This window comes from Thermoactinomyces sp. DSM 45891 (assembly GCF_900119485.1).
Taxonomy (GTDB): domain Bacteria; phylum Bacillota; class Bacilli; order Thermoactinomycetales; family Thermoactinomycetaceae; genus Baia.
Genome location: NZ_FPJZ01000007.1, coordinates 40,430 through 98,100, shown reverse-complemented (window position 1 = coordinate 98,100; position 57,671 = coordinate 40,430). Strand labels below are relative to the sequence as shown.

Annotated in this window: 62 protein-coding genes (1 of these 62 cut by a window edge); 16 read left to right on the top strand and 46 right to left on the bottom strand. The window is 41.2% G+C overall.

What is annotated here, in order from left to right:
* Window positions 1-528 carry the final stretch of a glycoside hydrolase gene (locus tag BT147_RS08075; RefSeq protein ID WP_072333380.1) on the top strand. It extends 1,803 nt beyond the left edge of the window, so the window shows 528 of its 2,331 coding nt (coding positions 1,804-2,331); the start codon falls outside the window, past its left edge; the stop codon is at window positions 526-528.
* Window positions 529-628: 100 nt separating this feature from the next.
* Here BT147_RS08075 and BT147_RS08070 read toward each other — a convergent pair whose 3' ends face one another.
* From BT147_RS08070 to BT147_RS08050, 5 genes are all read right to left on the bottom strand, one after another.
* Complete coding sequence (locus BT147_RS08070; RefSeq protein ID WP_072333377.1) at window positions 629-1,012, bottom strand: VOC family protein; 384 nt, start codon at window positions 1,010-1,012, stop codon at window positions 629-631.
* A 100-nt stretch (window positions 1,013-1,112) separates the two neighbouring features.
* Entirely contained in the window at window positions 1,113-1,874 is a 762-nt protein-coding gene (locus BT147_RS08065; RefSeq protein WP_072333375.1) for an SDR family oxidoreductase, read from the bottom strand.
* 56 nt (window positions 1,875-1,930) lie between these two features.
* Entirely contained in the window at window positions 1,931-2,377 is a 447-nt protein-coding gene (locus BT147_RS08060) for a MarR family winged helix-turn-helix transcriptional regulator (RefSeq protein ID WP_072333373.1), read from the bottom strand.
* Window positions 2,378-2,636: 259 nt separating this feature from the next.
* On the bottom strand, window positions 2,637-3,029 hold the full coding sequence (locus BT147_RS08055) for a hypothetical protein (RefSeq protein WP_072333370.1): 393 nt from the start codon (window positions 3,027-3,029) through the stop codon (window positions 2,637-2,639).
* 176 nt (window positions 3,030-3,205) lie between these two features.
* On the bottom strand, window positions 3,206-4,645 hold the full coding sequence (locus BT147_RS08050; RefSeq protein ID WP_083426463.1) for an amino acid permease: 1,440 nt from the start codon (window positions 4,643-4,645) through the stop codon (window positions 3,206-3,208).
* A gap of 440 nt (window positions 4,646-5,085) precedes the next feature.
* Here BT147_RS08050 and BT147_RS08045 point away from each other — a divergent pair, with 440 nt between their 5' ends.
* Together BT147_RS08045 and BT147_RS08040 are read left to right on the top strand one after the other, a co-directional pair.
* Window positions 5,086-5,745, top strand: coding sequence for a hypothetical protein (locus BT147_RS08045; RefSeq protein WP_072333367.1), 660 nt, complete (start codon window positions 5,086-5,088; stop codon window positions 5,743-5,745).
* A 54-nt stretch (window positions 5,746-5,799) separates the two neighbouring features.
* Entirely contained in the window at window positions 5,800-6,273 is a 474-nt protein-coding gene (locus BT147_RS08040) for a divergent PAP2 family protein (RefSeq protein ID WP_072333364.1), read from the top strand.
* Between the two features lie 81 nt (window positions 6,274-6,354).
* Here the strand turns inward: BT147_RS08040 and BT147_RS08035 are convergent, their stop codons facing one another.
* On the bottom strand, window positions 6,355-6,630 hold the full coding sequence (locus tag BT147_RS08035) for a YuiB family protein (RefSeq protein ID WP_286119244.1): 276 nt from the start codon (window positions 6,628-6,630) through the stop codon (window positions 6,355-6,357).
* Between the two features lie 169 nt (window positions 6,631-6,799).
* Here BT147_RS08035 and BT147_RS08030 point away from each other — a divergent pair, with 169 nt between their 5' ends.
* A complete protein-coding gene (locus BT147_RS08030; protein WP_072333361.1) occupies window positions 6,800-7,570 on the top strand; it encodes a chlorite dismutase family protein in 771 nt (256 codons plus the stop codon).
* Window positions 7,571-7,626: 56 nt separating this feature from the next.
* Here the strand turns inward: BT147_RS08030 and BT147_RS08025 are convergent, their stop codons facing one another.
* A complete protein-coding gene (locus BT147_RS08025; RefSeq protein WP_072333358.1) occupies window positions 7,627-8,814 on the bottom strand; it encodes an NAD(P)/FAD-dependent oxidoreductase in 1,188 nt (395 codons plus the stop codon).
* A gap of 318 nt (window positions 8,815-9,132) precedes the next feature.
* Between BT147_RS08025 and BT147_RS08020 the strand changes: the two genes are divergently transcribed.
* Window positions 9,133-10,113 (top strand): NAD(P)/FAD-dependent oxidoreductase, encoded by a 981-nt coding sequence (locus tag BT147_RS08020; protein ID WP_286119241.1) that lies wholly within the window; start codon window positions 9,133-9,135, stop codon window positions 10,111-10,113.
* Window positions 10,114-10,216: 103 nt separating this feature from the next.
* Entirely contained in the window at window positions 10,217-10,471 is a 255-nt protein-coding gene (locus tag BT147_RS08015; protein ID WP_502688559.1) for a hypothetical protein, read from the top strand.
* 71 nt (window positions 10,472-10,542) lie between these two features.
* Here BT147_RS08015 and BT147_RS08010 read toward each other — a convergent pair whose 3' ends face one another.
* Together BT147_RS08010 and BT147_RS08005 are read right to left on the bottom strand one after the other, a co-directional pair.
* Entirely contained in the window at window positions 10,543-10,899 is a 357-nt protein-coding gene (locus BT147_RS08010) for a HesB/IscA family protein (RefSeq protein WP_072333351.1), read from the bottom strand.
* A gap of 69 nt (window positions 10,900-10,968) precedes the next feature.
* Window positions 10,969-11,208 (bottom strand): aspartyl-phosphate phosphatase Spo0E family protein, encoded by a 240-nt coding sequence (locus BT147_RS08005; RefSeq protein ID WP_072333348.1) that lies wholly within the window; start codon window positions 11,206-11,208, stop codon window positions 10,969-10,971.
* A 314-nt stretch (window positions 11,209-11,522) separates the two neighbouring features.
* Here BT147_RS08005 and mqnE point away from each other — a divergent pair, with 314 nt between their 5' ends.
* Window positions 11,523-12,620 (top strand): aminofutalosine synthase MqnE, encoded by a 1,098-nt coding sequence (mqnE, locus tag BT147_RS08000; protein ID WP_072333345.1) that lies wholly within the window; start codon window positions 11,523-11,525, stop codon window positions 12,618-12,620.
* Between the two features lie 60 nt (window positions 12,621-12,680).
* Here the strand turns inward: mqnE and BT147_RS07995 are convergent, their stop codons facing one another.
* Genes BT147_RS07995 through BT147_RS07980 form a run of 4 tightly spaced genes read right to left on the bottom strand, consistent with a single transcriptional unit; the run spans window position 12,681 to window position 15,348 of the window.
* The gene (locus BT147_RS07995) at window positions 12,681-12,920 is read right to left on the bottom strand and encodes a YuzB family protein (RefSeq protein ID WP_072333342.1); all 240 of its coding nucleotides are present in this window, start codon (window positions 12,918-12,920) and stop codon (window positions 12,681-12,683) included.
* 21 nt (window positions 12,921-12,941) lie between these two features.
* Window positions 12,942-13,265 carry a DUF1462 family protein gene (locus tag BT147_RS07990; protein WP_286119237.1) on the bottom strand — a complete coding sequence of 108 codons (324 nt, stop codon included), beginning with the start codon at window positions 13,263-13,265 and terminating at the stop codon, window positions 12,942-12,944.
* On the bottom strand, window positions 13,262-14,416 hold the full coding sequence (locus BT147_RS07985) for a bifunctional cystathionine gamma-lyase/homocysteine desulfhydrase (protein ID WP_072333339.1): 1,155 nt from the start codon (window positions 14,414-14,416) through the stop codon (window positions 13,262-13,264). The genes BT147_RS07990 and BT147_RS07985 overlap by 4 nt, the downstream gene beginning before the upstream one ends.
* Before the next feature lie 5 nt (window positions 14,417-14,421).
* Entirely contained in the window at window positions 14,422-15,348 is a 927-nt protein-coding gene (locus BT147_RS07980; RefSeq protein ID WP_072333336.1) for a PLP-dependent cysteine synthase family protein, read from the bottom strand.
* Window positions 15,349-15,569: 221 nt separating this feature from the next.
* Here BT147_RS07980 and BT147_RS07975 point away from each other — a divergent pair, with 221 nt between their 5' ends.
* Complete coding sequence (locus tag BT147_RS07975) at window positions 15,570-15,797, top strand: NifU family protein (protein ID WP_131849634.1); 228 nt, start codon at window positions 15,570-15,572, stop codon at window positions 15,795-15,797.
* A 71-nt stretch (window positions 15,798-15,868) separates the two neighbouring features.
* Here the strand turns inward: BT147_RS07975 and opp4C are convergent, their stop codons facing one another.
* From opp4C to BT147_RS07925, 10 genes are all read right to left on the bottom strand, one after another.
* Window positions 15,869-16,774, bottom strand: a complete 906-nt coding sequence (gene opp4C / locus BT147_RS07970; protein ID WP_072333330.1) for an oligopeptide ABC transporter permease — start codon at window positions 16,772-16,774, stop codon at window positions 15,869-15,871.
* Window positions 16,775-16,786: 12 nt separating this feature from the next.
* Window positions 16,787-17,758, bottom strand: a complete 972-nt coding sequence (locus BT147_RS07965) for an ABC transporter permease (RefSeq protein ID WP_286119236.1) — start codon at window positions 17,756-17,758, stop codon at window positions 16,787-16,789.
* A 72-nt stretch (window positions 17,759-17,830) separates the two neighbouring features.
* Window positions 17,831-19,504 carry an ABC transporter substrate-binding protein gene (locus BT147_RS07960; RefSeq protein ID WP_072333324.1) on the bottom strand — a complete coding sequence of 558 codons (1,674 nt, stop codon included), beginning with the start codon at window positions 19,502-19,504 and terminating at the stop codon, window positions 17,831-17,833.
* Window positions 19,505-19,596: 92 nt separating this feature from the next.
* Window positions 19,597-20,565 carry an ABC transporter ATP-binding protein gene (locus BT147_RS07955; RefSeq protein ID WP_072333321.1) on the bottom strand — a complete coding sequence of 323 codons (969 nt, stop codon included), beginning with the start codon at window positions 20,563-20,565 and terminating at the stop codon, window positions 19,597-19,599.
* The gene (locus BT147_RS07950; protein ID WP_072333318.1) at window positions 20,558-21,550 is read right to left on the bottom strand and encodes an ABC transporter ATP-binding protein; all 993 of its coding nucleotides are present in this window, start codon (window positions 21,548-21,550) and stop codon (window positions 20,558-20,560) included. The genes BT147_RS07955 and BT147_RS07950 overlap by 8 nt, the downstream gene beginning before the upstream one ends.
* A 319-nt stretch (window positions 21,551-21,869) precedes the next feature.
* A complete protein-coding gene (locus BT147_RS07945) occupies window positions 21,870-23,516 on the bottom strand; it encodes a peptide ABC transporter substrate-binding protein (protein ID WP_072333315.1) in 1,647 nt (548 codons plus the stop codon).
* A 175-nt stretch (window positions 23,517-23,691) separates the two neighbouring features.
* Window positions 23,692-24,060, bottom strand: coding sequence for a PqqD family protein (locus BT147_RS07940; protein ID WP_072333312.1), 369 nt, complete (start codon window positions 24,058-24,060; stop codon window positions 23,692-23,694).
* 24 nt (window positions 24,061-24,084) lie between these two features.
* Window positions 24,085-25,968, bottom strand: a complete 1,884-nt coding sequence (locus BT147_RS07935; protein WP_072333309.1) for an OPT family oligopeptide transporter — start codon at window positions 25,966-25,968, stop codon at window positions 24,085-24,087.
* Between the two features lie 109 nt (window positions 25,969-26,077).
* Window positions 26,078-27,175 (bottom strand): YutH/CotS family kinase-like spore coat protein, encoded by a 1,098-nt coding sequence (locus BT147_RS07930; RefSeq protein WP_072333306.1) that lies wholly within the window; start codon window positions 27,173-27,175, stop codon window positions 26,078-26,080.
* A 66-nt stretch (window positions 27,176-27,241) separates the two neighbouring features.
* Window positions 27,242-28,024: an SDR family oxidoreductase gene (locus BT147_RS07925; protein WP_072333303.1), complete on the bottom strand. Its 783-nt coding sequence runs from the start codon at window positions 28,022-28,024 to the stop codon at window positions 27,242-27,244.
* Between the two features lie 85 nt (window positions 28,025-28,109).
* On the opposite strand from BT147_RS07925, the gene BT147_RS07920 reads away from it, so the two are divergent.
* Window positions 28,110-28,613 (top strand): phosphatidylglycerophosphatase A family protein, encoded by a 504-nt coding sequence (locus BT147_RS07920; protein ID WP_072333300.1) that lies wholly within the window; start codon window positions 28,110-28,112, stop codon window positions 28,611-28,613.
* A gap of 57 nt (window positions 28,614-28,670) precedes the next feature.
* Here the strand turns inward: BT147_RS07920 and BT147_RS07915 are convergent, their stop codons facing one another.
* The 3 genes from BT147_RS07915 to BT147_RS07905 are packed head-to-tail and all read right to left on the bottom strand — an operon-like array spanning window position 28,671 to window position 30,911.
* Window positions 28,671-29,648, bottom strand: a complete 978-nt coding sequence (locus BT147_RS07915) for an MBL fold metallo-hydrolase (RefSeq protein ID WP_072333297.1) — start codon at window positions 29,646-29,648, stop codon at window positions 28,671-28,673.
* 20 nt (window positions 29,649-29,668) lie between these two features.
* Window positions 29,669-30,439, bottom strand: a complete 771-nt coding sequence (gene nucF / locus BT147_RS07910) for a 5' nucleotidase NucF (protein WP_072333294.1) — start codon at window positions 30,437-30,439, stop codon at window positions 29,669-29,671.
* Between the two features lie 37 nt (window positions 30,440-30,476).
* Complete coding sequence (locus tag BT147_RS07905) at window positions 30,477-30,911, bottom strand: DUF86 domain-containing protein (protein WP_072333292.1); 435 nt, start codon at window positions 30,909-30,911, stop codon at window positions 30,477-30,479.
* Window positions 30,912-31,241: 330 nt separating this feature from the next.
* Here BT147_RS07905 and BT147_RS15840 point away from each other — a divergent pair, with 330 nt between their 5' ends.
* On the top strand, window positions 31,242-31,373 hold the full coding sequence (locus tag BT147_RS15840; protein WP_286119233.1) for a hypothetical protein: 132 nt from the start codon (window positions 31,242-31,244) through the stop codon (window positions 31,371-31,373).
* 71 nt (window positions 31,374-31,444) lie between these two features.
* On the opposite strand, the gene BT147_RS07900 is transcribed toward BT147_RS15840, so the two are convergent.
* Complete coding sequence (locus BT147_RS07900) at window positions 31,445-31,864, bottom strand: hypothetical protein (RefSeq protein WP_072333289.1); 420 nt, start codon at window positions 31,862-31,864, stop codon at window positions 31,445-31,447.
* A 174-nt stretch (window positions 31,865-32,038) separates the two neighbouring features.
* Here BT147_RS07900 and BT147_RS07895 point away from each other — a divergent pair, with 174 nt between their 5' ends.
* From BT147_RS07895 to BT147_RS07885, 3 genes are all read left to right on the top strand, one after another.
* Window positions 32,039-32,563: a hypothetical protein gene (locus BT147_RS07895; RefSeq protein ID WP_072333286.1), complete on the top strand. Its 525-nt coding sequence runs from the start codon at window positions 32,039-32,041 to the stop codon at window positions 32,561-32,563.
* Between the two features lie 186 nt (window positions 32,564-32,749).
* The gene (locus BT147_RS07890) at window positions 32,750-33,391 is read left to right on the top strand and encodes a MerR family transcriptional regulator (protein ID WP_072333283.1); all 642 of its coding nucleotides are present in this window, start codon (window positions 32,750-32,752) and stop codon (window positions 33,389-33,391) included.
* 69 nt (window positions 33,392-33,460) lie between these two features.
* On the top strand, window positions 33,461-33,730 hold the full coding sequence (locus BT147_RS07885; protein ID WP_072333423.1) for a DUF3055 domain-containing protein: 270 nt from the start codon (window positions 33,461-33,463) through the stop codon (window positions 33,728-33,730).
* Between the two features lie 96 nt (window positions 33,731-33,826).
* Here BT147_RS07885 and BT147_RS07880 read toward each other — a convergent pair whose 3' ends face one another.
* Window positions 33,827-34,153: a YutD family protein gene (locus BT147_RS07880; protein WP_072333280.1), complete on the bottom strand. Its 327-nt coding sequence runs from the start codon at window positions 34,151-34,153 to the stop codon at window positions 33,827-33,829.
* Window positions 34,154-34,201: 48 nt separating this feature from the next.
* A complete protein-coding gene (gene lipA / locus BT147_RS07875; RefSeq protein WP_072333421.1) occupies window positions 34,202-35,092 on the bottom strand; it encodes a lipoyl synthase in 891 nt (296 codons plus the stop codon).
* A 226-nt stretch (window positions 35,093-35,318) separates the two neighbouring features.
* On the opposite strand from lipA, the gene BT147_RS07870 reads away from it, so the two are divergent.
* A complete protein-coding gene (locus BT147_RS07870) occupies window positions 35,319-36,347 on the top strand; it encodes a M23 family metallopeptidase (protein WP_072333277.1) in 1,029 nt (342 codons plus the stop codon).
* Window positions 36,348-36,410: 63 nt separating this feature from the next.
* Here the strand turns inward: BT147_RS07870 and BT147_RS07865 are convergent, their stop codons facing one another.
* Window positions 36,411-36,644, bottom strand: a complete 234-nt coding sequence (locus tag BT147_RS07865) for a glutaredoxin family protein (protein ID WP_072333274.1) — start codon at window positions 36,642-36,644, stop codon at window positions 36,411-36,413.
* A gap of 83 nt (window positions 36,645-36,727) precedes the next feature.
* On the opposite strand from BT147_RS07865, the gene BT147_RS07860 reads away from it, so the two are divergent.
* Window positions 36,728-38,491, top strand: coding sequence for a menaquinone biosynthesis decarboxylase (locus BT147_RS07860; RefSeq protein WP_072333271.1), 1,764 nt, complete (start codon window positions 36,728-36,730; stop codon window positions 38,489-38,491).
* Between the two features lie 32 nt (window positions 38,492-38,523).
* Here BT147_RS07860 and yunB read toward each other — a convergent pair whose 3' ends face one another.
* From yunB to BT147_RS07780, 16 genes are all read right to left on the bottom strand, one after another.
* Window positions 38,524-39,243, bottom strand: coding sequence for a sporulation protein YunB (gene yunB, locus BT147_RS07855; RefSeq protein WP_072333268.1), 720 nt, complete (start codon window positions 39,241-39,243; stop codon window positions 38,524-38,526).
* Window positions 39,244-39,387: 144 nt separating this feature from the next.
* A complete protein-coding gene (locus BT147_RS07850) occupies window positions 39,388-39,966 on the bottom strand; it encodes an isoprenylcysteine carboxyl methyltransferase family protein (RefSeq protein WP_072333265.1) in 579 nt (192 codons plus the stop codon).
* The gene (locus BT147_RS07845) at window positions 39,963-41,129 is read right to left on the bottom strand and encodes a type III polyketide synthase (protein WP_083426458.1); all 1,167 of its coding nucleotides are present in this window, start codon (window positions 41,127-41,129) and stop codon (window positions 39,963-39,965) included. Before BT147_RS07845 ends, BT147_RS07850 begins: the two co-directional genes overlap by 4 nt.
* Before the next feature lie 102 nt (window positions 41,130-41,231).
* Window positions 41,232-41,930 carry a response regulator gene (locus BT147_RS07840; protein ID WP_072333250.1) on the bottom strand — a complete coding sequence of 233 codons (699 nt, stop codon included), beginning with the start codon at window positions 41,928-41,930 and terminating at the stop codon, window positions 41,232-41,234.
* On the bottom strand, window positions 41,908-42,798 hold the full coding sequence (locus BT147_RS07835) for a sensor histidine kinase (protein WP_072333247.1): 891 nt from the start codon (window positions 42,796-42,798) through the stop codon (window positions 41,908-41,910). The genes BT147_RS07840 and BT147_RS07835 overlap by 23 nt, the downstream gene beginning before the upstream one ends.
* Before the next feature lie 191 nt (window positions 42,799-42,989).
* Window positions 42,990-43,271, bottom strand: coding sequence for a hypothetical protein (locus BT147_RS07830; protein ID WP_072333244.1), 282 nt, complete (start codon window positions 43,269-43,271; stop codon window positions 42,990-42,992).
* Window positions 43,272-43,308: 37 nt separating this feature from the next.
* Window positions 43,309-45,909 carry an ATP-binding protein gene (locus tag BT147_RS07825; protein ID WP_072333240.1) on the bottom strand — a complete coding sequence of 867 codons (2,601 nt, stop codon included), beginning with the start codon at window positions 45,907-45,909 and terminating at the stop codon, window positions 43,309-43,311.
* Between the two features lie 74 nt (window positions 45,910-45,983).
* Window positions 45,984-47,552 (bottom strand): CD3337/EF1877 family mobilome membrane protein, encoded by a 1,569-nt coding sequence (locus tag BT147_RS07820; protein WP_072333237.1) that lies wholly within the window; start codon window positions 47,550-47,552, stop codon window positions 45,984-45,986.
* 154 nt (window positions 47,553-47,706) lie between these two features.
* A complete protein-coding gene (locus BT147_RS07815) occupies window positions 47,707-50,217 on the bottom strand; it encodes an ATP-binding protein (RefSeq protein WP_083426457.1) in 2,511 nt (836 codons plus the stop codon).
* A complete protein-coding gene (locus BT147_RS07810; RefSeq protein WP_072333230.1) occupies window positions 50,189-50,608 on the bottom strand; it encodes a conjugal transfer protein in 420 nt (139 codons plus the stop codon). The genes BT147_RS07815 and BT147_RS07810 overlap by 29 nt, the downstream gene beginning before the upstream one ends.
* Before the next feature lie 4 nt (window positions 50,609-50,612).
* Window positions 50,613-50,882: a hypothetical protein gene (locus BT147_RS07805; RefSeq protein ID WP_083426456.1), complete on the bottom strand. Its 270-nt coding sequence runs from the start codon at window positions 50,880-50,882 to the stop codon at window positions 50,613-50,615.
* Window position 50,883: 1 nt separating this feature from the next.
* Window positions 50,884-51,783: a conjugal transfer protein gene (locus BT147_RS07800; RefSeq protein ID WP_072333227.1), complete on the bottom strand. Its 900-nt coding sequence runs from the start codon at window positions 51,781-51,783 to the stop codon at window positions 50,884-50,886.
* An 18-nt stretch (window positions 51,784-51,801) separates the two neighbouring features.
* Window positions 51,802-52,422 (bottom strand): class D sortase, LPxTATN-specific, encoded by a 621-nt coding sequence (gene srtD, locus BT147_RS07795; protein ID WP_072333224.1) that lies wholly within the window; start codon window positions 52,420-52,422, stop codon window positions 51,802-51,804.
* Window positions 52,419-53,141, bottom strand: a complete 723-nt coding sequence (locus BT147_RS07790) for a hypothetical protein (RefSeq protein WP_072333221.1) — start codon at window positions 53,139-53,141, stop codon at window positions 52,419-52,421. The genes srtD and BT147_RS07790 overlap by 4 nt, the downstream gene beginning before the upstream one ends.
* A 331-nt stretch (window positions 53,142-53,472) precedes the next feature.
* Window positions 53,473-54,615, bottom strand: a complete 1,143-nt coding sequence (yfkAB, locus tag BT147_RS07785) for a radical SAM/CxCxxxxC motif protein YfkAB (protein ID WP_072333218.1) — start codon at window positions 54,613-54,615, stop codon at window positions 53,473-53,475.
* 76 nt (window positions 54,616-54,691) lie between these two features.
* Window positions 54,692-56,296 carry an ABC-F family ATP-binding cassette domain-containing protein gene (locus tag BT147_RS07780; protein WP_072333215.1) on the bottom strand — a complete coding sequence of 535 codons (1,605 nt, stop codon included), beginning with the start codon at window positions 56,294-56,296 and terminating at the stop codon, window positions 54,692-54,694.
* Window positions 56,297-56,802: 506 nt separating this feature from the next.
* Here BT147_RS07780 and BT147_RS15475 point away from each other — a divergent pair.
* Window positions 56,803-57,671 (top strand): alpha-helical endospore appendage domain-containing protein (locus BT147_RS15475; RefSeq protein WP_177239739.1); only part of this gene is annotated, 869 nt, incomplete at its 3' end.

Sequence of the window (57,671 nt, the reverse complement as noted above, 5' to 3'; positions counted from 1 at the left end):
GTAGGAGCATACTGGTCACCGGACGGCTCTATTCCTGAAAGGTATAGCAAATCAATACCCATTAAATCACAATATCGTTCTATTTACATCGATCCTGTGTATTCACTTCCTTTGTATAAATTAGTCTATAATGATTCTGTTATTACAAGCCATCATTGGGAGTGGGGAAGCCTCAAAATAAAAAATGAGGTCGGAAACCGCATGCTTAACGAATTACTGTATAATATTCCACCGCTTTATCATCTGGATCAGAATACATGGAGTAAAAACAAAAATATGATTACGTCCTATACAAACGCATGGTCTGCGTTTCATAAAAAAGCGGTTACAAAACCAATGACTCGATTCCAAACTTTATCCGAAGACCGTTTAGTGCAAAGCACCGAGTTTGGAGAAGATATGAAGGTAATTGTGAACTATTCTAATAGAGATTTTGACTATAACGGTGAGAAAATCAAACCCAAGACCGCTGTTCTATACGATAGGAATACGAAAAAAGTATGGGATGTATCTAAATATAGAGACTAAGTAGCTACCTAATCAATCAAATAGCGCAAGATGTATGGATGATTAAAAAATAGAGAGCGAGATTCTACCCATTCTACAAGTCGGGGGAACCTCGCTCTCATTACGCTTTCGCAAACGTAAGTACATATCCATTATTATCCGCAATCGCAAACTCAGTTGCCCCGTAGAATGTTGTATGCGGTTCATAGAGGACGTGACATCTCCCTTTCAGCTCCATATAAAGCTGCTCAAAATCATCCACGTCTATATACAGGCTTACTGACGGCTGTACTCTTGGGGCATCCAAAATCGGATATTCTTGAATCAAGCTTGCTCGTTGTTGAATCATTAAACTAAGCTTGTCCTTCTGTAGAATAGCAAACTGCAACTGTCCATTATCATTTGGCACAGATGTAACAAGCGAAAACCCTAAGATCTCCCGATAAAATGCTAATGCTTCCTCTACACTCTCCACCATCAAGTTCGTTGTCATGCCCTTATACATTTCAAACTACTCCTTTTATCTATCGTAATTTTCAATTTGTAATCAACACCATTAGTACAAAGTACAGCCAACAAAAACCAAAGGGGGGATTGTGTGATAGCTAAGCAATAGAACCTTTCATAGCATGGTACATTTTTTCTGCATACCCGTCTAATTGATCTCGTGACATGCGCAAACGTTCTGCGGAAGTACTATATCCTATTTCCACTTCCCCTACCCCCAAACCTTTGAAAATACCGTCTGCAAAATCGTGTAATGGTTCTACATGTGTACGAAGCCATTCCCCACCTAAATCAGTAGCAACTGCTGGTGGAACGACTTCAATCACTTCTACAGATGTATCAGAGAGCTGGTGCCTGAGGCTCATCGTAAAAGAATGGATTGCCGCTTTAGTAGCTGAATAAATGGGAGTAACAGCTAATGGGGTAAAAGCTAGCCCAGATGACACATTAATAATCGTCGCTTCTCCTTTTTCAGCAAGAAATGGTGCGAACAACATAGTAAGGTGGATAGGAGCCTCCAGATTTGCTGTAATTTCTTGATTGTAGTGGCTCCAATTATCCTTCGCGTCTGCTGTTAACACATTGAAGCGCTGTAGGATTCCGGCATTGTTGACTAGTACATTTACATCTGGATGATTCTTTACGACCCAATCAAATAGTGCAATCCGCTCAGATTCAATCGTCAAATCACATGTATACGTAATGAGACTTGAAAATCGCTCTTTCGCTTTTTGCAGAGCGCTTTCACGTCTACCGCAGATTAGTACTCTGTTCCCCATCTTGATAAAACGTTCTGCAAAAGCCAACCCGATCCCAGATCCTCCGCCAGTAATGAGGATTGTGTTTCCTGTCATTTTCATATAGACTCCACCTTTTGTTTATATAATTAGCCAAGCTAATCAATAGGGTAAAAAAATTATATATCCATTTTGATTAGTAATTTCAGCAACCGAGTAGCCTCTTCTTCTGTTAAATTGTTAGTGAGGTTCGCGCAAGTCTGCCAATAGTGAGGTAAAGCAAGGTTGAGAAGACGAAACCCTTCTTCGGTTATCGTAACATGAACCCTTCTTTGATCCTCGGGAATGATCGTTCTGGTAATCAACCGATGTTCTTCTAACCAAATTAGCTGTTTGGTTACAGATGCTCGCCTGATGCCCAGATAATCCGCAATTTCCGACGGCTGTAATGGCTGATCTACTCTCGTATTGAACAGTAGCATGAGCAAAGCAAATTTACTTTCAGATATCTGGAATTCTTTCAGCGTAACATTTATCGCATCTAGAACATCGTCAGATATTTGTAATAGCACTTCCCCTAAACGGGCCCTCGTATTAGGAGGGATGGTAATAGAATATTCTTCCACAAAAATACCCCTTCTACAACTAGTTTCCTTGGCTAATCAATATTATAGTGGTGAGAAAAAGAACTGTCAACAGAGAAAAATACTCAAGTGAATACCATTATATATACAAAAAGGAACCTCTTCTAGGAAGGCCCCTTTTAGGAATTCACCTGTGAGTAACCTCTCCTTTACATAAAGAAGGAGCCCCATTAGAGACCCTCACTTCAGCATGTCCAACACTATTCATCACATGGAAGGCTAGCCTAGCCCCTTTAAAAAACTATCTAACTTCTTCTACAGATCCCTGAAACTGAGTGCCCCCAAAAGAAGGAGTTACTTTAATCCTGTATTGGGTATTTTCGTACGCCCTATGGGTGATGGTAATATTTGTCCCACATTTTTTATCCTTGGTATCATACCAAATACCGTTTTTTTGTTGCTGTACCTTCATGCAGAGTCCCGCAGAACTACTAGGATCATTTTTATAGATATTCCAACGCAACTTTGAGTACGTTGTATTCATAGGTCCAAATGCCCCCTGATTCTCTGGATTATCAGAATACCAGGAACCATGATGTGTATCTCCAACAAAGGATGTTGCTGCAAACACGTCTACTCTAATCGATAAGGATAACACGAAAACGAAGAAACCAATCGCCCACTTCTTTCTCATGCCTTTCATTCCTCCTAATCAAATCTCTTCATCTCAATCTTCTCCATTGAGGCCGAATCACAAACATGAAAAAAGAGCCTCAATATAGAGAACTCCTTTATTTATCAATATATATTTTTCCTAAAACGAAAGAAAACCCTGCAACAGCCAACAGCAGGGTTTTTCGTCTTATCGGATTATGCCTTTTCTTTTCTCTGTATATTAATAATCGACATGAAATCCGCTTTCTGCTTTTTGATTTCCTCGCCATTCTTTCTCATAAACAAGAAGTAAACGAGGTACATCGCTAGCACAGCAGGCACACCATACTCCACATAGATCCTGGTAGCCTCATCAAACCAGTTACTTACAAATACCGTTACACAACAAATGAAGCCGAAGATCGGTACAAAAGGATACAACGGTGTACGATATTTTAAATTCTCCACTTTTCCACCCTGCGCAAGATATTTACGGCGGAAAAAGAATTGAGATGCACAGATCATGATCCAAGAAAGGATAGCAGTCATACCCGCAATATTCATCAAGCCTTGATATACTTTATCAGATGGTAAGAAGTAGGTTAGGAAAGAGAGCGCCGCCACTGCAAAACTGATTAATAGAGCAATGAATGGTACTCCGGAAGCATTAACCTTTCCAAGTGCTTTTGGCGCCATTTTGTTACCCGACAAAGAGTATAACATACGGCTTGCTGCATATAACCCTGAGTTGGCTACGGAAAGTAGAGCAATTAATACGACTGCATTCATAATGTCCGCGGCATAAGGAACACCGATTTGTTCGAGTGCAAAAACAAATGGACTTTCGAGTACGCCAGCTTGCTTAAACGGTACGATAGCATTTAATACGGTCATCGCAAGGCCAAAGAATAAGATCGTGCGCCAGACAGTTTGACGAATCGCGCGTGGAATAACACGTTCTGGATCTTTCGATTCTCCTGCTGCGACCCCAATTAACTCCGTTCCTTGGAAGGCAAAGTTTACGGCGAGCATCGTAACAAAGATAGAACCGATTCCCGTTGGGAAAAGTCCATCTTTTGTAAAATTAGAGAATAATGGGGCTGAACTTGCGCTTTTTATATCGATCAAACCAAATATAGCCGCTCCACCAATGAGAATAAATAATACCACCGCAGAGATCTTGATACTTGCAAACCAAAACTCCGCTTCGGCAAAACTACGTCCTGAGAATGCATTTACTAAAAACATCACAGATCCAAATAAAATGGACCAGACTACAATATGAATATCTGGAAACCAACGTTGCATAGCTCCGCCAATCATAACAAGCTCTAGGGCCACTGTGGCCGCCCAACCTAACCAATATAGCCAGCCCACTACGAATCCATGAGATGGACCGATAAAGCGGGTTGAGTACTCTTGAAAGGAGCCTGCTGTAGGCATCGCTACCGATAATTCACCCAAGCACAACATCACAAAATACATAATGAGTCCGCCAATTAGATATGCCAATACAGACCCAAGTGGACCCGCTGTTTGGATGGCATACCCTGACATGTTAAAGAAGCCCGTTCCAAGTACTCCGCCAAGTGCAATCATAAACAAGTGGCGGCTTTTCATAGAACGCTTGAGACCGTTCTGAGTTGTCTCCATCATGATTCGATTCCCCTTTATAGAAGATAATGTCAAAATAAATGATCGTGTCAAATTTATGTCATTTCATAAGTACTAGCATGATTTTATATTTATTTATATTTGTTGTATACAGGTTTTTTTTGTAAAATTTCTTACCTCTATTTTGCAAACGTTTTCATACCTTATATATCAGCACATGTGCTTTTCCATCGTATGTCTATTTATGTTTTGATGAATATGTATCTAATTCATATTTAACCATCTCCTCCATTCATGAAGGAGTATGCATTTGCATAAATTTGTCATTATCATTCACTAAGGATTCATTACTTTTCTAAATATGGATATTATATTCTGTATATAGGATAAAAAATTCACTTTCATGCCTCAAATCCATCCAAATGTAGAAAAGGTATCGTATATAATTTATAGATCATATTAATAGAAAAGAAGGTTTACTAATGGATAGAAAATCTAGATTTAGGAATAGAGCATTTGATTTCAAAAGGCGATTGCCCCTTGTATCAGTAGCCATAGTGGTAGGGATTACCCTCTTAATTGGAGCCTATATGCTCTACCTTCACAACGGAGCAGTAGGTGAGTTTAATAAAAAGATTAATCAAGTACAAAATCATAATCTGAAGTACGGAGAATTATCTGCTAAGTCTTCCGAAAGCTTTAAAAAAGAAAAGGACATGGTTCTCGCTTTAAAACCTGCAATCGAGGACAACAAAGATGGACTGAATCAAATCGTTACATTAATTGAAGAACAACAGAAAACAACCGCTCTTCAAAAAGTAGAGCTTACAAAAAGTAAAACCCTCTTCCCAGAGTTAAAGAAACAACTAAACGATCTCCCATCTGGTTATCGACCCTCTGCCTCTGAACTCATCTCTCAATTAGAGAAGACTACGAGTCTAAGAGAGCAGGTCTATCAGCAAAGCGAATTTGTATTAAAGCAAGAGCATGCCCTTTACCTCGAGCTCAGCCAAGGAAAGATGAGCACTCAAAAGAGCATGCAGAAAGAGTATGATAAATTAAATGAACTGATAAGCCAATTAGAGAATCAAATTAAAGAGGAACTAAAAGCTTATCAAGTATATTTTGATAAAACCAAGTAAACCTTGAAACAAACTCTTAGGTAACTTACATCGAAGGGAAAGGAGGATATTACATTGTTTGCTCTCTTCGATAATTTTTGCCTATGGACTTCGCTTACTGCCATTTTTTTGGCCCAGCTCGTAAAAGTCTTATGGAATTTCTCCCTACATCGAAAATGGAATTGGAGATGGTTCTATCTCTCAGGAGGAATGCCTAGTGGACACACCTCAGCGGTAACTTCACTGGCAACAGCAATCGGAATTACACAGGGCTTTCATACGACTTCTTTTGCAATCGCCACCATCATTGGTATCATTGTCATGTATGATGCCACAGGGGTTCGCAGGCAAGCAGGTATGCAGGCCCAAGCTATCAATCAGCTTATTGACGATTTCGCGGCCTTACTCCACGAAATTCGAACGTCCAAGTTAAATTTGGAGCATCGAAATCGGCTAAAAGAAATTTTAGGACACAAACCCATCGAAGTATTTGTCGGCGCTTGGTTCGGGATTTTTATAGCCTTGATGATGTACGTGGTTTGGTTTTAAAAAGGGCAAACAAAACAAAACAGCTCACATCTTGTTACAGTAACAAGATGTGAGCTGTTTTCATATTCCCTTCCGTTGATACTAAAACATCTTATATCCTTTGACTCGTAACGTTTGAATGGTCCATCCACTCGCAACAGCACCTACTAGCCCAGCGATTAACCATGAAATATCCACTAAATGTATGTGTTTCATCTGAAATGCAATATAGGCAACAAACCCTGCATACACGATAATGGGTAGCCAAGTCGTTTTAAGAATCATATTTAAAATAAAGCCAATACCAAAGAAGAAAACAAGCAACAGCACAATTGAAATGAGCAACTGTGGTATCGAAACCGGCATAGAAGCATCCATTGATCTATCCTCCGTTCAAAGCTTAATAACAAAACCAACTCTATCTTACTTAACCTCATTCTATGGGTCAACTCTAAAACGTTTGCGTTTTGGTAGTTTCTTTGGCACAATAAGGATGATCTTGTTCATAGTTGAACAAATAGGCTACTCAAAAAGTGAGGAATGAAGAATGAGACCACAACAAGGTAGACCATCCTTTACAGGGCGACCTGGAGCCGCTCCATCTTCTTCTGAAGGGACTCCACGTCCACAGTTACCAACCCAGTATGTAAATTTCTCTTTCTTTAAAGTAGATCCTGCTTGGCGTCGTCTCCCGCAAGAAGAGCAGGCGCAAGGGAAGGCAGAATTCGCATCCGTTGTAAAAGAATATCAAGGAATGAAAGGGAATTTTATTCTCTCTTATTCGATGGTGGGAATTCGCCCAGACGCAGAATTAATGCTTTGGAGAATTGCCGATAAGTTAGAGACATTCCAAAAAATGACCTCTGAACTCATGCATACTGGTCTAGGAAAGTATTTAACCATTACGTATTCGTATCTGTCGATTACCAAACGTAGTGTTTATGTAGATAAAATGGACCCTGAGCACCAAAATCCACGCACCCATATCATTCCAGGGCAATCTAAATACTTATTCGTTTATCCTTTTATTAAGACACGCGATTGGTATCAACTCTCCTTCCCAGCTCGCCAAGGGATGATGGATGAGCATATTCAAGTAGGAAGCCGTTATCCATCTGTTAAACTAAATACGACTTATAGCTTCGGGATTGACGACCATGAGTTTGTCGTGGCGTTTGAAACCGATGATCCGAAAGACTTCTTACAATTAGTACAAGACCTTCGTGAGACCGAGGCAAGTCGCTATACATTGCGTGATGTACCGATGTTTACTTGCATTTCACACTCTGACATTACGGACGCATTAAACACTTTATAATAATTAGCACAGCAAAAGCACCCTCCATCGAGGAGAGTGCTTTTTGATTTGTTTACTTATAGTTTCCCTTTACGGAGAACGAGTGAAATTCCACCCAATAGAAATAACCAACGAAGATCGATTAGTTTCTTCATAAAGCTCGCTGAACCACCAAACAACTTTTTGGATCCCACAACTCCAATCGCTACACGATTTCCTAGAGAAGCAACCGTTCCCTTAGGTGCATATTGAAATGCGTGAACACTTTCCCCCCTCATTAATTGAGGCAAGTGCTTTCCAAGGTATTGGCCTTGTTGAGTAGAAATCTGTGCCGTTGGAGGGTACGGACGCTCGCCCTCTTTTGGGATGACTAATGAGCTATCACCTAACACATAAATGTTATCATGACCTGGTGCACGTAAATTTTCATCTACTTTCACACGGCCGCGCATAGTCTCAATGCCTGATTCCTCAACCAGCTTGTTACCACGCACTCCACCAGTCCAGACAACAGTAGACGATTTAATCTCTTCTCCGCCTTTTAAAACAACCCCATCTTTTGTACACTCTTCAATCGGTACGCCAAGGTAGAATTCTACACCTTTTCCTTTTAGGTATTCTACAGCGTAGTCAATAAGTGCTTGATCAAAGCCAGGTAGCACAGTTGGTGCTGCTTCAATATTTACAATCCGTAGCTTTTCTTGTGGAAGATCGTATTCACGGCAAAGTTCTGGGAGTCGATCTACCAACTCACCAACATACTCAATCCCTGTAAATCCTGCTCCACCCACAACAATCGTAAGATACTCTTCTTTTGGATCATTTTTATAGCGAGCAAACATATATTCCATATGCTCACGGATCATGCGAACACTGTCGATGTTGCGGATAAAGAAGGCATTTTCCAAAAGACCTTTGATTCCAAATGTCTCTGGGGCACTTCCCAGCCCAATCACTAAGTGATCATAATCCAAGGTATGATTTTCCAAGTATACCTTATTTTCACTTGGATTGATCGAAGTTACACGATCTACCACAAAGTTTACGCGGTTTGTATTGATCACGGACGCGATGTTTACACGTGCGTGATCATGATGAGCCGTACCAGCTGCCGGTTTATGCAACTCGGTAGTAAAGTAATGATAAGGGTTTTGGTTCACCAATGTAATCTCCGCATCAGAAGCCCCTAGGCTTCTCGTTAAACCCTTCACAGTCATAAGACCACCATAACCTGCACCTAGAACCAGAATCTTAGGTGTTGCCACTATTCATCACATCCATTTACTTATTACACATACCAAAATATGTTTATTCTCTCACAAACTAAGAAATGTAGGCCCAACAACGAGTTCCTTATACTAATTACCAAACCTTATCATATGACCTCTTTAGACATTTGGCAAGGGATTTTGTATATATTGTGTCCGTTATTTTGTTTTATAGCCACGAAAAGATTATTTTAAAATGCTAAGCGTTTTATCTATCCAATACGGAAATAAGTAAGAAAAGCAGTTAATTTTCTGGTATAATGTTTCTAAGTTTTTTTTATATTCCAAATCAATTAACCCTTGGAGGAAAAGTCCTTGATTCCTACAGATATTACAATTATTGGCGGAGGACCTACTGGACTATTTGCTGCCTTTTATGCGGGAATGCGAAAGTCTTCGGTCAAAGTAATCGAAAGCATGCCTCAACTAGGCGGACAGTTATCGGCTCTGTATCCAGATAAATACATCTATGATGTAGCTGGGTTTCCAAAAGTGACAGCGCAAGAACTTGTCGATCAGTTAATCGAACAAGCCTCTATATTCAAACCTGAATATTGTCTAGATGAGAAAGTAATGGAAGTTCATAAGAGAGATGAACAATTATTTGAGATCGTCACCAATCAACAAACACATTATTCCAAATCCATCATCATTACAGCAGGCTGTGGTGCCTTTGAACCAAGACGTATTTCACTCCCAAATGCAACTCGATTCGAGCAAACGAATCTTTTTTACTTTGTAAACGATGTTTCGCGCTTTACGGGACTGGATGTGGTCATCGCCGGGGGCGGAGACTCAGCCTTAGACTGGGCCCTTATGCTCGAACCCGTTGCCAAAAGTGTTACGTTGGTCCACCGTCGAGATAAATTCCGCGCTCATGAACATAGTGTCGAACTACTCGAGCAGTCCACTGTACAGGTCATTACACCGCGAGAAATTACAAAGTTACATGGTGGGAGCCAAATTACTTCCATAACTCTCAGCAACCAGAAACTAGGGATCACAGAAGAAGTCCATGCAGATGCTCTTATTATAAGTTATGGTTTCGTTTCCTCATTGGGACCTATTGCAAACTGGGGCCTACAAGTAGGAGATGACGGAATCCTAGTTAATTCCAGTATGGAGACCAATATTTCGGGAATCTATGCGGCTGGGGATATCGCGCATTATCCAGGGAAGGTGAAGTTAATTGCAGTCGGATTTGGTGAAGCTCCGACCGCAATTAATCACGCGAAACGATACATTGACCCTGCGGCAAAAGTGCAGCCGGGACATAGTTCGAGTATGTCGTTTTAGATATAGTCCATTAACAGACTTTCATCTCACCATGTATGAATCCACATCATTTTGGAAGCCTACTAAATATCATCTTCTCCTAAGATAAGGTAGGTTCCAAAACGTGTCCTATATGTGCCCACTCTGCAACGGATTTACCAATCAAATTTCCGAAACGTGCCCACTCTGCACTACTTTACTAGTCGATTATGGACCGATTTCCTTTCTAATGGGCAACTATAGCCCTTATGAAGAAATCGATCAGCTGAAGACGACAAATGGATACTCTGACCTAGAGAATCATCAATGTCCTCACCAACTCTACTGTCCTACATGTGGTTATACCATGATCGATATCGTCTTAGAGCACGGAGAATAGCTCTTAGCAACAGGAAAAAGCTTTCATTCAGATAACCACCACTTCTGAATGAAAGCTTTTTCTCATTTTTATTAGCAATCTCCTGGTTTTCCAGCCTCTGTTGCTGTTCGGAATGATGAACCACAGCCACAGTTTGCGATCGCATTAGGATTTTCAATGCTAAAACCGCCACCCATCATGGACTCTTTATAATCGATAACGGTTCCAGCAAGAATGGGGCGACTCGTTTCATCAATAATTACTTTCACCCCATGTAGATCAAGTACCGTATCACCTGGGTTTTGCTGTTCATCAAAACCCAAACTATATGAAAGACCACTGCAACCGCCTTGGGTAACACCTACACGCAAGAATTGTTGCTCTGGATTATCTGTATCAGTTAACATTTCTTTGACTTTAAGTACAGCTTCCTCTGTTAATATAATCATTGGAATTCACCCTCCTGTAGATCCAGTATACTTCTCAGGAGAAGAACAATTCAAGCTACTTACAAAGGATTAGCCTACATATTGATACATTTCGATGGCTGAACATTCTTTCACATGAATATGATTTTTGCGAATTTTGTAGATATTTTTCTTCTTACCTCCGCACATGCGATGCCATTCGTTATGAAGTTGATCAAGTTCAACACTCAGCTGATAAACAATCGGGTGACCGATTCCCATTATTTTGGCTGTGTCTTCCATTTTCAGTCTAACTACCTCAATCTGTTCCTCTAGTTTCCGCTTCAACAACGGAAACCCCCCCTTTATACTTCTAAAAGTGGACTATCTACCATTTTCTAGTATACACCATTCCTCCGACAAAACGGAACCACTTTTTTACATTTTTTTCTAAATTGTTATTTTCTGTATGATTCATACAGACAAACAGTGACACGAAAGGTAGTACCTGACCAAATTCCCTCTTTCTTCGATACCAATTACATCTTTCGTTCGATTATGTTAGAATGAGGTCATCTTTCAAAGTCGAAAATCGTTATTGAGCTTATCAATATCATAGCATGTTTCGTCTTATTTTTTATGGCTTGAGAGGGGAAGAAGTCAAAATGGATACCCGATTCCAGGAAATTGCAGACAAAGTACGCCATAGCGAGCGTTTAACTCTACAAGATGGTTTGTACTTATATGAAACGCCAGATCTGCTCTCGATCGCACAGTTAGCTAATGAAGTAAACCTGAGCCGTAATGGTAAAAAGGTGTACTTTATTCAAAATATGTACATTAACCCCACGAACGTATGTGAAGCAAAATGTTCATTTTGTGGGTTCCGCCGTGATCCAGGAGAAGAGGGCGCTTATACGATGTCTCCTGAGGAACTATTAGAATATGTCGGACACCGAATGACAGATAATATTCGTGAGTTTCATATAGTAGGTGGGCACAACCATGAAGTGCCATTTGATTACTATCTCGATACCATCTCGATTTTAAAAAAGAATTATCCAAATGTAACTATAAAAGCATATACAGGGGCTGAAATTCAATTTTTCGCGAAGATTAGTGGACAATCTCCTGAAGAAGTTCTGCGCGCTCTTGTAAACGCCGGCCTAGATACCATGCCTGGTGGTGGGGCTGAAATTCTTACCGAGCGCTATCGAGAAAAAATGAGCCCCGATAAAGCAAGCACTGATGAATGGCTAGAAGCGCACCATATTGCTCATAATCTCGGATTAAAGACACATGCTACCATGCTATACGGCTCAATCGAGACAAAAGAAGAACGCCTCATCCATATGATGCGAGTACGGGAGCTACAAGACGAAACCAATGGCTATCTCGTATTTATCCCACTTGCTATGCAGCCACGTAGCATCAACGCAGGAATTCGTCGCCGAACATCCGCGATGGATGATATGCGTACTCTTGCCATTAGCCGCCTCATGTTGGACAACTTCCCACACGTGAAGGCCTACTGGATCAATATCGGCACACAGCTTACTCAGCTATCCATGCATTATGGAGTTTCTGATATCCATGGGACTCTAGTGGAAGAACGAATTAGTCATGCCGTCGGAGCGCTTACTCAAAGTGCATTGACCCGTGATGAACTCGTCTGGCTGATTCAGGGGGCAGATCGAATCCCAGTGGAGCGTGATACATTCTATAATGAAATTAAAGTGTTCGAACCTGCACTCAAGAAGTAACGATTGTTTTCATAGGAAGAGGAGATGGCCTCCCATAGCCATCCCCTCTTTTTTTGATCCCTAAAAACGAATCTCCATCTCATCGATTGCCTTATGAATTGCAATGAGTAGCTCCTCGGCTGTATCGGCTTTGATCATATCGCCATTGACTAGCGCATAAGGCTGTGTGGCACAAATTCCGCAGTATCCTAGACATCCATAATCCAGCACATCATAATCGAGGTTCGTTTCGAGCTTCTTTTTTACTTCTGCTAACTCTGGAGTTACGTTGTTTACACAAAACTCAATGAGTGGCCGCACGTTCCTCTACCCTTTCACTCTTCAAATCGGTTTTACACCCAGATCCTCTATATATTGATACAATGCCCTTAATTTCGGATTCCCCTCCGCGAGAATTTCATCTTGAATCACCACAACAGGATACCACAAATTCTCCTCGATAATACGGTTAGAAAACGCTTGATCCTTCTCACTTTCAGGAGCACAAATATCGATATAGCGAACTTTTACCTGCTCTCCATATTTTCTCAGCAAAGCGGCTTCAAGCCAACTAGCTGTTTCGACAGCAGAAGGTAGGGTAACGCAACTGGAACAATTTTCTTTTGTCCCATATACCAAAACCTCAATTATGGACGTTTGATTCACACGTTACTCCCCGCAATCACTTCCATTGCTTGTGCTAAATCTTGGATCAGATCTTCTACATCCTCTACTCCAACACTAATCCGAATGAGACCGTCTGTAATCCCTAGTTCAGCACGCCTTTCTGCTGGAATCGATGCGTGAGTCATGCGAGCAGGTACCGAAATCAAGCTTTCCACTGCTCCTAAACTCTCAGCCAAAGTAAAATATTTTGTTTTACTTAAAATGTGATCCGCGCGCTCTTCACTTCCTACATCAAAGGAGATAATCCCACCATATCCTCTCGCCTGCGTGCTTGCCATTTCATGCCCCTTGTGGGTTTCAAGTCCTGGGTAGTAAACCTTGCTTACTTGATCTTGCTTGGAGAGCCACTTTGCTAATTGAAGCGCATTCTCTTCATGCGCTTTCATCCGCAATCCGAGTGTCTTTAATCCTCTGATAAGCAGCCACGAATCCTGTGGTCCAAGTACCGCCCCGATTGAATTTTGGACAAAATGCAACTGCTCACCTAGTTCTTCTTCTTTTACTGCTACTAAACCAGCAACCACATCACTATGTCCACCTAAATATTTCGTAGCACTATGAAGAACAATATCTGCACCTAAATCAAGTGGGTTTTGCCAGTATGGAGTTAGAAAAGTATTATCCACGATACTAAGCAAATTATGTTTTTTTGCAATGACTGCAAGCCCTTTTATATCTGTCACTTTTAGTAATGGATTACTTGGCGTTTCCATATAGATCGCTTTCGTATTAGGGCGAATCGCCGCTTCTACATTAGATAGTACACTTGTGTCTACTAGCGTACTTTCAATTCCAAATCGGTTAAAGACGTTGCTTAATACGCGATACGTCCCGCCATAAATATCATCTCCAACTACTAGATGATCTCCTTGACTAAACAAACTAACAATCGTTGAAATTGCGGCCATACCTGATGAAAATGCAAACCCACGGGTTCCATTTTCCAAGTCTGCAATTAATACCTCAAGCGCATGACGCGTTGGATTGCCTGTCCTGGAATATTCAAATCCTTTATGATTTCCTACTCCATCTTGTTTATAAGTCGACACTTGATAAATCGGAACACTTACAGCCCCCGTATGTTCATCTCCAAAAATCCCACCGTGAATTAATTTTGTATCCATTCTCATCTTACTTACACCCCACCTTGATAGATTTTTTTACTTAAATATCGGTCCGAACCATCTGGAAATATCACCACAATTCTCGTCCCTGGCACTGCTTTCTTCGCCTCTTCCAATGCAGCATAATAAGCAGCTCCTGACGAACTACCGACCAATAATCCCTGCTCACGTGCTAGGTCTGCCACCAGCCCGAAGGAATCGACATCATCTACTGTGTATATTTGATCAACTAAGTCATGTTCAAAGTAAGGAGGTATAAATTCTAATCCAATTCCCTCTGCCTTATGAGGACCTACTTCTCCCCCACCTAAAATCGAGCCCTCTGGTTCTACTATTACCGCTTTCACTTTTGAATCTTTTTCTTTTAGATACTTCGCGATCCCGACAAAGGTTCCTGCTGAACCCGCGCCTGCTACGACAATGTCTACTTTGTTATCCAGTTGCTCCCAAATCTCAGGGCCTGTCGTCCCATAATGGATTTTTGGATTCGCTGGATTCGCAAACTGTTGGGGCACATAGGAACCTGGAATCTCCTCCGCCAATTCTTGACACTTGCGAATCGCTCCCTTAATCCCCTCTTCAGTCGGTGTATTTACTACCTCTGCACCCAATGCTCGCATTAACTCTTGCTTTTCCTGAGAGAACTTCTCCGGAACTACGAACATGACTCGATAACCAGTTCCGATAGCCGCTAATGCCACTCCAATCCCAGTATTTCCTGCAGTAGGTTCGATAATGGTCCCACCTGGTTGCAGTTTCCCTGTTCGCTCTCCCTCCGCAATTAATGCCATGCCCAAGCGATCCTTCACACTGCCTCCCGGATTCATAAACTCCAGCTTGGCATATACTTCAATCCCGGTTGGAATACGGGAATCATGTAGTTGAACAATCGGGGTTTGTCCGATTAACTCTTTCACATTTTGGTATATCTTTTTCATATAGTACCTTCTTCCATAGAATTAAACATTTTTAAATAAAGTAAACTTATATTTATCTTATCAATTTACTAGGGGTAAAAAAAGAGAGAGATTTTATAGGAAAACAACCCGATAATCTCCATTGCTTTTCATTTAAAAAAGACCTACAATAAAGAAAGCTAACTAATTAAGAACAATTCTCACCTGTGAGGGATTGTTGACTCGAAGGGAGTATGACAAATATGACTTTAGAAGAACGCGTACAAGAGGTTTTAGATAAATTGCGTCCATATATCCAACGTGACGGCGGAGATGTAGAACTAGTTGAAATCGAGGATGGCATCGTTCGCGTACGCCTGCTTGGCGCTTGTGGATCTTGCCCAAGTTCTACGATTACCCTAAAAGCAGGAATTGAACGTGCATTGATGGAAGAGATTCCAGAAGTACGTGAAGTAGAACAAGCACTTTAATCGTATAAGGAAGGCTATCTAGTAAAATCATGAACTAGATAGCCTTTTTTCTTTGTTTATCTATTTATTTTCTATCTACGAGTCGATTTTGTATCAAAAGCATCCCGCAAACCATCTCCGATGAAGTTAATGGATAATACGGTTAAAACAATCAGAACACCAGCAGGAATCCATTGCCACGGTCGCTCTGTCATAATGGTATAATCCATACCATCGTTTAGCATACCTCCCCATGCAGGAGTCGGATCAGGAATACCGAACCCTAGGAAGCTTAGTGCTGCTTCGATACTAATCATCTGTGCCATCAAAAGAGTTGCATTTACGATGATCGGTGCAATCGCATTCGGCATCATATGCCTAAAAATAATACGGAAGTTTTTATTACCGATTGCTTTTGCACTTTGTACATATTCCATCTCACGAAGTGATAAGAAGATTCCCCTTACAAGACGAGTCGTTGTAGGCCACGATGTTAACGCTAAGGCTGTAATCAGTAGCGGAACAGTAGTCTTCTCAAAAATAGAGATTAAGAAGAGAACAAACACGAGGAAAGGGAAGTTCAACATTAAGTCTGTAAATCTCATCATGAGACTGTCTACTTTCCCTCCAAAATAACCAGCTATCGATCCAAATGTAATCCCGATGACAACGGTAAAGAACATGGTACAAAAACCAACTACTAGAGACACACGGCCACCCGTAACCAAGCGAGAATAAATGTCATAGCCCATCGAGTCAGTCCCTAAAAAATGCTCACCACTCGGAGGTAAATCTTGACTCGTAAGGTCTGTCAATTCTGGATTATGTGTGGTTAACCAAGGAGAAGCCACGGTTAGAAGCACAATGATAGAAAGAACGATCAAGCCCACAAATGCCATTTTATTCTGCAAGAATCTTTGAAAGCCTAGCTTAAAGGGAGATGCGTGTTTCTCTTCCTTCAGATTTTTCCTATTTCCTAATTCAACACTAACCTTCATATGAGTCACCTCCTAATCGTATTTAATTCGTGGATCCACAAATGCATATAAGATATCTGCAATTAGATTCCCCATGAGAACCGCCATAGAGGTCATCATCGTGATCGCCATCACAACAGGATAATCCCGAGTTGTAATGGACTGTATATATAATTGGCCCACTCCTGGAAAGCCAAAAATAGTCTCTGTTATGATCGCACCACTTAGCAAGAGGCCCAGATCAATTCCAAATAGGGTAACGAGTGGAATCAATGCATTGCGCAATACATGCTTCCGTAAAACTTTACTCTCCGAAAGCCCCTTTGAACGAGCTGTTCTCGTATAATCCTGTGCTTTCGCATCTAGAACACTTGCCCTGACATAACGATTGTACTGAGCAATATTAATGATCGCTAACGTCATAGCAGGCAAAATAACGTGATGCAATCGATCCATTATATATTCTAGACCCTCATATCCAGAGGCTTCTGTCTCCGAACCACTGTACGGAAACCACCCTAACTGAAATCCAAATAAATAAATTAATAATAGCCCTGCAAAAAATGATGGCATCGAAAACCCGATGAAGGAAGCACTGGTAAGGGTATAATCCAATTTGCTATAAGGTTTATTGGCTGAAAGGATCCCTAACGGTATCGCAATTATATATGTAAAAATTAACGCAACGACTCCAAGAAATGCGGTTTTCCCTATACGTTCACTCAGTAAATCCTGAACTAACACTTTCTTATCAAATGAGACTCCAAAATTCCCTTGTAGAAAATTTTTAGCCCAAAAGAAAAACTGTTCCACAGGTGGTTTATCAAGCCCGAAATCTTCTTTTAGTTTAGCAATATAGTTGGCATCTGTGTGTTGGTCTAGTTTACCAGCTAACGGATCTCCCGGTGCTAATTGCAACAAGGTAAACAGAATGATCGAAATAAGAACAATCATTGGAATCGTTACAAGCAATCGACGAGTAACATATTTAACCAAGCTCTTCACCTCTCTCTACTGATAATGAAAGACGTGTAGCCGTGCAGACTACACGTCTTTCATTTCAAAGCTGTATATCGACTACTTCACATCCCAGTCCACGAAACTTGGATGCCCTAACGCTCCACGGTAGTCGTACTGGACTCCGGTCATACGCTTGTTATAAGCATCGATAATATTTTGAGAGTATAACAGAACAACTGGAGAATCTTGTTGGAAGATCTTCGTCCAATCCTTAATCAATGCTTTACGACCTTCTTTAGTAAATGCTTTTTGATCGTACATAGAAACACCGATTGATTTATCACTTTCTGGACTCTTCCAGCGGTAGTAGTTTGACTCAGCTGTAGAGCCATAGATGTTTTTAGGGTTTGGATCTACATCTGTTGTCCAACCCATCAACCACATTTCCATCGTTTTATCTGCTTTTTGTTGTACCACTTCAGCTAGAGCGGCGAAGTCTTTCGGTTGCTTAAGATCAATTTTGATACCGGCCTTTTCTAAATCTTCTCGAATCAACTTAGCTGATTGTTCACGCACTTGGTTTCCTTTAGGAAATTCTAATGAGAGTACATATGGCTTACCCGATGGATCTTCTACAAATCCATCTCCATTTGTATCTTTGTAGCCTGCTTCAGCTAGAAGCTCTTTCGCCTTTGCGGGATCGTAGGAATACTCAGCATCTAGATCCTTGCTGTAAGCCCAACTCTTAGGAGAAACTGGAGTACTGAGCAATGTACCATGACCTTTTAAAAGACCTGTTACCATCTGTTCACGATTGATCGCATATGCAATAGCTCGACGCACTCTTTTATCTGTGAGTTTTGGATGGTCTGTTCTAAAACCAAGGTATTGATACCCAAGATCGGTGTCTTCTACAAGCTCAACATCCTTAAAACCTTTGATGGTTTCAAAGCTACCAGGCTTAATCCGCGAAACCATGTCCACTTTTCCTTCTTTCAGCGCCCCAATCGCTACATCTTCCTGAAGCACTTTCCAGACGATTTGATCTAACTTTGGCTTTCCTTCCGCAGCACCATAGAAATTCTTATTCTTCTCCAGCACTACAAACTCTCCAGCCTTAATTTCTTTAATAGTGAAAGGACCACTTGTTACAATATTTTCTGCTTTTTTCACCGCTGGGTCATTCTCAAGTGTTTTAACTGGCTTGTTCTCAAAAATGTGTTTTGGCATAGGTGTACTAAACACCTTGGTGCTAAGATCACGAGCATCACTCTTCTCAAAGGTAACTTCTAAGTTGTAGTCGTCTACCTTTTTAATTCCTTCGATATCCTGAGCTTTCCCCTCGCGGTACTCTTTTGCACCCTTGATGGACTCCACATACTCAAAACGGGAACCGCTATATTCCTTGTTGGCGATAAACTTCCATGTAAAGATCACATCGTCCACTGTAATTGGCTTGCCATCTGACCATTTTGCATTCTGACGCAATTTGATAGAAACGCCATCTTTTTTCTCGGACTCTTTCCAAGATTCGGCTAAGTCAGGAATGCTCGTTTCTAGTTTTTCATCCTGTTTCCACAAGGAAGCAAATGTTTGGTCAAGGATATAGGCATCATACACACTGTCATAAAGTGCGGGGTTAAATTTCCCATCAAATGTACTGTTCATCGTTGCTGTAATGGATTTCTTTTTTGCCCCGTCGCCGGAAGATTTGCTCCCACAAGCAGTTGCGAAAACGGAGAGACCCATCACGACTGCAAGAGAGAGAATACCGATTTTACGTTTCTTCATGCTTTTTCAACCTCCTAATGATATGGAAAAAAATAATTTAAAATCCTCCGAAGTCCCTTCGAGGCATCACCCCTTTGATAGATTCCGTTCTACTAATCGTAGAGGTGACACGCTACATAATGTTCACTGCCAAGATGCATCATCTCTGGACGCTCCACCTTACAACGATCAAATGCTTTTGGACAACGTGGATGAAATGCACATCCTTGTGGCGGATTAGCCGGACTCGGGACATCCCCCTCTAAAATAATTCGTTCGCGCTTTAGACGTGGATTAGGGATCGGCACAGCAGACAGAAGCGCCTGCGTATACGGGTGAGCGGGCTGTGTATATAGCTCCTCTTTCGGGGCAATCTCTGCCATACGACCGAGGTACATTACTCCCACACGATCTGAAATATGACGTACCACGCTTAAATCGTGAGCGATGAAAACATAGGCAAGTCCAAACTCTTGTTGCAAATCCTCCATCAAATTTACAACTTGCGATTGAATGGACACATCTAATGCTGAGACAGGTTCATCTGCCACAATTAACTTGGGCTGTAGAGCAAGTGCCCTAGCGATCCCGATCCGTTGTCTTTGACCACCTGAAAATTCATGTGGATAGCGGCCGCCAAAGCTTTTATTTAACCCTACCGTATCCATAATCTGAAGAACACGATCCTGACGATCTTTCTTTTCACCAATGTTATGAATATTGAGAGGCTCCTCAATTAGCTGCTCTACTGTCATCTGGGGATTTAGGGATGCGTATGGATCTTGGAACACCATTTGTAAATCGCGACGAGCTTTTCTCAAAGACTCACCCTTTAATGTAGTAAGATCGACGCCATTAAAAAGGATCTGTCCATCTGTTGGTTCCATCAACCGAAGGAGCGTCCGCCCAGTTGTCGATTTACCACAACCAGACTCTCCAACTAGGCCAAAGGTCTCACCTTTTTTTACATAAAAACTAACTTGGTCAACTGCCTTCACGTCACCCACTTTACGTTTGAAGAGACCACCCTTAATAGGGAAATATTTACTTAATTTCTTTACTTCTAATAGGTGGTTACTCATGGCTGAACGTCCCCTTCTCTGGATGATACAAGAAGCATCGTACTTGATGGTGATCTCCTACACGATATAAATCAGGTGCATGGTCAAAGCAGTGATCCATCGCTTTATCACAGCGGGGCGCAAAACGACAACCGATAGGAAATTCATCTGGAGTAGGCACGTTTCCTCGGATGGAGTAAAGTCTTGTTTGGTCTGCTTCCAAATTGGGAACCGATTTCAAAAGGCCTTCAGTGTAGGGGTGGGACGATTTCTCAAAAACATCAAATACACTTGCTTCCTCCACTACTTTTCCTGCGTACATAACCACTACACGATCTGCCATCTCAGCTACTACACCCAGATCATGCGTAATCAATAAAATCGATGTCTCAAATTCTGCTTTTACACCTCTCATCAATTCAAGAACTTGCGCTTGAATCGTTACATCAAGAGCAGTAGTAGGTTCATCTGCAATCAATAACTGCGGATCTGTGGACATAGCCATCGCAATCATGACACGTTGCCGCATACCACCAGATAATTGGTGTGGGTACTCGTTCATAATATCTGTGGCACGAGCAAAACCCACTAGCTTTAATCGCTCAATCGCTCGCGCTTCCGCCTCCTTTTTACTGAGCTTATGATGGAGGATCAATCCTTCTGTCATCTGATCCCCGATTTTGAGCACAGGATTGAGAGAGGTCATCGGTTCTTGAAAAATCATCGCAATCTTATTTCCACGAATTTTACTAATATCTTCAACTGACTTTTTAGTCAGATCATTTCCCTCAAACATGATTTTCCCCTGTGCAACTTTCCCTGTACCTGGCAATAAGCCCATAATGGATAGGGAGGTCATACTCTTTCCACAGCCAGATTCTCCTACTAATGCAAGCGTTTCCCCCTTATTCATCGAGAAACTAATATCGTCGACAACCGTAACTACACTTTTTGTATTCTGGAACACTGTTTTTAAATTCTCAATTTGAAGCAAAGCCTGCGACAATCCTATCCCTCCAATTCTAAAAGAAAGAAATAAATATGTAATCTAATTAATTAGATATAACAAAATATAAAGTGCTATATTTCTATTCTGATAAATAATATGAAACTTATGATATACGGAGATTACCCGAATCTGGAAAAAACATTTCGTTAGATTAACACTAAATCTCCTGCTAATTGTAACAAATTTTATTTGATTTCTTTTTATATTGCAATAGGTCTTACTTATCTTTTAGAAAAAAATTTCACTTAATTATTTAGATTCTCGTAGTTTCGGTAAGTTGAAATTTTTATAAAAAAGAGATATTTCGTATAGTATTTTACTTGGGATTCTTATTAATTTGCATCCATTTTAAAGAGTACTCTGGACCGTACGGATGATAAACAATACCCTGTACATACGGTTTTTGAAGTCTAGGGATCACTCTTTGATACAGCGGAATCACTGCTTTATCCTGATAGGTTAAAATATTCTCTGCCTCTGCTATGAACCTAGCTTTCTTTACTGGATCGATTTCCTCATGAGCTTGAGCCACCAATCGATCATACATTGGGTTAGAATATCCAGTTGTGTTTTCTATAGCTTCGGTCGTAAAGATATCGAGAAATGTGAGTGGGTCATAATAATATGATTTCCACAAATTTACTATTAAATCTAAACCATGTCCCTTCATTTGCTCCCGAATGTCTTTTGCTTGTATTTCATTCGTGGTGCAAGCTTGGCACACTTTTTCTTGGAACGCTTCACAAACTTTCTTCACCTCTGGTTGATCAATGCAGGTAATTACATTAGATTTTGTTGGACTAGTGAAATTTCCTTTTTCATCTTTTTTTAACAAATCACTTCGTTGATAAGTAAGATCAGGTATAATACTCCCACTCTTTACTAACGAAGTGTAGTCCATTAATCTCTCAACTGCAGACACATAATATTTCTTTGTATTCCCATCTAGCTTCGGGTTTACATACAGGTAGTAGATGGTGGTTCGAGGAACTGTCACCATGTCACTTTTGATAGTCGCTTCGTCCATTTTACTATGCATCTGCATAAGATCCACTTCGTTAGATACATATTTATTATCTGAATCCCTATTATTCTTACTAACAAACATGATAAAACCGTTACTTTTCACCGTTTGATGATCCCAGTAGCTACTATTTTTCACCGCCACTAATTTGTTTAATGTAAAAGATTCTAACTGAAAAGGTCCATTAGAAACCAATGTTCTAATGTCACTTCCGAATACATCGCGATACTTTTCATATAGATCTTTTCGCTGTGGAAACATAGCACTATTCGTCGTCAATGATAAAAAATTTGGATCTGGCTTGATCAACGTTATCGTCAATTTATTATCGTCTGAAGCCACAATTCCTTGCTCGACCTTTCCGTCTTTAAAGCCTTTTATATTCTTAAATAGATAACTATTTTTTGAGCTTTTAGGATCCACAGCCCTCGTCCAAGCAAAGATAAAATCCTCTGCTGTGACCGGTTGACCATCACTCCATTTCGCATTCTTTCGAAGTGTAAACACATAGGTTTTGTAGTCTGGACTCACTTCCACTTTTTCAGCCATACCGTAAGTTGGTTTGCTATCTTTATCTAATCTCATAAGCCCTTCCATAAGATTATGTAACACATTTTGGGTACTTTGATCGTTTACTAACGCACTGTCTAAATTGCGTACCTCTCCCGTCTCCACGATTCGTAACATATTCGGAATCTGCGACTCTTCCACTAGAACTGAAGAATCATCTGCTCCTTTTTCCATAGCAAAGAAGCTGGTATAAACCAAAATAATCACAATCGCAATCACAGCTAACTTACCTAGCTGATAATAGTGTTCCCTCGGCTCTTTTTCACTCCATTTGTTGACGAAAGCTTGTTTTAATTGCTCAAACCCTTTATATGAAATGGATTTACCTATTTTCGTTATGTAATGAATAAACCGCTTAAATCGTGTCATGTAGCCTTCCTCCTTTTCGTCTGGAATTGATGGCTCATATCTTTTCATTATAATATAAATTTTTTGAATATGAAATAGATCAACCTATTCGTTTTTTAGACGTTTATCGATTACTTGAGGCTGTAGGCTGTCTCATTTCAGACAAGACTACAGCCTCTTATTTAATAAAACCTGCCTAATCCTGCACAAAGTGAATCCACCCATTCACTTCTATCATCTCAAGAAAGGTAGCCAACCTCGGGAGAATCGGTTCCGCTTCTTCTCCAAATTGATTCAACAGATCATCGCTGATCTGTTGAACGGTTTGCACTCCTTCACATCTTTGGATAACGAAGCTTCCTAATGAATCTAACTGCACTTTGATCATCAAAGGCTGGTTTAGAAAGCGAATCGAAAACCGCTCGATCCAGCTCATTCTAGGCAATAATACTTTACACAAGTTCTGGTTTTCTTCGTTTTTCTCAATCTGAAAATGACTCCGTAAAAGCGGTTTCATCTCAAGTAAGTTAGGAGGAGATGGTTTCTTCTTAGTACGTTGTAACATAGTAAACTCCTATCTCTGTGGATGCTAGGCAGTAGGCTTCTCTTTAGAACTAAATCGAGTAGCTACCCATAAGAGAGAAATGGCTAACAGCGAGAAAATAATAATAGGCATCCAGTTATTATCGAACACAATGGGTTTATCAGGATCGATTACTTTCGGCACAATTAACAATGCGATAACCACACTAATCAAAGCTTCCCCAGCTATTAAACCTGAAGCAAATAGCGTTCCTACCTCTTCCCGTCTGCGTCGAATCCTTTCATCTTTCACAAATGCTTCGGACAACCAGCGGATGATCCCACCTACCATGATCGGGGAACTAATCGAGAGAGGAAGATAAAAACCAACTGCCACCGTTAACGAGTTTAAACCCAAAAATTCGATCGTAATCGCTAGGCCAATGCCCATAAAAATAAGGTCCCATGGTAGGTTCCCACCCATAATTCCTTCTACGATGATACGCATTAATACAGCCTTAACTGCGGGTAGCTCGGTTCCACCTAGTCCATATGTGGAATCAAATAAAGTTAATATATATCCAATCAATAATCCACTCGCAAGCACCCCGATCATCATCGCAAGCTGTTGTTTCCAAGGGGTTCCACCTACTAGATAGCCCGTTTTTAAATCTTGTGAGATATCTCCCGCTACTGCTATAGCTACACAGACAATAGCTGCTACAACTAATGCCGCTACACTACCTTCTGTTCCAGAGAATCCTGTAGCTTTGTATAAAATGGTCACGATTAACAAAGTAGCGATCGTCATTCCCGACACAGGCATAGAGGAACTTCCCACAATCCCAACAATTCGAGAGGCCACCGCTACAAATAAGAATCCAAAGATTGCAATGGCAATCGCACCTAACACACCTACATTGGTTACGGGAGCAAAAGCGATAATCAATATTAAAACCAGTACACCAATGCCAATATATTTGTATGAAAGATCCCGATCCGTTCGGTCTAAGGTTATATCTTGATCCTGAGTACGAAGACTCACGATCGTATCCCTTACAGATTTAATGAGTAGCGGAAGTGTCTTAAGCAAGGTAATTAATCCACCTGTGGCTACTGCACCAGCACCAATATACCGAATGTAATTTGAATAGATCCCACCAGCATCGATTGTACTAATCGGCTCAATGGCTGGGAAGAACGAAGTAGGACTCCCTGTTGTAAAAAAAGAAATCATCGGGATAAAAACAACCGATGCAAACAAGCCACCTGCAATCATTTGTCCTGCAATTCGGGGTCCAATAATATAGCCGACTCCTAATAAAGAGGGCATGATATCCATCCCGACAGTTGCACCCTTATACCCAGCAATGGCAGTTGCGACCGAGTTTTTGATCCAGCGAAGTCCATCAAATACCTTTACAAGTCCACCGATCATAAATCCAGCAAAGATTAAGACAGCGCTACTGCCACCTTGTTCGCCAGACTTTAGCACTTCTGCACATGCAGTCCCTTCAGGATAGGGAAGTGTTTCATGTTCATTTACAATTAACAGTCGACGTAATGGAATCATCATAAAAACTCCTAAGAATCCCCCTGTTAACGTGATAAATGCAACCATTCCCTGCGAAGGGGTTAACTTCATAAGATACAGGGCTGGGATGGTAAAGATCGCTCCAGCTGCCACTGCCTCACCCGCAGTGGTCATCGTTTGAACAATATTATTTTCTAAAATCGACTCTCGACGGAATATTCCTCTTAAGATCGCCATCGAAATCACGGCCGCAGGAATCGAGGCAGTGACAGTTAGTCCTATTTTTAACCCCAGATATGCGTTAGCTGCACCGAATACAATTGCCAATACAACTCCTAATATAACGGATACAATTGTGATCTCAGGCAGAGACCGCGAAGCAGGTATATAGGGCACAAATTTTGATTCGCGCTTCAATGAAAATCTCCTACCTTCTTTTTCTATGTATCCTTACATTGCCCATTTATTGATAAAATATAAAAACAACACCCTTCATAGGATGCTGTATTTATAAAACAACATACATTTATAAATGTACCCAATAAAGTGTCGGTACCTTTTTATTGAATTCCTGTTTCATCATCTCAACATACCAGCTGGCAAAGGCGATTTTTTTACTTGTAATCTCTTTTGCTTCCGTTAACTTTTTACATGCCGTCGTTTCAAAGTAAATTTGCTCCTCAAAAATCTGGTTGCACTCAAATAAATAATGATCCGGATAGATGAGCCGCGAATAAATCAAAGCGTGTTCTTCTTCCTCAATGGGGTGAGTCCGATGATATTGCTTGATAATTCGGGTAATTAATTCTTTGCTTCCCGTAGAACGATACGCGGTCAGCAACCAATCGCCTACATCTTTCGTTCTTACTTGATAGCTTAGTTGATTCCAATCAACTAGTTGGGCCTTATGATCCTCATCCCGAATCCAATTCTTCCGCGAACAGTTATTATGGCAAAGCTTCCCATTTACTCTACTCTGTTCCCTAACCACTCGGCCTGCAATCTTCTCATCATATTCTTGAATCGATTCCAGCAAGCTTTGGTAGTAGGTTCCCATTCGCGATAAAGTGAGATCTACTTGGTTCGGAATCTCTGTCCATTTGGCGGCAAGAGTATAGATTTCGTGTTTATGTGCTTCTTCTTTTTGAATTTCGGATGAGTCTATCCACTTCATTTTTTTCTTCGTCTCCGGCTCCCATTCCGCACTCTGTTTATGAAAAGAAGCCAATTGTACCGTAGCATCCAACCAATCTTGCTCCTGATTCCAAGACATGCTTTCCCCATGAATCCAAGGATAAATCACATAATTTCGAGCAAATCCTGTTAAGACATGTTTTTTATTTTTTACAGAACTAAGTGGCATAGGTATTTCCATCACACGGTCAGGCAGTGACTCCATCCATGGGGCTACTTGGATCAGCAGTTTATAACTATCTAGTTCACTCTTCTTAATTCGTTTACATCCATACGGACCTTGATCTGTCTCCAAATAGATTACACCTGCTATAGGCCGAGCTGAGAGCACCTGAACACCATAGTGATATTCAAGTAATTGTGTAAAATGAATTTCTCCTGTCCACTGGTCAAGTTGCTCTGATACCTCTTTTAAATCCTGTGAAAGCATGTACCTTCACCCCTACTTCTTCATTCACTTATGCCCATATTGTATGTAAAGAATCGTAGACTGTGCTTACTGAATGGAAGTAATTTGCTTTTTAGAACGTGGATGAATGACATCAAGACCTCCTGTCACATTTAACACACTACCCGTAACAAAGTCCGATTGCTCTTGTAATAAAAAATGCACGATCCTCGCTACATCCTCCCCCGATCCAGGCCTACCACGCGGGGTCTCTTTGTCAAAGATGTTGGTTACTTGCTCACGCGTCATCTCTTTATACTCTCCAATAATATCTCCAGGACTTACCATGTTAGCTGTAATCCCGTATACAGCTTCCTCAACAGCAATACTTTTCATAAATGAAACCAAACCTGTTTTCGCAGCTGCATACACGGATCGATCGGGCCACGCAGGAGCCTCAGAAGCACGACCAAATCCAAAATAAATCAGCCTACCAAATTGTTCTTCTCTCATGATCGGAATCATTTCATGTGTCAACCATAAGCTACTCATAAAATTCCCTTGAATTAACTCCTCTATCTCTTCTGCAGAATGATCGGTAAATAATTTTCTTTCTCGTAAAAAAGGACCAACTGCATGTACCAAAGCATGAATCCCACCAAAATCCCTTTTTACCTCTTGCGCTAATTCTCTAATTTCCCGACGGCTTGTTACATCCGCTTGATAAAAACAGACTTGTTGTCCCGTCTGCTCAGATAGCTCGTTTGCATAGAAGACCCCTTGATCATACGATCTCCCCGCAATCGCAACATTCCAGCCAGATTCCGCCAATACCTTCGATATCATGCTCCCGATCCCTTTATTACCGCCTGTAATGAGTAATGTTTTCATATAAAGTCCGCCTTTCCTTGCTAACTAACATAATTCCCACATCTTCGGTAAACCTATCAATTGAAGAGAAAATGGAGTGTGATATATGAACCATCAACCAGCCCCCGCTTCGGCAAAAGAAGTTCATCAAACAACCATTGAATGGATTCATCGGCGTGGAATCAATGAATCCCAAATAGCCGAACTCACCTTATATCTACAGAAAGACTTTTTCCCAGACCTAACACTAGAGGAATGCCTAGTAAACGTAGAAAAAGTACTAGAAAAAAGAGAAGTACAAAATGCGGTTTTAACCGGAATCCAGCTAGACATTTTAGCTGAGACAGGCAATTTGCTTGAACCATTGCAAGATATGATTGTGCGTGATGAAAGTTTATATGGCATTGATGAAGTATTGTCGATCGCGATCTTAAATGTTTACGGAAGCATCGGTTTAACGAATTACGGATATATTGATCGAGTAAAACCAGGAATCTTAGCCAAATTAAACTGTAAAACAGATGGTGCAATTCATACGTTTCTCGATGATTTGGCCGGTGCCATTGCGGCTGCAGCAGCCTCTCGAATTGCTCACAATCGACATCAGTAATACGGAATGGAACTAGGTAAAGGTCATCTCGTATGTAAGGAGATGACCTTCCATTTACTACTGTCGGAACGGAACATAAAAGTACCGTTTTCCTGTACGCTCCACTTCTACCTGTTGATTATTTCGCAGGTATTCCAAATGGGCCAATGTTTCAGATAGTGCAAAGCGAATATTATGAATTGACAAGTCTTTACCAAAGATATGATCACATACATCAGTAGCAGAAACACGCCCTTCGGTCTCAACAAAGTCTTGCATGCGCTTTAGTCTGCTCTCATGATGATGCCGGATTTGTTTAATTCGTTCCTGATAATTTTCAAATATAGGCCCATGGGAAGAATAGACTCTCTTTACAGGTAGCAATTCCATTTTCTCAAGTGTTTTTAAATAGGATTGAAGAGGGTTCTTATCACAATTAGGCCACATGCTAATATTGGGGGTTATGCGAGGAAGTAGGAAATCCCCACCAATTAGCCATTCACGCTCTGGGTCATAGAAACTAAGATGACCATCTGCATGTCCCGGTGTATGGATTACTTTATATGTACGATCACCTAACTGAATTTTTGAGCCCGCACGAAGAAATGTTGGGTTTGGATGCGGTTCGATCCATGGAATAAAACTGGAAAGATGCTCAGGAATTTGTCTTACCACGCTTTCATCTAAGCCATGTCTCCTGAAGGCACTTGCGAGATCTTGCGCCATCTTGCTATCGCGATCCCAAAAAAGTTGGGCTTGCTGGTAGTCAACTTGTGAAATGTAAACAGGGATCCCCCCGGCTAGTTGTTGGATTCTCCCAGCTAAACCATAATGGTCGGGATGATAGTGAGTAAGAACGATTTTATCTAGATCATCCCATGTGATTCCTAGCTCTTTCATCGTCGACTCCCACACCATAAAATCTTGCTCGATGTTTAATCCCGTATCCACGATCGTAACGCCATTTTCTCCCATAAATAAATACGCCTTGATCTCTTTTAAAGCAAAAGGCAACGGCAATGGCACTTCCACAATATCTTCCCAACGATTCAACAAATGGACTCCCTCCTATTTCTCTAAATCTCCCATTTATCTAAATGATCCACTACAAAAGTGGGGGTTATGTTGTATTTCTCTACATCCAGCCTCGTATGAACACCTGTTGTAACCATCAATGTATCAACCCCACCACGCACACCCGTCAAGATATCCGTCTCCAAATTATCGCCCACAATCAAAGTCTCATCCTCTTTGGTTCCCAGAAGTTCTAGAGCATATTGCAAAATAATTGTTTCTGGCTTTCCGATTACTACAGGCTTCCTATTACTAGCATGCGAGATCGCGATATTAATCGTCCCACTACCCGGAAGATACCCTTCTTCAGTGGGTAAAACCCGGTCCACATTCGTCGCAATATAGGCAGCGCCAGCTTGAATGGCTAGACTGGCTCGTTTACATTTCTCATAATCAAAAGTGCGATCGATTCCGGCCACCACTACATCAGGCTCACGATCGGTTAGGGTCATATCAACCTCTATTAGCGCATGATATAAGCCTTCTTCGCCTACCACAAACACCTTTGACCTCGGGTGATTCTTTTGGATATACTGTGCTGTGGCCATAGCTGATGTATACACTTGTTCAGGAGTGGCAGGAAGCCCAAAGCTCCTTAGATGCTTCGCAACTTGCTCTGGAAGACGAGAAGAGTTATTCGTTAGATACAGATAGGGAATATTGCTCTCCACTAATCGTTTCATAAAGTGAACAGCTCCCGGAATAACCTCAATCCCTCGATATAAAGTACCATCTAAGTCAATCAAATATCCTTGATACTGTTTCCGATTCATCCTTATGACTCCTATCCGACTAACCTTCTCCACGCTACTACTCAATGTTTCCTTTTTCTCTCTCTGCCTGCAAGAATGATTGAACTTGGTGGTCAAATTGAATCATTACTTGGTATTGCTCGGTAAAAGCCGCAAGCTCATCTATCTGAACTTCGGTATAATGCCGTACTAAGCGATCACGCAATAAAATCCATTGCTTCCATACAGAGCCGACTGATGGATCGATCACTTGTTCATCTTCCATAATGTCTACAATATCGAGATAACCACCTGGATCTCGCATAATAAAGTCGTCAATGATCGTGTTTCCTATGTCAATCATACACTCTACAGCCAGATGAACTGCCCGCTCTAATGCAAAACGTTCCATCATGCCTTGGTTCCGGATCTGTAACTGTGAAGCCATCGCATGACAAGTACGTAACATAGCTACCTGCTCTTGAATTCTTGAGATGTTTAGTTTGTATAACATAGTATCCCTTTCCTTGTTCACTCTGATCCATTCCATTATAAACGATCCAGTCACATCGAAACCACAATTCGTTGAATCTGCTGAAAGCGCAAGGTTTTAAACTTCGGAAGCAACCTAGCCGCCTTAGCACCTTTGTACTAGTAAACCATTCTGTTTCGAATTTATATAATTTTCTAATATGTTTTTTTGTATTTTAATAAGGGTACCTACTTTAGGTGTGTGAAAACAAATTACTTTTCATGAGGTGGTCCAGATGAAAAAAATCATGTTATCTTACCAATCCCTATCTCTTCAAAGTAACCCTTACAACCATCATAAGGAGGAATTTTTGTGACTATCTTAGCTAAACTAAAGTCATTTCTTGAATGCGCTGACTTCATGATTCACAAGCCAAAGAAAACACGCAACGTGATGCACTCTCAAGATTTTATCGAAATTATGTTAAATCGTAACATTCGATAAGAATGGAATGTTGCACTTCTATGGATAATCAGCATCCCTAGCCACCGTCGCTAGAGATGCTGATTTCACTTTCAATAACTTGCTCCTCTAACATACCCCTTCACACGATAGAATGCAGAGCCGTCTGTAATATCAATCCGATACGTACCCGGCTTCATCCCATCGAAGACCGTTGCATAGCAGTCCTCTGAACCGGCGAAGTGATGATTAGACGTACAAGCACCTGTTTCAGTGTTACATAGTCGGACTTTCAGCGTTTTACCATCAACTGGTTTTCCACCCATCGTAATGGGTCCACGATCCTTTGCCCCTAGATTAATCTCGACATCCCTCTTCGATTTCGTCGTAACGATTGAGCCCCCATCCCATTTGCCATCTTCCGTCTCAAAGTAAGTCCAATTAAATTCGTTTGCATTTACAAAGCCTCTCGTTCCAAACAACATGATTAAGGCTAAGAAAAGTGATCCTAGCATAAATAGTACTTTTTTCATGAAGATACCTCCTTATACTTAGTAGTTATAAAGTCGTACCTTCATTTCCTACTTGAAAATAGATGAAGTAAACTACCTATGTCGGTTTCAAATATATGCAATTTAGTGTAGTAAAACGATAAATGTTTTTTTGATATTATGGGTCTTATGTTTTTACAAAAGGAGACGACATCGATGAAATCAAAACGTTTGATAGCAGGAATAATCGCTTGTAGTGCCATGTTAACAGGGGCAGAAATAGCTCTCCCTTCGTTTACATATGCACACAGTAATACGGACGTATCCTCTTCACAAATTTCTACTACGAGTTACACTGTGGTATCCAACGCAATAACACAAAACTGTACTCTAGATACATTTAATGAGTATTTCGCTCCATTTACTGCTACACATACTTCTAGGGTACGTATTAAAATTACCACAAACCAGATAGACTCTGACAAAAAAAGCTGGCTCTCTTCTTGGGGTTTTATGAGAGTGGACGATACGGTTGAAATGCCTGATTTCTTAGTTCCAGTTATGGCAGATCGAAACATAAAAAATGGAGGAGCAGTAGAATTTTTCGCGACTGTACAATCAGGTAAGAAATACGTGTTCTCCGCTTTCAATAGAACAGGCGACCAACTAAATGGGGTTCGCCCTACCCCAATTAACGCTACTATTACGGTTGACTATATTCAACACAATCCATCAAAATAGTCGACTGAATTTCGCTCAATTTAGTAAACTATGAAATAAAAATTGTTATCATATCGGCTATCCACTTGTATGGGTAGCCTTTTGTCTATTTTCCTGTCAACTCTTGACTTCCTTTGTCATCAAGAAGGATTCCTATTTTTCAAAGAGAAATGATACCTAACAATAAAAATGTTAGGAGGATCTTCATTGATCAATCAAAAGGAATTCCTCACTACTCGGGAAGTTTCAGAACACCTCCAAGTCCATGCGAGGACGATTCGTAAGTGGATTGATGTATTTGAAGACTATATTAGTCCCGATCTAAATGAACGTGGGCACTATATCTTATCTGAAGATAGTTTAGAACGATTAATCGACATTAAAGAGCGACTTGCAGTGCCAAATCAGTCTATGAAGCAGGTTCGTGAAGATCTTAAATTTGAAGGGAAGTTAGCAATACCAGCACCCTCAGCCTCTGTTTCACAAGAGGATGTGACTTCTTTATCAACTGTTACGCAAGAGAAGACCATGCAAAAAGTCATGTCGACCATGAATCAGATGGGGAATTTGATGGAAGAATTATTTGAGCGAATGGATCGTATGGAAGACCATATGTATACCATATTTGAAACATTTGAAGATATGGAACACAAGTTAGTCTCGCTCAACTTAGACCGTGTATCAGGGAATGATGTTCATCAGATGTTTGATGAGATCCGGAAAAAGCAAGATCAACTAAAACTTGAATTACGAAATGTTCATTTTACACAGAAGTTATCTGCCGCAGCTAGCGAACAACCTGTGGTTCCAAAGAGGCAGAAGAAAGGCAAATTTCTCTTTTTCTTCTAAGGCTTGCAAACTTCGATTCCTACGGTATAATGGGGCAAGAATCCACACAGTGAAGGAGATAGCACCATGATGTTGGATGACTTCATGCACCTATATGATGATACGGTACAAACAAACACTCGTTTTGTCGGATTTATGGGCGAGACTGTCAGGTTTGATCTCGTCATCATGAGAACGGATCGATTTTATGGAAAAATGGTCGTGATGGATATTCAATCCAGTAAATTTGCCATTATCGGAAAAGATGATTTAGAAGAAGAAGGGTATCTTGAGTTTGCATTTGGCATTAGTAAAGAATCCGCAGAGGAATTAAAGTTCTTTTTAGAACAAACTTTTTAAGTAAACACGATCCGTACGTACCTAGCGTATGGATTTTATTTTTGTAGACAAAGAAAACCCTTCTGCGTGGAAAAGGGCTCTCTTTGTCTTTTCTATTTACACCATGGTGTCTGGTTCAGTGGTGTTCATTTTTGCATCGTCTTGTGTAAATTTCTTTTGCAGAATAAAGTAAGAGCAGCCAAAGTTACAGTATTCATTTAAGTACTCTTCGAGGTAACTAATACTCGTATCTGCTGTAGCCCTTATATGGTCTTCGTGAAAAAATCCCTTTAGTCGCAGTTGACCATATCCCCAATCCCCTACAATAAAATCATATTTACTTAAGATCTCGCTATAACGTTTTTTAAATACCTCTGGATTCCAACCTTCCTTATAGTCCATGACTACTTCAAAGGTAGATCCTTGAATTTCCACGATTTCCATAGAGATCCATCAACCTCAATCTTTTTTTCTGGATCGCCCCAGATATCCTTATTGAGCTAGGCGCTCTTCCGTCGTTTTTTGATGCCCTTTCACTTGCTCGTGAGCATGGTAGGAACTACGTACCAGTGGACCAGACTCCACGTGTGAAAAGCCAAGCCCCATGCCATACTCTTTCCACTCTGCAAACTCTTCAGGTGTATAGTACTTCTCAATTTTGATATGTTTTTTTGTGGGTTGTAAATATTGACCTATCGTCAAAATGTTTACATCATGATCACGTAAATCATGCATGGTTTCTTTTACTTCTTCGTAAGTCTCGCCCACACCTACCATGATACTGGATTTCGTTGGAATATCTGGTTTCATTTCTTTGGCACGCTTCAATAGTTCGAGCGTCCGGTCATATTTGGCCTTGGATCGAACGCGATCTGAACGTCTACGAACGGTCTCAATATTGTGGTTCAGAATATCGGGCCTCGCATCCATCACCACTTGCAAAGCATCCCAATTCCCCATAAAATCAGGGATCAATACTTCTACACTGGTGAGTGGATTTTTAGCACGGACCGCTTTAATCGTAGCAGCAAAGATTCCTGCACCGCCATCCTTGAGATCATCTCGGGCTACCGATGTGATGACCGCATGTCGTACTCTCATTTGCTGAACGGCTTCTGCTACACGCTCTGGCTCTGCTAGGTCTAATTCTGTGGGGAGTCCTGTTTTCACTGCACAGAAGCGACAAGCACGTGTGCATATATCACCCAAAATCATGAAAGTAGCCGTACCGTTGGCCCAGCACTCATAGATATTTGGACAGCGCGCCTCCTCACACACAGTATGTAGTGTCTTACTGCGCATCATTCGCTTTAATTCTTGGTAGTTCTCACCTGTACTTAATTTTACTTTTAACCACTCAGGCTTACGCTCTTTTCCATCCATACGTTCCGTCGTCACCGACTACTCCTCCTCTATATCAACAAATGCAAAAAATTCGTTTGGAGATGAAACTCTTCTTATGTTCTTATCTTACCACATTTACCTTCAAAAAATAGAACCTGCCAAAAGAGGAATGGTTCATCCATGAAAGCCACAAGAAACATGTTTAATTTCAGCAAAAAATGACAGACTAACAAACAGAATAATGGCTTAGAAATGGGGTGGTAGAGTGAAGGAAACGACCGTAAACAAGAAGGTTGGTTCTCTATGTATTTGGCTCATCATTTTCTCTCTTCTTACTTATCCAACCGAAGGGTTTGCCTATAATACCAAACCTGAAAATGAAAAAAAGATCGCTCTCTTTCGTTCCATAGAATCCCTAACCGGACTACCTTGGGAGTATTTAGCTGCTATGGATCAATATGAGCAGAATATCCAAAAGAAAGATACCAAACCATTACCTAGTCGGATTACTTCTATCCAGATTCTCGATTCCAAATGGTCCGGATTGTCAAATCCAGACTTACATAGCTCAAACCCTACTAGTATTCACTTCTTTCAGGGGATGGGGCGAGATGGGGATGGGGATGGGATCGTCGATTCAGAAAACGATCAAGATGTACTCTATTCTGTGGCTATCTTTCTTAGTAGCTCTGGAAATAGTGAGGATCAGATTCGTGAACAACTTTGGAAATACTATCAACAACCTAGCGCAGTTGACGTTATTACCCATATCGCACGCCTCTATCAGAAGCATCAAACACTCCTATTGGATGCAAGCTCATTCCCCATCCCTCTACAGTATAACTATACATACAGGGGAACATGGGGAGCTAATCGGGGTTGGGGCGGCCGTCGAATCCATGAAGGAACCGATATATTCGCTGGATATGGAACCCCCGTTCTCAGTACTTGCTATGGATATGTGGAGTTAGTCGGGTGGAATGTTTTTGGTGGTTGGAGAATCGGCATTCGAGATGCAAAAAATCAATACCACTACTTCGCCCATCTGAAAGGGTTTCGGAAAGGGTTGAAGAAAGGAGACCTTGTCACCCCTGGAGAAGTCCTAGGGGCAGTCGGATCTTCTGGTTATGGTCCGCCCGGTACCTCTGGAAAATTTCCGCCTCATCTTCATTACGGGGTTTATAAGTTTAACGGAAGTCGTAATTACTCATTCGACCCCTTTCCTCTTCTAAAAAAGTGGGAGAAAGAGGCACGAATCAAGAAAAAATCCACTCAAAAGAAAAAGAAGCATTAGCATCAAACAGAGCCCACCCTTGTTAGTCGATCTAACTAAGGGTGGGCTCTGTCATATTACGCTTTAATACCTTCGCCCAAGCATCGATAAGATTGCATCAGGTTGTAAACCTGGAATCGCTTTTCCATTAATAACCGTAACAGGTACTCCAAGGAAGCCTAACCTTTTCACTTCATCAATATATTTAGGGTTCTTACTTAAGTCACGAACCACAAAATCAATTTGATAATCACGCAAGAAGCGCTTTAGCACATTACACTCTGGACAATGTGGTTTCGAATATACGATTACGCTCATATAAGAAACTCCTTTTCTCTCATATACTAATACTATATCATAGGTACTACATAGAAAAATCATGACAATCAGGAGAGATTCCATTGCATAAAAATCTTCGTTCCTTTTTGGATCAACTTCGTCAGGAGAGAGATCTTGTAGAGATTACAGCACCTGTCGATCCAAAACTTGAGCTTGCCGAAATCCATAGGCGGGTCATCGATGAAGAAGGACCTGCTTTATTATTTACGAATGTAAAAGGTAGTCAATTCCCTGTCGTCACCAATCTTTTTGGTACCATCCGTAGGGTTCATTTAGCATTTGGAACTCGTCCCGAGGAATTAATGAAAAAAGTGGTGGAACTTACCCATACGATGCTTCCTCCCACTCCATCAGCTCTCTGGAAAGAGCGAAAAGTCCTTCAAGATCTACTAAAAATCGGATTAAAAACCGTTTCCGAAAGCCAAGCCCCTGCTCTTGCTGCTAAGCAAATGCAGGTGGATCTAAACGAACTACCTGTACTTACCTCTTGGCAAGAAGACGGAGGTCCTTTTTTCACTTTACCACTCGTGTACACGGAGCATCCTGAAACGGGACAACATAACCTAGGAATGTATCGCATGCAAGTGTATAATGCGAATACTACAGGGATGCACTGGCAAATTCACAAAGGTGGTGGGTTCCATCACTTCGAAGCTGAAAAACGGGATCAAGATCTACCCGTTCGCATGTTCCTAGGTGGCCCTCCAGCATTAATTGCCTCTGCCATCGCTCCCGTTCCTGAATTTTTGCCTGAACTACTTCTTACTTCATTAATTGTAGGTGAAAAATTACCTGTTGTTCGTCCTGCAGATGGTAGCTATCCGATTATTGCCGAAGCCGAATTCGTACTCTCCGGATTAGTTACTGCCCATGAGCGCAGATTAGAAGGGCCATTTGGGGATCATTACGGATATTACTCATTAGCGCATGACTTCCCAGTCTTCCACATAAAATCTGTTCATCATCGTACCGATGCCATTTATCCAGCTACCATCGTTGGGAAACCGAAACAAGAAGACTATTATTTAGGGGACTTCCTCCAACGCCTTCTGTCTCCTGCATTCCCGATGGCTATGCCAGGTGTGCGTGATCTGTGGACATATGCGGAGACAGGTTTCCATCCATTAGCGGCTGCTGTTGTGCGAGAAAGCTATAAGCGCGAAGCTTTAGCCAATGCATTCCGCATCTTGGGTGAAGGACAGTTAACACTGACAAAATTCCTGATTGTCACGGATCAAGCTGTAGATCTAGGAAACTTTACTTCATTATTCGAATCCGTAATGGAGCGCTTTGACCCACGAACTGATTTGTTCATCTTTAATCACACTTCGATGGATACATTAGACTATACAGGCCGTCGTCTTAATCATGGAAGTAAGGCAGTCTTAGTTGGAACTGGAGACCCTGTTAGAAGCTTATCATCTGAGTATCACGGACCTGATATGAACGGAATCCATGATGTAGCTGTCTACTGCCGGGGAGCACTAGTACTCCAGGCAGATGCTTACGAGGCAAATCCAGATCTCCCTAATATCTTGCTGAAACATTATGGAGAACAGTTACAAGATTGGTGTTTCCTTTTCCTTGTAGACGACATAAAGGCGGCATCAGATCAGACTTCCTTCTTGTGGACAGCATTTACTCGATTTGATCCAGCATATGATATTTATGCCAAAGCGGAACTTGTCCGACACCATTCGAGCTATCAATGTCCGATCATCATTGATGCGCGAATGAAACCCGGATATCCAGATGAACTAGAGCCACTACCTGAAATTAAAGAATTAGTTGATACACGATGGAAAGAGTATTTTCCTTCTAGATAGTACTTTATTAGGATGAGCATCGATTTAATAAATCAATGCTCATTCTTTTTTTCGATAGGCGGTAGAGCAGGCTGGTTTCCAGTATGCTTACCATCTTCAGAGTTATAGTAGTAGCTTGGCACTTCACCTACTACCATGGTTTGTGCAATGGGATAGGAGGTAGTAAATTGAATCATATCTTTATTAAATGGAACAATGATTCCTAATTCAGTTTGCACCACCAGGTTCACTGTGATGAGAACCATATTGATCCCTTGTGCTTGTAGCTTTGGCTCCAGGCTGATTTTTGCAGATCCTTCCTGCCACATTCGCACAGGAATATCGGGCCCAAAATCTGCAAACATGGTAGATTGCATCACTTGACCTAAAGATATTTCGATCGGTTTATCCTTCAGGTGCGCCATCGATTTTTCAATCTCCTTCGCACTGTTTGTATATATTTTTGCTTGGGTGAGTGGTTCAAATTGAACCGAAACAATCCTGCCATCTTCGGCTTTTTGCACCTGTATGAGCTTATTTAACTCTTCTCCCATATGAACTTGCTGTTCAATCCCTTTTGTAATCGCAGCTTGGGCTTCCTTCTTCACTTCTGTAACGGCGATGTGCATAAGGACAGGATCAATATTTTGCTCCACCGTCCATAAGACAGGAATTAAAATGAGTAGTGCGATGATCACTATAGAAATCCATCTATTTCGTGCAAAACGAAATGAAATGTTCCAAGATTTACGCATCGGACGTCTACGAGGCATCATCCCCCACCTCTCTAACTACTTATTCAAACGATAAAATTCGATAATTATATATAGTGCCAAGACGTTCATTCTAGTACTGATTGAAAAAGGAGATAAAAAGCGGACCCATAATAATCGGTCCACTTCCTATCTCCTTTTGTATCAAGATGGCTCCTGATCCCAGCGGGAAAACAGGCCACCTGTATATTCCATTTCTTCTTCGTTTAAACTTAGGCTCACTTCTTTTAATGCTTGCTCTTCCATCGGAATACGTAGCAAGACGAGGACTAGTATATTAACAAATGTCATCACGATGCAGGTTACGTAGGCTCCAAAAAGAAGCGGAAACACTAAGAACTCCGTCACCACCGCTACATAGTTAGGATGCCTCATATATCGATAAGGACCTTTTCGTTCAATAGGTGTATTGGGTAGAACCCAGATCCTTGTATTCCAGAATCGTCCTAAAGAACGAATGGACCAATATCGTAAAGCTTGGACACCTATAAATAGGGTGAAAGGAATCCACCACCATGTAGGCGGGGTCGCACGATACAAAAACATTTCAACGAGGATCCCTAGGAAAAACAACACATGAACCCCTACTAGAAGAGGATAATGCTCTCTCCCTACTTCTTTTCCACCTTGTCGCCTCATCCATTCTCCATTTTGCTTGGCAATCCCCACTTCCCAAATCCTTTGGAACACAACCAGGGACCAGAGAATCAATGTCCATTTCATGTCAGTTCTACCTCCCAATCAGGAAGTTGTCTCTGGTATCGAGGGTTCGAGTGAGGGACATGATCTGGTTGTAGCAAGTGACTCTCTTGCGGAATAGGAAGCCATTCTACTAATAAAAACTCTGCGCTAAATCCAGGACCCATTGCGAGTAGCATACCTTTTTCCTGTGCTTGATGCTGATGTTGCAACTCATGTTGTAGGACAAACAGAACTGTTACCGAAGACATATTACCAAAATCACGTAGAATTTCGTATGCGGAGGCAAAGGATTCAGCAGGTAATCCTGTAATCTCCTCATATGCTTGTACTACTTTTTTGCCACCAGGATGCGCAATCCATCGTTGTACATCTTTGCATGTGAGGCCCTGAGTTTGCAGAAAGGATCGTAAAACGGGACCCACTTCTTTTTTGACCAGAGTAGGGATCTCCTTAGAAAAAACGACCTTTAGACCGTCATCTTCTAAGTCCCATCCCATTACATCTAAGGAGTCGGGGAAGACTTGACTCTGGGATGAATGGTAATGCAAATAGGTATCTTGGGGAACATGGATCGGCACTTCACTCCCTGTAACAAGCACTGCCGCCGCACCATCTGCGAATAGGGAGGTTGCGACGATATTGCTTTTGGAACGATCGTTCTTACGAAAAGTAAGCCCACATAGCTCCACTGCTACCAGCAGTATCTTCTCGTCTGGACACGCCCTTGCAAATTCCAAAGCTCGTGTTAAACCAACTACCCCACCTGCACAGCCTAATCCCCAAATGGGGGTTCTTTTGATATGTGGATTCATATTTAATCGATGAACGAGGTGTGCGTCAATACTAGGAGTCGCCAATCCTGTTGTCGATACAAATATTAAATGGTCGATTTCACGAATTTGATACCCACTCTGAGCCAGACATCTAAGAATTGCTTCTTCTCCCAATTGGCACGCCATCTCAATATAGATTTGATTTCGCTGTGCAAAGGTACGATCTTCTTGAAACCATTCTAACGGCTGACTCATTCTGCGTTGTTGGATAGCCGTATTTTCAAAGATAGATAAGTATCGATCAATGTGCTCCACGGAATCCGAAAAAGTATGTTCAACATAGGATTTTACGTCGGATTGTTTGAATACATGGGGAGGAACAGCAGTTCCTACAGCAACAATACGTGACACCTTATCCCTCCTCAAGTCGTTTTCTATACTATTCCCACTCAAATTGGAAACATGTAGAAAAAATAGAAATGATGAGGGAAAATATGTATGAATCGCATACGATCACATGTTATCTGCTTTCATCCCGTATCTACGTTCAGGTCGACCGATCGTTCCATATGCTAAATCTGCTCGTAGCCTCTCTGTAGAAACCAAATATTCGAGATAACGCCTTGCTGTTGTTCTACTCGCTCCTAGTTTTCGTCCTACTTGTTCAGCTGTCAATCCAGAATCTCCATTCCCTAACACAACTCGTTCCACTTTTTCGAGTGTCGTCGGGTCAATCCCTTTCGGAAGTGACATCGTATGAATTCCTCCTATTTCCTCGCGTACTCCCCGATGTATGAGATAATCCACTTCGTCTTGGCCCATCACTTTCATCGAATGAATGAACTGGATACGTTCTTTATATTTATCCAGGCTCTGTCTGAAACGATCCAACGTAATCGGCTTTACTAGATAATCAAAGACCCCTCCACGCAAAGCTTCTTGAACGGTCTCTGTTTCTCCAGTAGCTGTCATCATGATAATATCTATGTCTTTATAAGTCTTTCTGATATACCATACTAAATCGCTTCCTGATATATCTGGAAGATATACATCTAAAAGAACCAACTGTGGCTTCATCACTTCTAAATACTCTTTTGCTTCTTCCCCAGAACAGGCAATTGCTATTAATTTAAATCCTTTCATTTTCTCCAAAAAACGCCGATTAATCTCAGCAACTCGCCGATCATCCTCAATAATTAACACTTCTATCAAGTCTCACATCCCCTTTCAATGGTAGCGTAATGGCAAAGAGAGTCCCATCCCAATTCCCTCTTTCTACCAATACAGTGCCACCATGCTCCTCTACAATTTGTTTTACTTTCCACAATCCAAAGCCACGTTTTTCAGAACGTGTAATCGATTTTGTCGAGAATCCTTTTTCAAAGATAAACGGAAACATCTCATCTCTAATCCCAAAACCATTATCTTCTACTTCTAAAACCAATGTATCTTCTACACATTCCATAAAAATCCGTATTTTTCTTTCACCCTGCACCTTTTGCAATTCTTCCATTGCATTTAAGACCAAATTACCCAACAATGAGATAAATGATGTTATATTTAGAATATTGATATGTTCAGGAATATACGTAGCTGGATCAATCTGCAAAGCTACTTTCATTTCCTTTGCATGATTGTAATACCCAATTAAGATAGCAGATATTCTTTTATCTTTCACTTTTTTCGTCCATACTAATATCTGATCTTGATGAAGCTGCGATTCTTGTTGGATAAGAGATATAGCCTCGTCATATGATTGTAGCTGTATTAAACCAGAAATCGCATAAAGAGTATTTTGAAACTCGTGCGCTTTAGCCCTCATCGATTCCATATATTCATGAACTTGAGATAACTCCTTATGCAATTCATTATGAATACGCTTTTTTATGTACTTAGACAATTTGATCGTAGCAAACCATTCGATAGCCAAAATCCCCATGGGGACTCCGATTATCCATCCGATATCGATTTCCCTATGATCTCGGTACAGAAAGAAGATACCAACCAAGATCGCTAACATGTTTATCATACTAATCCAAAGTATTACCTTTGTCCGCAATGTCCAGCACCGATTCAGCACTAAACGGGTACCTCCTTCATGTAAGTTCAGTCTTCAAGAATGAAAAATATTTACATTATCTAAATAACAACATTCTATTAAATTTGCTTGGTAAACATTTTACCTCATATATCAAAAAAATAGCTATTATTTTGACCTCCAATTTACAAAAAAAATCAGAAGCCTATTGCAAGCTCCTGATTTTTATAATGCTAGCTCCATATTTTAAAGCGCATCAGCAAATAGCGAAATCCTCCTACCAGTCCCGCAAAGAGTAGAGCATCGATCAACGAAAACTGATCTGATGCCCATATCACCGTACATGCTGCCATCCCCCAACCAAGCGGAATGATAAAGGGTCTTATAAAATAACTCATGATACACAAAAAGATGATACTCATGACCGCCACTGCGTTCCCATACGCGAAGCCCATAAAGTAACTAATAAGAAAGATCTCAAGAAAAGGACCTATTGTTTTTATTAGCTGTTTCACTTCTCCATCACCCCAAACTGATGTCTGTTAAACAGAGTTAATCATGGATGTTGTAGTTTTCGGTCATATATTCAGCAATTTGGGGATCAATCTCTTCAATAGGGCGAGCTTCAGCAGACTGCCTCATTATTTCTAGCCCCCAATCTAATCCCCATCTCCTGGCAAACCCTAGTTCCTCCGTGCGGTGATCAGCTATTTTTCCATCTGGTAAATAAACAAATGGCGGATCATTTTCAACTATACATACTGTCGTATGGCTACGTTGATTTTTCTTTGTCCGTAAATAAACAGCGACATTTCGCTCCTGTAGTCGTTCTAAGAAGGTAGTTTTAACCAATCCACGCGTCAGGCTTTCTACTTCATCAGCCCCCTCGTGTTGGGCACAACTTAGAATCATTCCAATATTGCCCTTTATGGCCTGCATAAAATTCTCTTCATGAAATGAGTCAATATCTCTCGTAACCAGTCCGATTCCAAAATTATCCTTTGCATCCTCTGATAATAGAGCCGTCACAATAGGGATCTGAACGAGATGAGCTTCTTCCACTAACATAAGATGAAACCTAGCACTGTAGTCGCGTTGTTTGGAATACTGATGATAAAGATGAACGAGGTGTCCAACTGTCACTTTCACCTCATTGTCTTGCATACCATACAAATCAAAAAACACGAGATGGCCTTCATCCATGGCCTTCTTGTAAGCAAACAACGACTCTTTTTGTAGGAAGATTCTTCGCATAGTCGGATCTTGTAGTAGAGGATCAATTTGGGCCAAAATCGGTTCAATCTCCAAGTTCATCTGTTGATCAAATTTAGCCCAATATCTTTTTACATAAGGATCTTTTCCATTTTCAAGTACACTGTGACGAAACTTCTCATTGCGGAAGAAATCATCAATTCCCAGAACTGTGTGAGTCACATTGTCTTCTAGTAAACTATGAATTGCCATAGCTAATAAACGGCGTGTGCGGGCCTGTAGGTCACTTGGAATTTGTTCAAACAATAGAATGTCAGCAATCTGTTCCGACAACTCGTTAACCGGAATATCGGAAATGGGATGTAGTAAGTTAAGTCCTACTACATGAGTCGTATCGGTACTTAGGTTAAAATGGTGTATCTTTTCCTTTGGAATAGGGACCCCTGTTCCTTCTAAATAACGCAATCGATTTTCAATAATCGCAATAATTTCTCTAGCGGGATCAATAATGGTGAAACCAGGAGCTTCTGGATTTTGAATCCAATCATCGATCATCGATTGGATCATCTCAACTCCTGCGCTAGACTTGCCCATCCCACTCGCTCCTGTTAAAAGGAAGTTCCTACTAAGGTGTTCATGAGGAACCCTCACCTCTCGTGTATAGAGTGGGTGCTTCACTTTTCCAATCAATACCCCTTCCGTCCACTCACTTTCTGCTAAGGACCGTTGATTTTGAGAAATGTGTAGGAGCTTCCCCCTAGGATCTTCATCATTTGGCTCAGGATCTTGGTAAATAAAATGACTGCCAGGTGGTAAGTGAAATAAATTGGCCATCTCTTCTCCTGACCAAATCATGAAACTACCTGGTAGTGGTGTCGGAATCGGATTCACATCCGCCATCGGATTCCAACGAGATTGTAGCCAGAATCGAATCGCACCATCATAATTCATGGTCGTTGTAATCGATTCTGCAGTGGATCGAATCACGGAAACAGCTTGTGGTGAGTTTGACCAAATCGATAATCTCATTTTAAAAGGGAGCTCTCTCCCTGTTGTACGTTTTATGAGACTAATCTTCCTTTGCTTTTCTTCAGGGTCCAAATCACTCATTTTTTTATCTTTCAAATCATCATATGCACCTTCAAATCTCTTTTCAAAGCGACTCCATTTTACAGGGGAAAATTGAAGGTCGATAAAAGATCCTGGTCGTAAACAGTTTAATACATCTCCTAACATACTGGCCTTTTTCTGCTCGAGAGAGGCCAAAGGCAACCCCTTTCTTTTTCCCCATTGATCGGTAAAAATCCCTCCTACCCCACCCTTTGTAGGTTGTGGAAATTGGCTTGGTTTTAGATCATGAATCTCCGCATTGGGATACGTACCCCGAATGGTATCAATGACACTACTCTTTTTGTCGAGTGGAAATGAAAGATATATGCCGATCTCATTGCTGCCAAGTGGCATCGCAAATCGTAATCGGAACCAAGGGGGACCCCATAACACACGGTGACGGCGATGGCGATGCATCTCTCCAAAAGTACGAGTTAAGACTGTTATCTTTTCAACATCCAAAATCGTATCGTCGGAAGGCAAAATCCGAATATATCTGGCTTGCAGAAGGGCTTGTTGCCTGTAATAACGGTACAAAATATAACCTCCTACCGCCCACAATACTGCACCTATAGCCGCTACTAACAAACCCCAAAACAAAACTTGCAGTGCTATATCCCCGAGAGAGCCTGCTGTATCCACTACCACTTTTTTCGTCTCGTTTGCAACGGCCTGACCCGTTTTTCTTCCTTCTAGCGTTTCTTCCAGATAAGGCCAAACTTGTACTAAGAGCAAAAGAACGCCTACTGGTATGACCATATAGAACAATACAAGCCTAGGAATTCCTTTGAGCTGATCATCGCCGCCTTTAGGCTCTTTTAGCCAACTCATACCACGTAATCCCACCTTTTTTGAATCAACTATCACATTGATCCATAATCTTCTGGAGACAAAAGATTCTACCACTATTTACGTCGAATTTTTCCAAGTCTAGTAGAAGTGTTTGAAGCATACTGATTGATCTTATTTAGCATATTGCGCAAGCCAGGGTCCGCAATTCCCTTGTCGGGCTTCCCAGAAAACGTTGTATTTAATACTCCATACAACTCTTTTCTTTTCCACATAACTCCCACCACTAAAATCAACTGCATAATGATGGTCCATGAATATCCATAATCCTTAGGCGGAGTCAGGCGATAGAGGAAATTCGAGATCGTAAGCAAGATACTTAAAAAGACGCCTAATATGATTTTGATTAATTGATATCCTAAAAATGTTTTTAACCAATTGACCGCAATACTTGACCATGCAGGATAGAGTGCCAGTAGTAACGCGATCGGAGCAAATAGAGCAAAAATGATAAAGAAAAATTGATAGAGAATAACTGCCCCTGCTGTTAAAAAGAACACAATACCTATTACAAAGTGAGTAATTCCGAGCAACAATAGAATGCTTAGTCGTTGGAAAGTGCCTTTGGTTGTCATCATGATATTAGGAGGATTTCCATCTGTCCCGAGCACTTCTTGTTTAACAACTTGTTTCCTGGCTTCGCTACCAGGCTTTTGGCTTAGTAACTTCTTCGCCCTAGCATAGTTAACAGCGTCGGAGCCGTCCACATTGCCATATTGAAGCATCAAATAGGGTTCATAAATGAGTAGGTGATACACTTGATCTGCTAAGCGAAACGGATAGGTAACTGGAGAAGCTTTTACTTCATTCGAGTTTTGTGGTTTTCCAGCACCATTTCGAATCCCATCTACTACATCATCCTCAGAACTCCCTCCATTGGTTCCCACGTCACCTAGATTCAATGAAATCCCCATCAACTCCGTACTGATCCCACTGCTAATCGCATTTAGATCCTTCATAATCCCACCAGCATTCGCAAAGAAGGCCAACGATGCCATGAAGATTACCATCATCGTAATAATGCTTGAAACCGCATTTGTCTGGTCCCGTTTATATAAGCCTCTATAAGCAAACCAAGCTCCTGAAATGACGATTACAAATAAGATAAATCCTCCCCATAACCCTTTGCCCGATATGATAGTAGTTCCATTAAAGCCAGCAAACTGTTGAATCGTTTTCTCAACTGTTTCTGCAAACTCATTTACAATATCTAATGAAAATGCGCTCTGGATGGCAGAAATGACTGTAAAATCCCAACTAAGGATTACCTGCCAGATCGTGTTATCTAGTTGATACAAGGTGTAATGCCCGATATTTTCAGCTTTTTCAGCTATATCCCACCAGTTTTGTCCATCCGCCTCAAACTCCAAAGTATACCGGCTCGAGTCATATCTGGCATAGTTTACTTCATAACCTGCTTCTTTTGATTTCTGTATCTTTTCTTCCGGAAATCTTGTAAAAACATCAAACAACATATTGTTGCCTTCTGCACTTTGTGTTTGAGCTTCCCCTGCAGCTGTGGAACTTTCTTGCCCTGTCTCTTCTGCATAGACTAGATCGCGGCTACAGATGAGGCAGATAAACAGAAGGATGAAGCTCATGGGTAGCCATCTTTTTTTGTTCATCCACTCTTCTCCTTTTTTCTTTTCCCGCTACGAAAAACTTTACAAAACTCCATAAAGAGCCAAGTTTTCTTCCTGGTTTGACGTGTTCTGCCTCGTAGCCCACAGACGTAAATTCCCAACATACGTACATATATACCTAGAAATGATACGAATATTAGGAAGTACCTGTCCGCCGAGTGATCCGCTCAATGGTAATTCCTGTTTGCTTCTTCTTATTTGAGCCCGGTCTGGTATCGAATGCATGAAAAATTCGTTCCTCTACTATTTGAATCTCTAATTCATTGACACATTTTTCAAGATCAGATAGCAAGCACATTCCTGTTGGTAGATTACGAATTCTCTCCACGTTGTACTCATTTGCCTCGATGCCTAAGATATCGCAAGCTGCTTCCGCTTCTCGCTGGTCACGACATCGAAAGACAAATCGACATCCTAAATTAGATCGGATCTCTTCCCCTAGTAAATCCTTAGCATTCTGGCTAATCAGGTATATAGCGGCATTTTTGCTTCTACCTGTACGAACCAGCTCCTCTAAAATCGCTCTGCCTTCACGAACCTTCGCTAATCTCCACGATTCGTCAAATAGAACAAGTTTAAAGCCATCACCTGTCTGATGAGAGAATCTCCGCGAGAAATCTGAAATTGCCATCAATAAGGCAATTCCCATACGTCCAAAATCCGTTTGACTCTCTTCTGGTAGCTGTAGATCTTCAATCTGCAAGATGGTTAGTGGCTTCGATAAATCGATTGCCTCTTGACTACCATCACCAAACAAAAGCTGTCCTTGGCCCGATGTCGCTAAATATTGAAGAACATCTACCATCTCTCCTAAACTCTCTTGCCGCTTCTCTGGTGCTAGTTTATTCGACTCGATCAAAGCTTCAAGCACCGCAGTCATCGATGGCTTGGGATCATTTTGTACAACGTAGTCTACCGCTTTTCCGATCGAAATCGCTTCATAGGTGCCATCAGCCGCTCTCGATAAAAATTGGAGAATTCGTTTGGCTGTTTCAGCCGATGCAGTTAACTCGGTTGGATTATGGGCTCCCGATAACGGGTCTAATTTTCCTCGATCCTCCATGCTCGCTCGTAGTGTAACCACACGGGAGATTGGCTTTAATTCAGGTAATAACTCTGGCCAGTAACCACGCTCATCTTTGGGATCAAAAATAAGTACTTTTGATCCATTTAAAAGTGCTTGGTAAGCCAATAAGTTTGCCCCTAGTGACTTCCCAGCTCCAAGTGATCCAATAAAAGCTGCTGAAGCAGTCGTACTTAGCCTAGGATCTTTAGGCCCACGATCATGCTGGAAGAACACTGGTAGGTTTTGTGACATCCCGATAAAATGACCCAGACCATCCCCCAATTGGCGGGTTGCACCAAACATCCCTGCCGCTACAGCAGTAGGGTCCATATGATGAATATAATCCGTGATGTAACGCTTAGAACCTGGTAAAAATTCATTAAATGCCCGCCACTGGTCTCCGTAGGGAACTTCAATTTGAACCATCATGTCGCTATACAAATCTTTAATTAATTGAATTCTCATATGTAACTCTTCAATCGTTGTAGCAGAAACACATAGTACAATGGATGTCGTTAATAGTGGAAACTTGTCCGTTCGTAGATTGTTCTCTAACTCTAGCGCTTCTTGTCGACTGTTTAAAATATGAAAAGAAGTATCTTCTCCACTTTCAGACGCATGCTCATCTTCTGCTTTTAGCTCTTTTTTCTTATTTTGAACTTGAGCTAATGCCTTACTATACTCAATGGTTTCAGTTCTAACGGAGGCTTCAACAGGAAACGAAAGTTTTTGTAACTGATACAACCACTCAATCCCAGGGAACGGTGCTTTATCTGGAATATGGGAAATGGTCAAAAACGCCATGTATCCTTTTCGAGAAACCCCTTGAACAAATTGCTCTACTTCCAAGCGACGCCCCGCAATAGCAGTAAAAGATCCTTCTGCTAAAGTTAGTACATCACGTCCAGGACGAAGTGCTTTTTTTCCTTGTATGTGAACAGGAGTCGCTTCTGGTTTCCAATTTTTTCTTTTTGGAGTCCTAGCTATTCCTCGGTAAAAACTACGTCTAATCAACCACTCAAAGTCTTCAGTTGCCACTCTTCGCACACGAAAACAGCTATTGATTCGAGAGTAAAACAACTCTTCCTGGGTCCGGTACGTTTGGATCTCTTCTTCAAAAATTTCAGGAATTTCCGTTCCCGAACGAGCTAACAAATACCGCTTAAAATCCTTCCATACATATGCAAGATCTGCAAGAATAGAACCATTTTTCACTTGGCTTTCCTTTAGCTTGATTCCTAAATAAAAGCGGTGTGAATGTACACCCTTCCCCGATAAGTGGTCCATGCTAGCCTCAATAAATCCAGCCCCCTCCTTCCCGAGATCAGGAGATAGCTGACTATATAGCTCCGATCGATGCTCTTCTAAGCTGTGAAATTCAGGGACGACAAGTGCATGTGTATCAGCTTGTATATTCCAGTAGAGGGTTTCCAGATTCCCAAGAAGATCCAACTGCTCATCCACCGAGCGAAAATCATAATTAAAGGGTTGCAACTCATAGTAAGCAGAGACGGTTCCATCTATGCCAAAAATAAGATTCTGCTCAAAGTATTTAATCGGAAAGGGAATGTTTGGCATCATCCGTCACCTCCTCATGTCTGCGATATACAACCGTACCTGTATAGTGATAACTAGCCTTTTTATCAACCGGAATTTCTTGATATCTAGCAAAGTACTTTGGCTGTGAACGGTACTCGAGAAAGCGAATCAAAAATCGGTGGGGTGCTTTACCATCTAGTGTTTTTCTTGTAAAAAACCATGCTACTAAGAGCGGGATGCCGATAAACTTAATTAGATAATAATCCACCCAACTAAACGGTGGAATTTCGTTTAGCAGAAACATAAGGAATAAAGTTCCTGCAAAAAATGCTAACTGACGATACGAAACGGGAATAGGTAATTGAATTCCTTGGATGGAATAGACGGTCTTCTCAATACGAAAAACCTGGTTGTAAACTCGTATTTGTTTCATGGCATCACTTCAAAAACGCTTCAAATAGCCATGAAAACCCATTTTCACCCAAAGATTGCACCAATTCTGGTTTGAAAACAAATACGCTGACAAACATGGCAAACAAAGCAAATCCTAAGAAAGCGGTAAACGCACGCTTCCAAAATAGAGTCACACTTACAAAAATAACGATTAGTAAAAAAACAGACCCGATCTCTGCGCCTAAAGATTTCTCTAATTTAGCAGCAGGAGTATCAGCTAAAAAAATAGCGAATGGATATAAAAAATCATTCATATTATCTCACCCCTTGCTTCATATTGGTTACATAGAAGCGGTCGCCTTCCTTTACTACTGATAGCGAGTATTGATAGGATAGCTGGCCCCCACTAGGTAAGTCAGTAAACGATACATCACACTTCACTTCTAGTTTTCCTTGATTCTTGGTAACTGCCACATTTTTTACATCGGATAAACCGACTAGCCCGGCCAATCCCTTTGAAATAACATCCTTTTCTTTTTCATAATAGCCAATTTCATTCTCTGTCCCAGTAGTATATACCTTCCAAAACGACTTTAAGAAATTCTCGATCTGGACTCGCTCTGCATCCGAAACAGCCTCTCCCGGTTCCGTTTTTATCTCAGGAAGTTCGATTTTAGAGGGAACTGGTGGTGCCATTAAATAAGGCTTATCTACCACTACAAAAGACTCACCTGATCTCTGAATCGTAACAGCTAGATAACGAATCGCCCTACGCTGATCACTTTCGTTTTTCGCATGGGTTAGTACAGTATCTACTGTAACGTATACCTTTTTCATTCCACCTTCGCCATCTTCTATTTTCCAAATTCCAACTGAACGAGGGAATGAATTATAAGTTGCATTTTTCATATCGATCCCCGCTTGTGGATCTACCGTGGAATGCAAATAAGGCTTCAATCGGCTCGCTCGAATAGTTTCATTTCCTTGATTCCATGTGAAATATTCCCTTACAAATTGATCCACAAAAGCCGTTTCACTCAAAACGTCCCCTAGCCCACTGGTCAGTACTTGTTGTTTTGCCGCTGTTACTGTTCTTGGACTTGAAGGTACAATTCCAAATTGGATTAACCATACAGCTGTTGTACTAACTGCCGTGTAGATCAATAACAGCCAAAATCCAAATATCGCAAATTTCCGCTTCGCTAGTTGTGACATTGTCTTCCTCCTACTAAATTAATCCGAATTGGTCAATCGCGTCGTTAAATGGGCTTCAATGATATACCGTTCTGGGGCAGGACCAATATATGAAAACGGATAACACGTAGTAAGAGTGAGGACAGGCTTTTCTCTTGGAACGATTACGGTTCGATCGAGTGCATCTGTCGTCCACATCTTCTGAATCACATAGACAAATGTCTCACGAACTGTGACGACGCGTAATTCGTCACCCAGTTGCATTTTCCCCATTTGTCTGAAAACGGTGTCACGGTGGCCAGACAATACGGCATTATCAGGTTCACCGGGTAAGACACTTTTTGAATAGTGACCTACTCCCCGTTCAAGTTCATCTTCATTTGTACCTTCTACAATAGGCATCTTAGCTTCTAAACGAGGGATGACTAAATCTGCAAAATGCTCTCCCTTTTTAGGCCGCTCTGCAACAGGTACGATACGCCATAAAACATCTTCCGATTTTTCTACATCCCCCTTCTCTGCTTGCAGGGAAGGGGGATGTGTTTGATTCGCTGTTTTCTCTACTACTTGTAATTGAAGAATGTAATTCATACCTGAATAGCTTGCATAGCCAATCCCAACTGTTAAAAAAAAGATAGCTAGCCACCGATCCCATTTCACTGTGACTGAGTCCTTCTTGTATAAACTAGATACCAACCAGCCATTAAAGCTGTTGCGATCCCCACCATTACGCCTTCCACATCATGCCCAGCTGTTTGTGGGAGCATTCCACCTTGTTCCGTTTTAGCTAAAGGAACACTCGTATTTACAGCAGAAGCTGAGGTAGAAACTTGTTTTGCAACTTCTGAGGATGCAGGTAGTTGCTTCGGTTGTTTAGATATCGCATTTTGTTTTTTCTCTTCTTTTTTGGAATAAGAGTTAATTTTTTCCTTGTTAAAGCTAGCTAAGGGGGCATTTTCCTTCGTTTTCGATTCGGTGATAGAACGTTCAACTTTCTTTTCGTAAGCTGGAGCCGTTTGGTTCTGTGCAGGTGGTAAGGAAGGTGTGACAGGAAGAATCTCCTTCGAATCAGCATTTGGCCCAGAATCTCTTGGAGTTGTATTCCTTTCAAATGTGGAAATGTTAGGCTTCACTTCTACTTGCTGAGAAGGCTTCGTACTCCATGGCACTTGATCAATCTCTCCATCATCCATTGATAGAGATCCTTTAGCAAGGGCACTGCCCGCCCCCATAGTCAATCCCGTAGCTACACAAAGAACTAACAATGTAGTAAGGGATATCTGTCTTTTGGGAGGAGATAGCGTAGTGGGCTCCAATAATCGATTTTTATCCTTATTAATTTGGAACATTCCCAAAAATAACTTCGGATCTTTATCCATCATTTAACCTCCTTCTAGTTGAACCAACAAAAGTACATCATTTTCACATTTTTCACCACAGCACAATTTCTAGTTCTTTCCTTATCTTATTACAAATTAACTGTCTTTTTCAACAACTTTTCATATTTTTTGTAGTTTATCGACAACTCCTGTAACGCTTTACAACAATGGGATTGAGGCTTCGAAAAATGTAGAATATTGCTATCTTACCTCCTTTCTATTAATGAAAAATGGATATTACTTTGGCGGAAGATTATTTTTTGTTTGGACATAAAGAAACACTCTTTACATACATATGCTTCCATATCTGTAAAGAGTGTTTCGGTGTCAACTATACAATTTTCACTAATCCTTCGGCACTTCGCTTTGTAAAATCCCAGTTATCATAATAAGCATTCGCCACTAGGATATTAGGGCCTGTACACTTTGCCTGTTCGCAGTAACAATGATACTTTTTGGCTAATGGATGTTGTAACCATCGTTCAAAGATATCTGATAATCGATCGTGGTGAATGTTTCCTAATGATGGAACGTCTCCAAAGTCTGTTACAATGATATCTCCCGTAAAACCATTTACATTTAGACGGTTTCGTCCATCGGGATCTTGACGAACTGTGACATTGGGGGCATGGTGCAACTGTGTGTAAAGGGCACGATGTTCCCGATCATCACTACATGGGAAAAAGGGAAGAGTTCCAAATAAGATCCATGTATTCGGGTCACGAACCGCTAGTAGACGATGAATGGCTTCTTCATACTGCGCTAATGAGATCAGATCCGCATGACGAGCAAAGTCGCTCGGATAAAGAGGATGAACCTCATGACGTGCACATCCCATCTCAACCAGATCGTGATGCATTTGATCTATAAATTGAGAGGTAAATGGACTTAATAAGGACTCCCCTGAGACAAATACCCCCGCTTTGGCCAACGCCCGTGAGTTTTCTTTCATTCTCTCAAACAGGGTTTCAGCCGCTTTTATATCCACTTCCCTACCCATTTTTGCAAAGACAATCCGGTGAAAATCTTGAACATCTCGATAGTTATATGAAATATGAAGAATATCTAAATCCTCAATCCAATTTTCATAGCGCGAAAGAGGTAGAGTGAGGTTGGAGTTTAACTGTGTATAAATCCCTCTCGATTTTGCATACTTCAATAACGGTTGAATGGTTTCTTTGACCACCTTCGAACTCACGATTGGCTCCCCGCCTGTAATACTGATCGTTTGTAATGAATCAATCTCGTCCAGCCTCCGGATTAACATCTCAACTGGAATCGCAGCTCCTTCTCTTTCAACCAACTCTTCTCCCACAGCACAATGCTCACATCGTAAATTGCATAAATTCGTTACGGTAAATTCGATACTCGTTAGCTCATAACGCCCCTTGACCTGACGCGTCTGCCACGCATCCCAAGGGTCAAAATGAGGCGAAATTCGGCTTTTAATTGGAAAGTTCTCATGCTGTTCCATCGGCTTCCCCCACTTTTTTCTAACTCAACATGAAAAACCAGCCCTCAGTTAAGCTGGTTTCCCACAAGTTGGTATCTTATTTTTTGCCTTCTGCGATCTTCATTTCTACATACTCATCATAAGTCATCTGTTTATCGAAAATCGTACCATCTGGTCTCACTTCAATAATACGATTCGCGATGGTTTGAACAAACTCATGGTCATGAGAGATAAATAAGATGGTTCCTTGGTAATTGATCAGGCCTTTATTAAGTGCGGTAATTGATTCCAAATCCAAATGGTTGGTTGGATCATCCATCAATAAAACATTACCACCTTTTAGCATCATCCGTGAGAGCATACAACGGACCTTTTCTCCCCCTGATAGAACACTTGGCTTTTTCAACACTTCGTCGCCCGAGAACAACATTCGACCGAGGAATCCGCGCAGATAGGTCTCTGTCTGATCTTTCGAGAAAGGACGCAACCAATCGACAAGAGATTCCTCATTTCCCTGGAAATAATTCGACACATCTTTCGGGAAATAAGCTTGGGTGGTCGTAATTCCCCATGTGTACTCTCCAGCATCCGGTTCCATCTCGCCCGCTAGAATCTCTAATAAGGCTGATTTTCCTACCTCATTCGTACCAACGATAGCGATTTTATCTCCTTTATTGACTGTAAAGCGTACATCTTTCAATGCTTGCTCACCATCAATCGACTTACTTAGACCCTCTACACGTACTAAATCATTCCCCGCCTCACGCTCTTGTTCAAAATGAATAAAAGGATAACGGCGAGAGGAAGGTTTGATATCTTCTAAGTTCAGCTTATCAAGCATTTTCTTCCGTGATGTAGCTTGCTTTGCTTTTGATTTATTGGAGCTAAAACGGGCAATAAAGTTTTCAAGGTCCTTTTTCTTTTCTTCTGCCTTTTTATTCTTCTCTTTAGCTAGTGATAATGCCAATTGACTAGACTCATACCAAAAATCATAGTTACCCACGTACAGTTTGATCTCGGCAAAATCAATATCGACTGTATGAGTACAAACCACATTTAAAAAGTGACGGTCATGACTTACTACAATAACGGTATTCTCAAAATTAAGAAGAAAATCTTCTAACCAACGAATGGCCTCTAAGTCCAAGTGGTTAGTAGGCTCATCGAGCAGTAAGATATCCGGTTTACCAAAAAGTGCTTGGGCTAACAACACTTTCACTTTTTGACCACCGTCTAATTCGCTCATCTTCTTATAATGGAGATCATCAGGGACTCCAAGTCCAGATAATAAGATAGCAGCGTTTGACTCTGCTTCCCAGCCATTTAACTCGGCAAATTCACCTTCTAATTCAGCCGCACGCATGCCATCTTCCTCGGAGAAGTCAGCTTTTGCATAAAGAGCATCTTTTTCGCGGGTAATCTCAGCTAAGCGCGCATGCCCCATAATAACGGTTTGCAACACTTCAAACTCTTCGTATTGGAAGTGATCTTGTTTTAAAACAGCAAGCCTTTCCCCGGGAGTTATGATGACATCCCCCGTATTCGGTTCAATTTCACCAGCTAAAATCTTCAAGAAAGTAGATTTTCCAGCACCGTTGGCTCCGATTACTCCATAGCAGTTGCCTGGAACAAACTTAACATTTACATCTTCAAAAAGCTTCCGTCCGCCAAAACGTAAGCCTACATTTTGCACCGTGATCATATCGCTAAATTCCTCCGTAACATCAAAATGATTCCAGTCTATTGTACCATGTTTCCGACTTAACTCAATATTGGACAGGTGAACAGACCTCTTCTATATAAATGGAACGAACTTCATTTGCAGAGAATCTGTTTCTGTATGTCATATTTATCACCGTAACATTACACTTACATTACAAATAGACGAAACATAAGACAGGTTCACCTTTACCATGTAGAATACAATTACCAAACCAAAACGGACGAAATTTTTAGGAGGAAACAGCGATGAGAGAAATGACTGGCTTATTAAACGGACTTTTACTAAGTATTCCAATGTGGAGCCTGATCGTTCTAGCTGTTCATTTCCTTTTCTAGTAAATATAGAAAGAATAAATCCGATAAAAAACTCATCTACAGTAGATGAGTTTTTTTTATGGGCAAAAAAATATGAACACATTGCACATTGCTGGGCACTTACGAATAGTCTGGTAAGAACAAATAGACGATGCTTAGTGAGGTGTGGAGATGTCTCAAGCCAATATCCCTAATATTAGCCCTACTATCTCGATTAATCGAGACAATGCAATCAACCTACTATTAGCCTCAATTGCAATGGAGGAGATAGGGCTTAGTCATATTATTAATACTGAGGGTGAGAAAATACAGTATGTTTTAGAATCCTTGCCAGGAGTCACTTCTCCCCACCCTCCTACCATTAGTGACGTACTTTTAATTAATAAAAGTGTTCGCGATATGATTCGTGAATTAGCGAAAAAGGAATGGGTTCTGCTAGAGAAGTTAGAAAGTGTTCTCAGTATAGCGAGCACCCCAGAGACCAGATTCAGTATATCCAGCACCACCACAAGCACTATAGAACATTTCGAGTCAACAAAGCCGACCTTATCCATAGAAGCGATCGAACCATTTACAATAGATAGCACACCGATTCAAAAATCGATAAATTCTGATGAAGAAGAAATTGTTTTCATTTCTTCCACTCATTCAAGTCTTGAAACAAACACAACGAGAGAAGCCATTATCAACGGAACAACAGACGCGGCAGAAGAAACGGGCGATGCAATGCCAGAGTCAACAGGCATAGAGAAGGCGCAAAAGCTCGTAGGAACAGCGAAGATACCAGAAGCTATAAGACCCATCTGGAAAAGGCTAGTCAGACCGAAGAAGGTATCGAGTGTAGCAGCGCTAAACAGAGACCAAGGATTGGCGAGCGAAATCGGACCGACGAAAGACGTGAGAACTCTAGGGGACTCTGGCTTGCCGAAACACCCAGAGCCTGCGGGAAAAACGGGCTCGCAGGGTATCACAGGAGATACGGGACCCCAAGGACCGGCTGGCTCTCCCGGAAACACAGGGGATACAGGGCCTCAAGGGCC

Excerpts from the sequence above, each read along its gene's own strand:
- BT147_RS08030 (WP_072333361.1), top strand. The coding sequence starts at position 6,800 with ATGAGACCACAACAAGGTAGACCATCCTTTACAGGGCGACCTGGAGCC.
- yunB (WP_072333268.1), bottom strand. The coding sequence starts at position 39,243 with ATGCCTCGTAGACGTCCGATGCGTAAATCTTGGAACATTTCATTTCGT.
- BT147_RS07955 (WP_072333321.1), bottom strand. The coding sequence starts at position 20,565 with ATGAGTAACCACCTATTAGAAGTAAAGAAATTAAGTAAATATTTCCCT.
- BT147_RS07985 (WP_072333339.1), bottom strand. The coding sequence starts at position 14,416 with ATGAGAATGGATACAAAATTAATTCACGGTGGGATTTTTGGAGATGAA.
- BT147_RS07805 (WP_083426456.1), bottom strand. The coding sequence starts at position 50,882 with ATGAATGATTTTTTATATCCATTCGCTATTTTTTTAGCTGATACTCCT.
- opp4C (WP_072333330.1), bottom strand. The coding sequence starts at position 16,774 with ATGAAGGTTAGTGTTGAATTAGGAAATAGGAAAAATCTGAAGGAAGAG.
- BT147_RS08055 (WP_072333370.1), bottom strand. The coding sequence starts at position 3,029 with ATGAGAAAGAAGTGGGCGATTGGTTTCTTCGTTTTCGTGTTATCCTTA.
- BT147_RS07920 (WP_072333300.1), top strand. The coding sequence starts at position 28,110 with ATGAACCATCAACCAGCCCCCGCTTCGGCAAAAGAAGTTCATCAAACA.
- BT147_RS07865 (WP_072333274.1), bottom strand. The coding sequence starts at position 36,644 with ATGAGCGTAATCGTATATTCGAAACCACATTGTCCAGAGTGTAATGTG.
- BT147_RS07815 (WP_083426457.1), bottom strand. The coding sequence starts at position 50,217 with ATGATGCCAAACATTCCCTTTCCGATTAAATACTTTGAGCAGAATCTT.
- BT147_RS07810 (WP_072333230.1), bottom strand. The coding sequence starts at position 50,608 with ATGAAACAAATACGAGTTTACAACCAGGTTTTTCGTATTGAGAAGACC.
- mqnE (WP_072333345.1), top strand. The coding sequence starts at position 11,523 with ATGGATACCCGATTCCAGGAAATTGCAGACAAAGTACGCCATAGCGAG.
- BT147_RS07880 (WP_072333280.1), bottom strand. The coding sequence starts at position 34,153 with ATGGAAATCGTGGAAATTCAAGGATCTACCTTTGAAGTAGTCATGGAC.
- BT147_RS08010 (WP_072333351.1), bottom strand. The coding sequence starts at position 10,899 with ATGATTATATTAACAGAGGAAGCTGTACTTAAAGTCAAAGAAATGTTA.
- BT147_RS07960 (WP_072333324.1), bottom strand. The coding sequence starts at position 19,504 with ATGAAGAAACGTAAAATCGGTATTCTCTCTCTTGCAGTCGTGATGGGT.
- BT147_RS08035 (WP_286119244.1), bottom strand. The coding sequence starts at position 6,630 with ATGGATGCTTCTATGCCGGTTTCGATACCACAGTTGCTCATTTCAATT.
- BT147_RS07980 (WP_072333336.1), bottom strand. The coding sequence starts at position 15,348 with ATGAAAAAGATATACCAAAATGTGAAAGAGTTAATCGGACAAACCCCG.
- BT147_RS07930 (WP_072333306.1), bottom strand. The coding sequence starts at position 27,175 with ATGCTTTCACAGGATTTAAAAGAGGTATCAGAGCAACTTGACCAGTGG.
- BT147_RS07900 (WP_072333289.1), bottom strand. The coding sequence starts at position 31,864 with ATGAAAAAAGTACTATTTATGCTAGGATCACTTTTCTTAGCCTTAATC.
- BT147_RS07895 (WP_072333286.1), top strand. The coding sequence starts at position 32,039 with ATGAAATCAAAACGTTTGATAGCAGGAATAATCGCTTGTAGTGCCATG.
- BT147_RS07905 (WP_072333292.1), bottom strand. The coding sequence starts at position 30,911 with ATGTTATACAAACTAAACATCTCAAGAATTCAAGAGCAGGTAGCTATG.
- BT147_RS07885 (WP_072333423.1), top strand. The coding sequence starts at position 33,461 with ATGTTGGATGACTTCATGCACCTATATGATGATACGGTACAAACAAAC.
- BT147_RS07850 (WP_072333265.1), bottom strand. The coding sequence starts at position 39,966 with ATGAAATGGACATTGATTCTCTGGTCCCTGGTTGTGTTCCAAAGGATT.
- BT147_RS07940 (WP_072333312.1), bottom strand. The coding sequence starts at position 24,060 with ATGTTACAACGTACTAAGAAGAAACCATCTCCTCCTAACTTACTTGAG.
- BT147_RS08045 (WP_072333367.1), top strand. The coding sequence starts at position 5,086 with ATGGATAGAAAATCTAGATTTAGGAATAGAGCATTTGATTTCAAAAGG.
- nucF (WP_072333294.1), bottom strand. The coding sequence starts at position 30,439 with ATGAATCGGAAACAGTATCAAGGATATTTGATTGACTTAGATGGTACT.
- BT147_RS08050 (WP_083426463.1), bottom strand. The coding sequence starts at position 4,645 with ATGATGGAGACAACTCAGAACGGTCTCAAGCGTTCTATGAAAAGCCGC.
- BT147_RS07975 (WP_131849634.1), top strand. The coding sequence starts at position 15,570 with ATGACTTTAGAAGAACGCGTACAAGAGGTTTTAGATAAATTGCGTCCA.
- BT147_RS07790 (WP_072333221.1), bottom strand. The coding sequence starts at position 53,141 with ATGGATAAAGATCCGAAGTTATTTTTGGGAATGTTCCAAATTAATAAG.
- yfkAB (WP_072333218.1), bottom strand. The coding sequence starts at position 54,615 with ATGGAACAGCATGAGAACTTTCCAATTAAAAGCCGAATTTCGCCTCAT.
- BT147_RS08070 (WP_072333377.1), bottom strand. The coding sequence starts at position 1,012 with ATGTATAAGGGCATGACAACGAACTTGATGGTGGAGAGTGTAGAGGAA.
- BT147_RS07800 (WP_072333227.1), bottom strand. The coding sequence starts at position 51,783 with ATGTCACAACTAGCGAAGCGGAAATTTGCGATATTTGGATTTTGGCTG.
- BT147_RS07780 (WP_072333215.1), bottom strand. The coding sequence starts at position 56,296 with ATGATCACGGTGCAAAATGTAGGCTTACGTTTTGGCGGACGGAAGCTT.
- BT147_RS07945 (WP_072333315.1), bottom strand. The coding sequence starts at position 23,516 with ATGACACGATTTAAGCGGTTTATTCATTACATAACGAAAATAGGTAAA.
- BT147_RS07825 (WP_072333240.1), bottom strand. The coding sequence starts at position 45,909 with ATGAGTTGGCTAAAAGAGCCTAAAGGCGGCGATGATCAGCTCAAAGGA.
- BT147_RS07820 (WP_072333237.1), bottom strand. The coding sequence starts at position 47,552 with ATGAACAAAAAAAGATGGCTACCCATGAGCTTCATCCTTCTGTTTATC.
- BT147_RS08065 (WP_072333375.1), bottom strand. The coding sequence starts at position 1,874 with ATGAAAATGACAGGAAACACAATCCTCATTACTGGCGGAGGATCTGGG.
- lipA (WP_072333421.1), bottom strand. The coding sequence starts at position 35,092 with ATGGATGGAAAAGAGCGTAAGCCTGAGTGGTTAAAAGTAAAATTAAGT.
- BT147_RS07925 (WP_072333303.1), bottom strand. The coding sequence starts at position 28,024 with ATGAAAACATTACTCATTACAGGCGGTAATAAAGGGATCGGGAGCATG.